This is a genomic window from Micromonospora qiuiae (assembly GCF_016863555.1).
Lineage (GTDB): Bacteria > Actinomycetota > Actinomycetes > Mycobacteriales > Micromonosporaceae > Micromonospora > Micromonospora qiuiae.
Genome location: NZ_BOPC01000061.1, coordinates 1 through 55,706, shown reverse-complemented (window position 1 = coordinate 55,706; position 55,706 = coordinate 1). Strand labels below are relative to the sequence as shown.

Annotated in this window: 41 protein-coding genes and 2 pseudogenes; 25 read left to right on the top strand and 18 right to left on the bottom strand. The window is 68.4% G+C overall.

The genetic code is table 11. From position 1 onward, the window contains the following. Positions 1–595 (bottom strand): IS110 family transposase (locus Vqi01_RS21270; RefSeq protein WP_204036583.1); only part of this gene is annotated, 595 nt, incomplete at its 3' end. Between the two features lie 486 nt (positions 596–1,081). After that, positions 1,082–1,774: an IS110 family RNA-guided transposase gene (locus Vqi01_RS21265; protein ID WP_204036582.1), complete on the bottom strand. Its 693-nt coding sequence runs from the start codon at positions 1,772–1,774 to the stop codon at positions 1,082–1,084. Between Vqi01_RS21265 and Vqi01_RS21260 the strand changes: the two genes are divergently transcribed. From Vqi01_RS21260 to Vqi01_RS21235, 6 genes are all read left to right on the top strand, one after another. After that, entirely contained in the window at positions 1,764–3,221 is a 1,458-nt protein-coding gene (locus Vqi01_RS21260; RefSeq protein WP_239098560.1) for a recombinase family protein, read from the top strand. The two genes, Vqi01_RS21265 and Vqi01_RS21260, sit on opposite strands and share 11 nt — an antisense overlap. A 228-nt stretch (positions 3,222–3,449) precedes the next feature. Next, positions 3,450–3,818: an AbrB/MazE/SpoVT family DNA-binding domain-containing protein gene (locus Vqi01_RS21255; protein WP_204036581.1), complete on the top strand. Its 369-nt coding sequence runs from the start codon at positions 3,450–3,452 to the stop codon at positions 3,816–3,818. After that, a complete protein-coding gene (locus Vqi01_RS21250; RefSeq protein ID WP_239098557.1) occupies positions 3,815–4,843 on the top strand; it encodes a site-specific integrase in 1,029 nt (342 codons plus the stop codon). The genes Vqi01_RS21255 and Vqi01_RS21250 overlap by 4 nt, the downstream gene beginning before the upstream one ends. A gap of 516 nt (positions 4,844–5,359) precedes the next feature. After that, complete coding sequence (locus Vqi01_RS21245) at positions 5,360–10,300, top strand: wHTH domain-containing protein (protein ID WP_204036580.1); 4,941 nt, start codon at positions 5,360–5,362, stop codon at positions 10,298–10,300. Beyond that, a complete protein-coding gene (locus Vqi01_RS21240) occupies positions 10,290–10,601 on the top strand; it encodes a hypothetical protein (RefSeq protein ID WP_204036579.1) in 312 nt (103 codons plus the stop codon). Before Vqi01_RS21245 ends, Vqi01_RS21240 begins: the two co-directional genes overlap by 11 nt. Beyond that, positions 10,598–11,194: a hypothetical protein gene (locus tag Vqi01_RS21235; protein ID WP_204036578.1), complete on the top strand. Its 597-nt coding sequence runs from the start codon at positions 10,598–10,600 to the stop codon at positions 11,192–11,194. The genes Vqi01_RS21240 and Vqi01_RS21235 overlap by 4 nt, the downstream gene beginning before the upstream one ends. Before the next feature lie 30 nt (positions 11,195–11,224). Here Vqi01_RS21235 and Vqi01_RS21230 read toward each other — a convergent pair whose 3' ends face one another. From Vqi01_RS21230 to eccCa, 3 genes are read right to left on the bottom strand one after another with little or no spacing between them, the layout of a single operon-like run. After that, the gene (locus tag Vqi01_RS21230; protein WP_204036577.1) at positions 11,225–11,500 is read right to left on the bottom strand and encodes a WXG100 family type VII secretion target; all 276 of its coding nucleotides are present in this window, start codon (positions 11,498–11,500) and stop codon (positions 11,225–11,227) included. Continuing rightward, positions 11,497–11,826, bottom strand: a complete 330-nt coding sequence (locus Vqi01_RS21225; RefSeq protein ID WP_204036576.1) for a WXG100 family type VII secretion target — start codon at positions 11,824–11,826, stop codon at positions 11,497–11,499. The genes Vqi01_RS21230 and Vqi01_RS21225 overlap by 4 nt, the downstream gene beginning before the upstream one ends. A gap of 58 nt (positions 11,827–11,884) precedes the next feature. Next, complete coding sequence (gene eccCa, locus Vqi01_RS21220) at positions 11,885–15,814, bottom strand: type VII secretion protein EccCa (protein ID WP_204036575.1); 3,930 nt, start codon at positions 15,812–15,814, stop codon at positions 11,885–11,887. A gap of 158 nt (positions 15,815–15,972) precedes the next feature. Between eccCa and eccD the strand changes: the two genes are divergently transcribed. The 6 genes from eccD (at position 15,973) to Vqi01_RS31470 (ending at position 25,376) form a co-directional block, all read left to right on the top strand. After that, positions 15,973–17,370, top strand: coding sequence for a type VII secretion integral membrane protein EccD (gene eccD / locus Vqi01_RS21215; protein WP_204036574.1), 1,398 nt, complete (start codon positions 15,973–15,975; stop codon positions 17,368–17,370). A gap of 10 nt (positions 17,371–17,380) precedes the next feature. After that, positions 17,381–18,766, top strand: coding sequence for a type VII secretion protein EccB (gene eccB, locus Vqi01_RS21210; RefSeq protein ID WP_204036573.1), 1,386 nt, complete (start codon positions 17,381–17,383; stop codon positions 18,764–18,766). Between the two features lie 143 nt (positions 18,767–18,909). Further along, on the top strand, positions 18,910–19,266 hold the full coding sequence (locus tag Vqi01_RS21205; RefSeq protein WP_204036572.1) for a hypothetical protein: 357 nt from the start codon (positions 18,910–18,912) through the stop codon (positions 19,264–19,266). A gap of 3 nt (positions 19,267–19,269) precedes the next feature. Further along, positions 19,270–19,968, top strand: coding sequence for a WXG100 family type VII secretion target (locus Vqi01_RS21200; protein ID WP_204036571.1), 699 nt, complete (start codon positions 19,270–19,272; stop codon positions 19,966–19,968). A 145-nt stretch (positions 19,969–20,113) separates the two neighbouring features. Further along, positions 20,114–22,465, top strand: a complete 2,352-nt coding sequence (locus tag Vqi01_RS30920; RefSeq protein WP_239098556.1) for an ATP-binding protein — start codon at positions 20,114–20,116, stop codon at positions 22,463–22,465. Continuing rightward, a complete protein-coding gene (locus Vqi01_RS31470; RefSeq protein ID WP_307825158.1) occupies positions 22,458–25,376 on the top strand; it encodes a protein NO VEIN domain-containing protein in 2,919 nt (972 codons plus the stop codon). The genes Vqi01_RS30920 and Vqi01_RS31470 overlap by 8 nt, the downstream gene beginning before the upstream one ends. Positions 25,377–25,597: 221 nt before the next feature. On the opposite strand, the gene Vqi01_RS21190 is transcribed toward Vqi01_RS31470, so the two are convergent. The 6 genes from Vqi01_RS21190 to Vqi01_RS21165 form a co-directional block, all read right to left on the bottom strand. Then, positions 25,598–26,677 (bottom strand): tyrosine-type recombinase/integrase, encoded by a 1,080-nt coding sequence (locus Vqi01_RS21190; protein ID WP_239098555.1) that lies wholly within the window; start codon positions 26,675–26,677, stop codon positions 25,598–25,600. Beyond that, positions 26,674–27,186 carry a hypothetical protein gene (locus Vqi01_RS21185; RefSeq protein WP_204036569.1) on the bottom strand — a complete coding sequence of 171 codons (513 nt, stop codon included), beginning with the start codon at positions 27,184–27,186 and terminating at the stop codon, positions 26,674–26,676. The genes Vqi01_RS21190 and Vqi01_RS21185 overlap by 4 nt, the downstream gene beginning before the upstream one ends. 95 nt (positions 27,187–27,281) lie before the next feature. Beyond that, complete coding sequence (locus Vqi01_RS21180; RefSeq protein WP_204036568.1) at positions 27,282–28,379, bottom strand: DNA-methyltransferase; 1,098 nt, start codon at positions 28,377–28,379, stop codon at positions 27,282–27,284. Then, on the bottom strand, positions 28,376–28,915 hold the full coding sequence (locus Vqi01_RS21175; protein WP_204036567.1) for an XF1762 family protein: 540 nt from the start codon (positions 28,913–28,915) through the stop codon (positions 28,376–28,378). The genes Vqi01_RS21180 and Vqi01_RS21175 overlap by 4 nt, the downstream gene beginning before the upstream one ends. Then, positions 28,912–29,751 carry a TRM11 family SAM-dependent methyltransferase gene (locus Vqi01_RS21170; protein WP_204036566.1) on the bottom strand — a complete coding sequence of 280 codons (840 nt, stop codon included), beginning with the start codon at positions 29,749–29,751 and terminating at the stop codon, positions 28,912–28,914. The genes Vqi01_RS21175 and Vqi01_RS21170 overlap by 4 nt, the downstream gene beginning before the upstream one ends. Beyond that, positions 29,744–30,340, bottom strand: a complete 597-nt coding sequence (locus Vqi01_RS21165; protein ID WP_204036565.1) for a hypothetical protein — start codon at positions 30,338–30,340, stop codon at positions 29,744–29,746. Before Vqi01_RS21165 ends, Vqi01_RS21170 begins: the two co-directional genes overlap by 8 nt. Before the next feature lie 796 nt (positions 30,341–31,136). Here Vqi01_RS21165 and Vqi01_RS21160 point away from each other — a divergent pair. Further along, complete coding sequence (locus Vqi01_RS21160; protein WP_204036564.1) at positions 31,137–31,931, top strand: hypothetical protein; 795 nt, start codon at positions 31,137–31,139, stop codon at positions 31,929–31,931. Positions 31,932–32,334: 403 nt separating this feature from the next. Here the strand turns inward: Vqi01_RS21160 and Vqi01_RS21155 are convergent, their stop codons facing one another. From Vqi01_RS21155 to Vqi01_RS21145, 3 genes are read right to left on the bottom strand one after another with little or no spacing between them, the layout of a single operon-like run. After that, complete coding sequence (locus Vqi01_RS21155; protein WP_204036563.1) at positions 32,335–33,786, bottom strand: hypothetical protein; 1,452 nt, start codon at positions 33,784–33,786, stop codon at positions 32,335–32,337. After that, entirely contained in the window at positions 33,783–34,544 is a 762-nt protein-coding gene (locus Vqi01_RS21150; protein ID WP_204036562.1) for a hypothetical protein, read from the bottom strand. Before Vqi01_RS21150 ends, Vqi01_RS21155 begins: the two co-directional genes overlap by 4 nt. Positions 34,545–34,596: 52 nt before the next feature. Further along, positions 34,597–35,001 (bottom strand): hypothetical protein, encoded by a 405-nt coding sequence (locus tag Vqi01_RS21145; RefSeq protein WP_204036561.1) that lies wholly within the window; start codon positions 34,999–35,001, stop codon positions 34,597–34,599. Positions 35,002–35,444: 443 nt separating this feature from the next. Here Vqi01_RS21145 and Vqi01_RS21140 point away from each other — a divergent pair, with 443 nt between their 5' ends. The 7 genes from Vqi01_RS21140 to Vqi01_RS21110 all read left to right on the top strand — a co-directional run bounded on the left by Vqi01_RS21140 (position 35,445) and on the right by Vqi01_RS21110 (position 44,881). Beyond that, a complete protein-coding gene (locus Vqi01_RS21140) occupies positions 35,445–35,723 on the top strand; it encodes a hypothetical protein (protein ID WP_204036560.1) in 279 nt (92 codons plus the stop codon). A gap of 824 nt (positions 35,724–36,547) precedes the next feature. Continuing rightward, entirely contained in the window at positions 36,548–36,889 is a 342-nt protein-coding gene (locus Vqi01_RS21135) for a pilin (protein ID WP_204036559.1), read from the top strand. Beyond that, positions 36,889–38,484 (top strand): hypothetical protein, encoded by a 1,596-nt coding sequence (locus Vqi01_RS21130; protein ID WP_204036558.1) that lies wholly within the window; start codon positions 36,889–36,891, stop codon positions 38,482–38,484. The genes Vqi01_RS21135 and Vqi01_RS21130 overlap by 1 nt, the downstream gene beginning before the upstream one ends. A gap of 30 nt (positions 38,485–38,514) precedes the next feature. After that, positions 38,515–39,435 (top strand): PrgI family protein, encoded by a 921-nt coding sequence (locus Vqi01_RS21125; protein ID WP_204036557.1) that lies wholly within the window; start codon positions 38,515–38,517, stop codon positions 39,433–39,435. Continuing rightward, entirely contained in the window at positions 39,435–41,264 is a 1,830-nt protein-coding gene (locus tag Vqi01_RS21120; RefSeq protein WP_239098554.1) for a VirB4 family type IV secretion system protein, read from the top strand. The genes Vqi01_RS21125 and Vqi01_RS21120 overlap by 1 nt, the downstream gene beginning before the upstream one ends. Continuing rightward, positions 41,261–43,750 (top strand): type IV secretory system conjugative DNA transfer family protein, encoded by a 2,490-nt coding sequence (locus Vqi01_RS21115; protein WP_239098553.1) that lies wholly within the window; start codon positions 41,261–41,263, stop codon positions 43,748–43,750. The genes Vqi01_RS21120 and Vqi01_RS21115 overlap by 4 nt, the downstream gene beginning before the upstream one ends. Before the next feature lie 132 nt (positions 43,751–43,882). Further along, positions 43,883–44,881 carry a replication-relaxation family protein gene (locus tag Vqi01_RS21110; protein ID WP_204036556.1) on the top strand — a complete coding sequence of 333 codons (999 nt, stop codon included), beginning with the start codon at positions 43,883–43,885 and terminating at the stop codon, positions 44,879–44,881. Between the two features lie 271 nt (positions 44,882–45,152). Here Vqi01_RS21110 and Vqi01_RS21105 read toward each other — a convergent pair whose 3' ends face one another. Then, positions 45,153–45,458: a hypothetical protein gene (locus tag Vqi01_RS21105; RefSeq protein WP_204036555.1), complete on the bottom strand. Its 306-nt coding sequence runs from the start codon at positions 45,456–45,458 to the stop codon at positions 45,153–45,155. A 310-nt stretch (positions 45,459–45,768) separates the two neighbouring features. Between Vqi01_RS21105 and Vqi01_RS21100 the strand changes: the two genes are divergently transcribed. From Vqi01_RS21100 to Vqi01_RS21090, 3 genes and pseudogenes are all read left to right on the top strand, one after another. After that, positions 45,769–46,212 carry a hypothetical protein gene (locus tag Vqi01_RS21100; protein WP_204036554.1) on the top strand — a complete coding sequence of 148 codons (444 nt, stop codon included), beginning with the start codon at positions 45,769–45,771 and terminating at the stop codon, positions 46,210–46,212. A gap of 128 nt (positions 46,213–46,340) precedes the next feature. Next, complete coding sequence (locus Vqi01_RS21095) at positions 46,341–48,647, top strand: tetratricopeptide repeat protein (RefSeq protein ID WP_204036553.1); 2,307 nt, start codon at positions 46,341–46,343, stop codon at positions 48,645–48,647. 192 nt (positions 48,648–48,839) lie between these two features. Beyond that, positions 48,840–49,476, top strand: a pseudogene (locus Vqi01_RS21090) (class I SAM-dependent DNA methyltransferase). A gap of 43 nt (positions 49,477–49,519) precedes the next feature. On the opposite strand, the pseudogene Vqi01_RS21085 reads toward Vqi01_RS21090, so the two are convergent. Both Vqi01_RS21085 and Vqi01_RS21080 read right to left on the bottom strand, forming a co-directional pair. Continuing rightward, positions 49,520–50,270: pseudogene (locus tag Vqi01_RS21085) on the bottom strand (transposase family protein). A gap of 69 nt (positions 50,271–50,339) precedes the next feature. Then, on the bottom strand, positions 50,340–51,335 hold the full coding sequence (locus tag Vqi01_RS21080; RefSeq protein ID WP_204036552.1) for a hypothetical protein: 996 nt from the start codon (positions 51,333–51,335) through the stop codon (positions 50,340–50,342). A gap of 206 nt (positions 51,336–51,541) precedes the next feature. On the opposite strand from Vqi01_RS21080, the gene Vqi01_RS21075 reads away from it, so the two are divergent. Both Vqi01_RS21075 and Vqi01_RS21070 read left to right on the top strand, forming a co-directional pair. Continuing rightward, entirely contained in the window at positions 51,542–52,072 is a 531-nt protein-coding gene (locus Vqi01_RS21075; protein ID WP_204036551.1) for a hypothetical protein, read from the top strand. 64 nt (positions 52,073–52,136) lie between these two features. Continuing rightward, positions 52,137–52,601, top strand: a complete 465-nt coding sequence (locus Vqi01_RS21070) for a hypothetical protein (protein ID WP_204036550.1) — start codon at positions 52,137–52,139, stop codon at positions 52,599–52,601. Positions 52,602–52,804: 203 nt separating this feature from the next. On the opposite strand, the gene Vqi01_RS21065 is transcribed toward Vqi01_RS21070, so the two are convergent. Continuing rightward, on the bottom strand, positions 52,805–55,396 hold the full coding sequence (locus Vqi01_RS21065; protein ID WP_204036549.1) for a P-loop NTPase family protein: 2,592 nt from the start codon (positions 55,394–55,396) through the stop codon (positions 52,805–52,807). Between the last annotated feature and the right edge of the window lie 310 nt (positions 55,397–55,706).

Sequence of the window (55,706 nt, the reverse complement as noted above, 5' to 3'; positions counted from 1 at the left end):
GGGCGGCGGCGGTGGCGTGTTCGGGGTCGTGCAGCATGGCCGGGTCGTAGGCGAGGGTGGTGCACCGTTTGATCAGCACGGCGGCGCTGAGCGTGGTCAGCTGGGCTCGCAGACGTTCGGGGGCGGCGGTGACCAGGCCGCGCATCTGGTTGATCGCGGCGGTGCGGGCCTTGACCGCACCCTGGCGGGCGACCCGTAGAGCGCGGATGGCTTCGACGGGTCCGTTGCGGGTCTTCGGGGTGCCCATGGCGGTGCCAGCGAAGGTGGCCCGAGCGGCAGCGATGGCGTCGATCGGGTCGGACTTGCCCTTGGTCCGGCGGGTCCGGCGGTCAGGCCGGTCCACCTCGACGAGGGTGATCTTCTCGGCGGCCAGGTGACGGGCCAGGCCAGCGCCGTAGCTGCCCGTGCCCTCGATGCCGACGGCGATGGGACGGCCGAAGGAGCGCATCCAGGCCAGCAGTTTCGCGTAGCCGTCGGTGGTCGCGGGGAACTCGGCGTCGGCCAACAGTCCGCCGGTGCTGTCGATGACGGCGGCGTGATGGGTGTCGCGGTGGGTGTCGACACCACCGATCACAGGTCGCTTCTTGGCTGCCATGCTGGTGAGGTCCGCCCTTCTCGTCTACGTCGAGATGTGTGGACACGTCACCGGTCAGGCAGAGGGACAACACAGTGGTGGGCGCCTCTCGCACAGGCTCCTATCAGGTCACGACGCCTGGCCGGTGACATGCGGCTCGTGAGGCCACCGGGCCGGCCGACGGATCGGGATGAGGACAGCAACCGTCGGTCTGCCGGTGAGTCAGACCGGCCCGGCGACCCACCCCACCATCCTCACTGTCTGCCGCCGACCCACACATCGTGGAGCGGGCCAGGGCCAGGGTGACAAGGTGGAGCGCCCTACCGGACGAGTCTCAATGGTTGTTGTCAAGGGTGGGGCTGTTGGCCTTGACCCGGCCGGGGTTCTCGGGCAGCCCTGTGGGTGCCCGGCCGAGGAGAGCCCGGCTGGTGGTCTCCGAGGGAGGGTCGGGGTGCGGGGCAGCGCCCCGCCGGCCAGGTCCGGCAGGTCGGACGCTTCATCGGTGAGTTAGACGGGCGCTGGTGGCGGTGGTTGGAGTTGGAAGCAGCGATTGTCGCGAAGCAGCGCCCACAGCACGTCGACGCGGCGACGGGCGAGGGCGATCAACGCCTGCTGGTGCTTGCGCCCCTCAGCGCGTTTGCGCTGGTAGTAGTCCCGGTTCGGGCCGTTCATCCGCAGCGTGCTCAGCGAGGACATGTAGAACACGTGGCGCAGCCGCCGGTTGTAACGCTGCGGCCGGCGTAGGTTGGCGACCCGCTTGCCAGAGTCACGGGCCACCGGCGCCAGGCCCGCGTAGGCGGCCAGATGATCAGGGCTGGCGAAGGTCGACAGGTCCCCGACCGCGACGATGAACTCCGCCGCCGCCAACGCCCCCATGCCGGGCAGGCTGCGAATGATGCCGGCCTGCGGGTGAGTGCCAAACGCCTGCTCAATGGCCTTGTCGGTGTTCTTCATGCGCTGATGCAGTCGCAGCAGATGACTGGCCAGCTCACCGGCGAGCGCAGCAGCGGTGTCCTGTCCCGGCAGGGTGAGATCCTGCTCAGCAGCGGCTGCCAACGCCTGATCGGCGACCCTGACGGCATTCACCGCCCGATGCCGGCGCAGATGCGCAACGAGCTGCTCGCGACCAGCGACGCGGATCTGCTCGGGCGTCTGATAGGCGCTGATCAGAATCAGCGTCGCGACGTTGGTGAAGGTCAACGCGCGTTCCAACACCGCCGGCGAACCACATCGAGCCTTCTACGGCAACCAATTTGGCCTCACCGTGCCGCTGTTCGCTCACTACGGAGTAGAACTGTGGGTGCCCGAAATCGGCGGCCCCATCGACCCTGACAATGAAGCCCACGAACTGGTCATGTCCGTCTTCGGCGGGATGAGCAAGGGCGAACGCAACCGGATCAAGCTGCGGGTTCGCACCGCGATGGCCGCTCAGACCCTTCTCGAAGGCCGCTACCTGGGCGGACGGCCACCCTACGGCTACACACTCCGCGATCTCGGCCCGCACCCCAACCCGGCCAAGGCAGCCGATGGTAAGCGGCTCCGCGGTCTTTTCCCTGACGCCGAGACCGCCCCAATCGTCCGGCGGATCTTCGAGGAGTTCCTCGCCGGCTATGGAATCTTCGCTATCGCCGAAGGACTTACCGGCAACCACGTTCCCTGTCCCTCGGCCCACGATCGCGCCCGCAACCCGCACCGCAGCGGCGTGGCCTGGTCCAAGAGCGCCGTCGGCGTCATCCTCACCAACCCCCGCTACACCGGCCGCCAGGTCTGGAACAAACAACGCACCGACGAGATCCTCCTGGACGTCAACGACGTGGCATTGGGACACACCGGTGTCATGCGGTGGAACCCACGGGACAAATGGGTGGTCTCCAAGGAGATCACCCACCCGCCACTCATCGACGACGCGATATTCGAGCAGGCCCAAGCTTTGCTCAGCCGACGCGGTCGAGGCTCCGGTGCCCAGCAGCGCCGTCGTCGTACTCGCAACCCGTACATCTTCCGCGGACTCATCTACTGCGCCGCGTGCCAACGCCGAATGCAGGGCCAGTACAACCACGGCGACGCCTACTACCGCTGCCGCTTTCCCCAGGAATACGCCCTCGCGAACAAGGTGGAACACCCCCGCAACGTCTACCTACGAGAGGACGCCCTCACCGACCCACTCGACGCCTGGCTCGCCACGGCATTCAGCCCCGAGCGCCTCCAACAAACAATCACCGCGATGACCGACGCCCAGCTGGCAGATCAACCCTCGCCGCTCGCAGCCGCAGCTCACGCCACCATCACCGCCTGCGACATGAAGCTCGGGCAATACCGGGCAGCCCTCGACGCCGGGGCGGACCCCACAGTAGTCGCCAGCTGGATAGCCCAAACGCAGGCCGAACGAGCACGGGCCGAAGCCGATCTTCAAACGACACAGCCACCAGAACGACGCCGGATGAGTCAAACCGAGATCGCGAATCTCGTGCAAGCACTCGGCGACATCATCACCGTGCTCCACGACGCCGACCCAGCCGACAAAGCCGAGGTCTACCGACGGCTCGGCTTGCGGCTGACCTACCACGCCGCAACGCAGACGGTGCACGCCGAAGCTGATCTCAGCGCGCACCGTGGGGTAGTGGTTCGTGTCCAAGGGGGGACTTGAACCCCCGCGGTCCGCACCGGTGCGCAACAACCCGTACCTGTGTTCAGACCACTATGAACACCCCATCTACCGACTGACGTCGCTGCGAGCGCCTGCCGAGCAGGGGCGGGGGTGGTGGCGATGAGCGCCTCGTCCGTGCCGCCCGTGGTTCCCAGGGTGATCCCCGGGAACGCCGGCACCGGCCCAGGGCCACTGGGTAGAGCCAGACGGCCGCTTCCCTTGCCGGCCTTGAGTTCCGAGTACGCCCGAACAGCGGACACCGCCTACGCGTTGAGCGCGGTGGACAAGAGCGGCCGGATCGCTGACCGCAGCATCGTCCGAGCGCTCGGTTGGGCACCGGAGACCCGCCTGGACATTCGCGAGCAGTCCGGAGTCATCCTGGCCTGCGCGACCGCCGATGGTGTCCACCGCATCGGCAACCGCGGCTACATGCTCCTGCCGTTGACGGTGCGACGCTGGTGCCGGCTCAAGGCCGGAGATCGCGTTCTGCTGGTCGCCCACCTTTCCGCAGATGTACTGGCGGCGCATCCCCTCACGGTGCTCGACCGGCTGCTGGCTGGCACGCACTCGGCTGTGAAGAGGGGTGAGACGGCGTGAGCCAGACCGCCGCTGGGCGGCCGGAGTTGGAGGCCGCCCGCTTGTTGCTGGAGCGAATGGGCATCTCCCCCGCCGATCTATTGGAGGTACAGCCGGCCCATCCATCGACTCCGACATTTGCCGAATACGTGCCGGTCGTCGCCGCAGCCGTGTCGCCCGGCACCCGCCGGGCATATGGCTCCTACTGGAAACGGGTGGTGCAAGCATGGGGTGATCGACGTATCGATGAGCCCCTTCCCTCCGAGATTGAGCAGTTGCGCGCCGAGGTGCAGACCAACGTGGTGGCGCGACGCAACAACCGGGGTGGACGATCCGCCGCAGAACATCTGGTGTCCGCGCTGCGCTGCCTGTACCGGCGGGCCGTAGCGGATGGGTACCTTGACGCGGCTGACAACCCGGCGTTGAAGGTGGACAAGCCGCGCAGGATGCCCAGCACGCGACGGGCGATCGGCGACGCCCGCTTGGCGGAGATCAACAAGGTGGCGGCCAGCACTGGCGACGATCCAGCTCTGGACAGCTTGCTGATCCGGTTGCACACCGAGACGGCCTGTCGTCGCGGCGGGGCACTGGCCCTGCGCCCACGGGATCTGGACTCCGACCAATGTCTGATCTTCCTGCGAGAGAAGGGCGGCACATCTCGCTGGCAGCCGATCTCCCCAACGCTGATGCGGCACCTGCTGGCGCATCACGCCGAGAGGGGTGATGGCGACCGGAACAGCAAGCTGCTGCGCTACCGCGACGGTAGGCCGCTGACCTATCGGCGCTACGACCACCTGTGGTCGCGGATCGGACAGCATCTGCGTTGGGTGCACACCCAGCAGATCAGCACCCATTGGCTACGGCACACGACCCTGACCTGGGTAGAACGGACCCATGGTCACGCCGTGGCCCGCGCTTACGCCGGACACACGGAAGGCGGCGGGAACGGCTCTACGGCCACATACGTACGGGCAACACTGCAGGAGGTCGCGATTGCCTTGGCCGGTCTGACTGGTGAGGAGCATCCGCTCGGCACGGAAGCCTAGAGAACAACGACCGGGTGGCCTCCCTCGACAGCGTCGAGGGAGGCCACCGTTCCTCGTTGAGGTGCCCGCACCGGTTATGGGTTACGAGCCCTCCGGTCGGTTACGTCGTTCTGGGTAGATTTGATTCTGGGATGATGCTCCTGCAGCTGACGTCGCGGGTGTGCTGGGTTTCTCGTTGTTTCTTGGTTCGGGGGCTGGTTCGGGTCTGGCCGTTGCGATGTCTGGGGCGGCGGTGATCGTGGCTTGCAAGTCGGCGGGGTCACCGTGGTGTTCGCCACGGCCTCCGCTTAGGACGCTGTCAGCGATGACGTAGGAGGGTCGTGGCAGACGATTGGCTGGGCCCGAGAACCATCTTGACGGGATGCGGCGCGGCGATCAGCCCTCGGGTTATCGCGGGTTCCCAGCGGTCCGCGAATCCTGCGGCCAAGATGCTGGACACCGACTGGTTCGGGTCGCCCAGGTGATGGGCATTGTGGCACTATTGGCTTCCCTCCGCCGCCGTACCCCAGGTGATTCGTGTCAGATCGGTTCGCGTTGCTGATCGGCGTACCTCGCTGCGACGACGCCGAGATGTTCAGCCCCATCCCCGAAGAGGTAGTAAGGGCCGACATCACCCGAATGCGCGACGCGCTGGCGGGGTCCGGCTACCAGATCACCGTGCTCGGCGTCGCGCCGGACGGCCCCGTAGTAGAGGGCGAGCAGCGGATTCCCGGTGAAGTGACGCGAACCCGTTGCCTCACAACCCTCGACAGGCTGTGTCGACAGGTCCCAGCCGAGGGAACCCTGCTGCTCTACTTCAGCGGACATGGCGTCCGCCTCGAAGGTCGCGACTACCTGGTGCCGGAGGACTTTCGCTCCACCGGCGACAGCAGAGCCGACGAGGAGGCGTTGGTCTCGCTCGATCTGTCCGCTCAGGTCGGCATCTGCCTGGCCGGCATCGGTGTTGCCTTCGTCGACGCCTGCCGCGACAACCCCGACCACTCCTTCGACATCTCCCAGATGCAGGGCCTCCCCCAGTTGCCCGACGGCGCCTTCGCGCTGGTCGCCGGCTGTGACCGGGGAGAGGTCTGCCGGTACGATGCTCGCGGCAGCCTGTTCACCCGGGCGTTGGCCGACGCACTGGGTATTCGTCACCCCGCCCGTACAGTGTCCGAGGTTGTCGCTGCGACCAGAACCGCCCTCAGCGGCAGTGAGCAGACGCCGACGGCCCGGGCCACCAGCGGATTGACCGATGCGCGGTTCAGCGAGCCGATCTGCGACGGGTTGCGAATCTTCGACGAATGGCGGGCTGGCGCAACGGAGACCGAATTGTGGCAGCTCGTGGAGAAGGCCGGCTCCACCAAACGCGAACCGATCAGCGCCGTCATCCGCGACCTCGTAGAGGGTTACGCGAGCACCGTCATAGGGGTGCCGGCACGACAGCGGCACACCGCCCGGCCGCAAGACCCTTGGATAGACGACGCCTATCCGCAACGGGTGTTGTCCGTCCTGCACTCATTGCTCCGGCCGGAGACCGGGGACACGCGCGACCTCCGGCCCGAGGACTGGGTCGCTCATGTCACGCTGCCCCCGGCCGAGGTGGCCGTCCTCGTCATCGCTCCCTACCTGCGGGAGGCCGTTCTCGCGCTCGGCATGTTCGACCTGCACCGGCTGAACCCGCGCAACGTCAGACCGACGTTCCGGGCCGGACTCCGCTTCGATCTCGAAGTCGTCTATGCCGCCTATGACCAGCTCTGCCGTCGGGTGATCCAGCTCGACGAGGCCAGCGCCGAGCAGGATGCCATCGTGACCTGGATGGCCTACCAATGGCTGCTTGGCCGGGAGGACTTGTGGTGCCACGACACCGTACGGGAGTGGGCCACGACCGCTGCGAGTAAGCTGCTCAGCGCCCTCGACGAGACGCCCAGCGCAGGCGCGGTCGCCGAGTACGCCGACCTCCTGCTCAGCGTCGCGCACGCGGTCGGTAGCGTCGAGTCCGTCGAACCGTTCGAGAATTCGCCGGACCACCGCAACTCCCGGGTGCTGGCCCGACTGTCCAGCCTCGCCGGTGTCCTGGCCGCCGACCCGCGACGACTGCCGCAGGTGGTGCCTGACCACATCGGGATCCGTGATCCGGTGACCCTGGCCGACCTGCGGGAGATTCTGGCCACCGCTCAGTGGCGTCGCACGCCGACCTCTATGGACCTAGAGGCGGTGTGCCAGCACCCGGCCATCCACGTCGCGCTGAATGATCTCGCCGCCCGGGCCGAAGAGATTCGGCGACTGATCGTCGGCACCGCCAACCGGTACGAACAGCCCTACCTGGCCCGGCTCCCCCCGGCGTTCACCGCGGACGCGGTGCGCGCACGCAGAATCGCCGGCCAGGGTGCCCTCTACCATCTCCCGCTGCTGCGCTTCAGTCTCGCCGCCGACAAGGTGCAGGGCATGCTGATGGGCTCCCAGCTCTACGGCGACCGCGCGGTGGCGATCCGGGAGCTGTACCAGAACGCGCTCGACGCCTGCCGGTACCGCGAGATGCGGCTCCGGGCCCACTACCACGACGCACAACAGGAAGTTGATGGTTGGACGCCCAGGATAATTTTCCGGCAAGGCGTCGAGCCCACCGGCCAGCCGTACCTCGAGTGCCAGGACAACGGCGTCGGCATGACCGAGTACGTCATCACCCGGGTGTTCGCCGAGGCCGGGACCCGCTTCGTGCAGACCGAACGGTTCCGGCGGGAGCAGGCCCGCTGGCAGCAGGTCGACGCGGCGCTGCGGTTGCACGCGAACAGCCAGTTCGGCATCGGTGTGTTCAGCTACTTCATGCTGGCCTCCGAAATCTCGATCACCACCGTCCCGACCTTGGAGACCGGATTCACCGGACCGGAGGCACTCCAGATCAGCATCGCCGGAAACGGCAACCTGTTCCGGGTTCGTCGGACACCCGACGTACCCGGTGGCATCCGCAACGGCGGCACGATCATCCGGCTTCACCTCTCCTTCGACGACGGCGTATCCTGCGCGCAGGCCCTGCGGGAGCATCTCCACCTGCCCGAATACCGGGTAGACGTCGAGGCGCATGGCGAGGTGGTCGACACCTGGCACCCTGGCGAGCTACGGATGAACGGGCCGATCGGCTCATACGTCCAGGCCAGCGCGCATGTCTGGTGGATAGCCGACGAGGGGCGTTACCTGACCGACGGCATCCAGGTGCTGCCCCCTCGGCCGCGATCGACACTGACGGGCCGGCCGACCACGGACAACCCGTTCGGCTTCGTACTGAACATGACCGGTCGGCACCGGCCCCGGATCAGCGTCGACCGGCGTGAAATCCTGGAGTGGGACGCCCGCTGGGTGTCCGCGCAGCTCCGCGCGGCGATACCTGCGCTGCGGGACTGGTCCGGGCTCAGCTTGCAGTGGTTGTGGCGGTTGGCAACGGCCGACCGGGAACTCGCCGGCTGGGTGTTCGACGAACTCGGCGACTTGGAGTTGCCGGTGCGGCCGGTACGGTCGAGTATCACGGTGAACCTCGGCCTCGTCGGTTGTCTGCCGGAGGACGCCCACCTCCAGCCGGATCGGGACCGGTGGCCACACCTGCCCGGCGCTGGCCTGCCCCGGTGGATCCACGCTTGGCGTACCAAGCTGTGGCGGGGCGTCGAAGGCACCAACGACGGCACCAGGGAGCCGACGTACCTGCCACCGGACCGGTTGGATGGCTACCCTGTGATCCACCCCAATCACCTGGATATCCTGCACCGGCCGGTGATGGACGCCTACACCTTCCGCCGCCGACGGGACACCCGCGGGCTATCCAATGAGGAGTTTATGCGGCTGCTGCGGCCGTACGTGATCGCTGGCCTCGACCTGCGGCCGCTGCGGGCCGCGCCGGAACACGCGGCGCTGATGGCGATGCTTCCACCGGAGCTGAAAACAGATGAGAACGTCCCGGTGCCACTCGGGCTGCGCCTCGTTGGCGCGGCCTGGCTCTCCGGTCGGTCCATCGGGGAAGCCTGGCGTGCGTTGACCAGTTCCGCCGGGACAGAGCTGGCGTCGTCCAGGCTGAGCGAGTCGGAGATCAAGCCCGTCGACGGATACGTCCCGGACAATATCGATCGGCGGCTGGTGCACCGGGACTTCCGCGACGAGTACTACGACACTCGGTGGCTGAGTGGGCTGTCCGTACGGCACCTACAGGCTGCTGGCGAGGTGCTCGGAATAGGTACCCCCGATCTCGTGGAACGGGTCGACCGGCTGCGGGCGCTCGGCATCTGGAGCCCGATCCGACCCGGATGGAACGGTACGGTGCGCCTGCAGGGGGACGACCCGGTACAGGCATGGCTACTCGCCTTGGAACGCCCGGTGAAGGCGATGGACCTGCTGATCCTGGCCATCCAGTCCGGCGAGTCGGTGCGCCGGGTGGCGGATCGGGTCAACGCCGCTTCGGCCGCCAGCGACCTGACTGTCACATTGCCCGAGCTGTCCGGAGTCGCAGACATCATCCCAGGCCCCGACGAGTGGGAGCTGCTGTCCGCCAGCGAGGTGTGGGACGCCGGCGCTCCCCTGGTGCACCGGCTCGGCCGGATCGTCAGCGCGGTCGCGGCCGTGGGGATGGCGCGCGGCACCGGGGAACGACTTGATGCCGCGCTGGCCAAGTTGGTGCCGTTCTGGGAGCTGCAGGGCGAGGTGACACCTCCCATGCTGGTGGCGATCGCCGGGGCCGCGCGGATCACCCTCGGCGAGATACGCGACCAACTGCTCAGGTACTTCGCGCCCCATCTCGACCTCAGCGCGATCGCGGCCGAACTCCCGGCCACTCTGCGACGCCGCAATGTGCGCTTCGAGCGAGTTTGGATGCTGTTGACGGAGACCGAAACTCGGCCCCGGTGGCAGTCACCGGCGCCGCTGCACTTAGTCTGGCACGCCCACGTCAGCGGGAAGTCCGTCGGCGAGGTGCTCTCCGAGATGAGTCCGTACCAGGAACTGGGTGCAATCCTGCCGGAGTGGGCGCCGGGCGACGACCGGACCGTGCCGGACGGGTACGACGTGCTCATGCTCACCGACGAACTGCCGCCCGACGAGGGCCGAGGCTTCTCCAGCCAGAAGCCGCCCCGCCGTCCGCTGGTCGACCACACGGTCACGCCCCTGCACCTGCTGCGACTGGCCGCCCGTTACGGCTGGGAGCCGGGCGTCGCGTACGACCGGCTGGCCCGGTTCCGCCCCCTCGGCCTACGTATCGACTTCGACCGCGACGACTGCCCGGACGGGATCGTGGCCTGGCAGGACCTGATAGTCCTCACCGAGGAACTGGACGGCTGGGCCCCGCCGCTGCACGGCGACGTCACCGCCGACCAGATAGCGCTGGCCGCGTCCGCCGTGGCAGAACCGGTGGCCGTCACCCACGCCCGCCTGCAGCGATATGCCACCCTTTTCGGACTACAGATCCCGGATCCGCCTGAGGAGTCGAACGATGGCAGGTGACCACAGGGCGGTCAGGTTCCGGGAACGGGAGTTCGAGTTCTCCGGCACTGCCCAGGTGAATTCCAGCGAGGCGGATGTGCTCGTCGTCACCCTCGTCTGCCCGGCCTGCAACGGTGAGACGACGAAAGAGATTTGGCACGGGCCGGTGTTCGGCGGCAAGGGCTGGCTCCCCCGACGGCCACCCACCCCGCCGGACGGACCGCAGGTTTTCATCTGTGCATGCGGCTACCCGCATGCCGGCCGTCCGCCGGAGTCACCGGAAACAGGCTGCGGCGCGTACTGGGCAGCGGCGCTCCGGTGAACATCGAGGACAAGCGCTGGGAGCAGCTGGCCGAACAGCAGAAGTTCGGCCAGCTCGACGGTGCCCGCCGGCAGGCGGAGGGCTGGCGTACCGGGCTGACCGGGCTGACCGCGCTGCTGGCGGTGGCCACCATCATCAAGGGGCCGGACAACGTCGCGGACCTCACCCCCGACACCCGACTCGTCGTCCTCGGCGCACTCGGCGTGGGCTTCGCCGCGCTGGTCGCCGGCTCGCTGATCGCCGTACGGGCGGCCAGCGGGACACCGGGCGAGGACACCTGGCTGACCGGGAAGGCGCTCCGGACCTGGACCCGCAACGAGGTCCGCGCCATCCGAAGGGCCATCCGGGTCGCCGCCACCCTGCTGGTGATCGGGCTCGCGGCGATCGCCTTCTCGATCGGCCTGACCTGGTTGGCCGGCCCGGCCGTCAACAAACCGGGGTTCAAGGTGGTCACCACGGACACCCAGGTCTGCGGCGAACTGCTGGCCCTGGACCGGACCTCGGTGACCCTCGACGTCGATCCGACAAGCCGGCAACAGCGTGTCGTCGTCCGCCTGGACGGCATACTCAGCATGACGCCGCAGCGCTGCTAGCCCAGTGCCGGTTCGGCGGACCCGGGCGGGTCAGGTCCACAGGCCACTGTTTTTCGCCTCCATGTCGGAGTACTTCTCGGCAGCGTCGCTGAGTACACCGGTCAGGTCCTGCAGCACCGTACGCAGGTTCTCCGCCGCGCGCTCCCAGCGGATTCGTTGCTCCTGGAATGCGATATGGTCCGGGCCCGACCAGTCGATCCGGTCCAGTTCCGTACGCAGGGCCTCCAGTTCGCCGTCGATTCGACCCGCGATGCCCTCCAACTGGGCGCGCACGTTCTCCATCGCGGGCAGGTCGTACTTCATCATCGCCCGGCCTCCGGCGGCGGATTCAACGTCTCCACGATGCGCCGCACGGCCGTCTCCGCGCTCTCGTCGCTGACCTGCTGCTCGGTCGCACTCCGGTCGAGCATCTCGGCCATCTCGTGAAGTTCCTCGAGCAGGTGCTCGACGTCGTCGCGCCAGCGCTGCACCAGCTCCTGATATCTGCTCGCACCCGCACCACTCCAGATTTCAGCGAGTTGGTCGACCGCGTCACTGACCCGCCTCAGCTCACCGCCGAGTTCGTCATGGGTGGCCCGGACCCGGACAGCGGCGAACCGCAGCGTCGCATAGTCAGCGTTATAAGTGGCCATCGCATTCCTCATCGGCTCGGATGGCCAAGGTTACCGGGGTCGGGCACAGCACCGACGGTCACGGCTCGTTCCACACCGTCTGGATCAGCTGTACGCCGGCGGCCCGAGTCACCAGCCGGCCCCGACCGGGCGGCTGTGGAGTTGGGCGTACGTTGCCCAGCAGCGCCCCTTCCTCCCGCTGCCCGGCCAGTAGCAGGCCCGGTGTGTCGAGTTCGCGCAGGCTCTGCAGGACCGGGTCGTAAAGCGCTCGCGCTGCGCCACCGGAGCGACGGGCCACGATCAGGTGCAAGCCGACATCCCTTGCCTGGGGCAGGAGGTCCCGCATCTCGACGACCGGATTGGACCCACCACCAGCGACCAAATCGTAGTCGTCGATCAGCAGGTACAGGTCCGGGCCGAGCCACCAACTACGGTTCCGTAGCTGCTCAGCGGTGACTTCCGGGGCGGGAATGCGGTGCACCATCGCCGACCGCAGGCTGCCGATCGACTCAGTCAGGCTCTTGACGTTGGTTGCGTACTCAAGGAGGTGCGGGCCCTCGACGGCACCGAGCAGGCCGCGCCGATAGTCCACGAGTACCAGGCGGGCCTGTTCCGGGCTGTACCGCTCCACGATGCTTCGTGCGATGTGCCGCAGCAGGTTGGTCTTGCCAGACTGGGCGTCGCCGAACACCATGAAGTGCGGGTGGCCTACCAGGTCGAGGTAGACCGGCGCCAGGCGGTCACCTTCGATGCCGATGGCCAGCCCGCGGGCCGGATCGGCCATTGCTGCCAACGTGTCGACCGGCAGCCGGTGCGGCAGCAGTCGTACCGGAGGAGCCGGCGGCCCGGGCCATGCCGCAGCGACCCGCTGCACCAGCTCGACACTCGCCTGGTCCGAGTCCTCGAAGCGATCCGTATCCAGATGTGGCACAGCAGCCAGGAAGTGCAACTTCTCCGGGGTCAGGCCACGGCCGGGGGTCCGCTCCGGCACCGACACCGCGGCCTTGCGATCAAGCTGCGAATCGGTTGGATCCCCCAGCCGTAGTTCCAGTCTGGTGCCGAGCAGGTCGCGTAGGGCGGGCCGGATGTCAGACCACCGGCCAGCGGTAAGGACCAGGTGGATGCCGTAGCTGAGCCCTCGGTCGGCCAGCTGGGTGATCTCGTCCTCCAGCTCCTCGAACTCCGCTCGCAGTGTGCGCCAGTCGTCGACGACGAGGAACACGTCGCCGAACGGATCGTCGGCGAACTCCCCGCGCGCGCGGCGGCGCCGGTAGTCGGCCATGTTCTGGATGCCCAGGGCGGCGAACCGCGCCTCGCGCTCCTCAAACAGGGTGCCCACCTCGGCGGCGACGCGCTGCACCTTGTCCACGTCCCGGCGGCTCGCGACCCCGGACACATGGGGTAGACCCTCGAGGGAACCGAGCCCACCCCCGCCGAAGTTCAGGCAGAAGAACTGCGCCTCGGCCGGGGTGTGGGTGAGAGCGAGTGCGCAGATCAGCGAGCGGGTCAGGGTACTCTTGCCGGACTGCGGACCACCGACGATCGCGAGGTGGCCGCTCGCACCGGCGAGATCGACGAGCAGCACGTCACGACGCTGATCGAAGGGCCGGTCCACGACGCCGACCGGCGCGACGAGGCTACCCCGCTGGGGCCAGCCGATCGGGTGCAGGCCGAATGTGGCGTTGACCGCCAACGGCGGCAGCAAGTCGGCCAGCGTGGGCGGTACAGCCAGCGGCGGCAGCCACACCTGGTGGGCCGGCACACCTCGGTCGTACAACCGGTCGATGAGGAGGTCGAGCACCGAGGTTAGTTGCTCCTCGACGTCGTCCGGCGGATCCTCGACCAGCGGAGTTCCCGGTACGGGCACCCGTCCGGCGGAGAACGGTACGACCAGTGACTCGGCCGGCCGAACGCCGGTCACCCGCCGGGTCGGGCGGTATACCCCCGAGACGTACGCGGCCTGGAACCGGATCATGGTCGAGGTGTCCACCCGCAGGTAGCCGTGGCCGGGGGTACGGGGCAGCTCGTAAGCGTCCGGGACACCGAGCACGATCCGGCTCTCCACTGCGGAGAAGGTGCGCAGCCCGATCCGGTACGACAGGTGCGTGTCCAGGCCTCGCAGCCGGCCCTCCTCCAGTCGCTGCGAGGCGAGTAGCAGGTGCACGCCGAGGGACCGGCCCACCCGGCCGATCTGGACGAACAGGTCGATGAAGTCCGGCTTGGCGGTGAGCAGCTCGGAGAACTCGTCGCAGACGATCAGCAGGCTGGGCAGCGGGGGAACCGGCGCCCCGGACCGCCGGGCCCGCTCGTACTCGTGCCGGGAGGCGTAGTTGCCTGCGGAGCGGAGCAGTTCCTGCCGGCGCACCAGCTCGCCCGCGAGCGCATCGTGGGTCCGATCCACCAGCGGCAGCTCGTCGGCGAGGTTGGTAATTACCGCGCTGGTGTGAGGCAGACGGTCAAACGAGTCGAAGGTCGCGCCGCCTTTGAAGTCGATGAGTGCGAAGTTGAGCTCCTCGGACGAATGCGTCGCGGCCAGCGCTATCACCAGAGTGCGCAGCAGTTCGCTCTTGCCGGAGCCGGTGGCACCGATCACCAGTCCGTGCGGTCCCATCCCCTCCAGCGCCGCCTCCTTGAGGTCCAGCTCGACCGGCTGGCCGTCGCGGCCCACCCCGATTGGCACCCGCAACCGCTGCCGGGCGGGGCGGTCGGCCCAGCTCCGCGCCGGGTCGAGTGCGCCTGGTCCATCAAGTCCGAGCAGTTCGAGCAGGCTCGTGTCGCCGGTCAACGGGTCGGAGCCGCCGGGCCGGAGCAGGCGGTAACGTGACAACTGGCGGGCCACTGCTGCCGCTTGCGGCACGCTCAGCCGATCGGGTCGCCCCAGCAGGGTGGTGCTCTTGCCCTGGTCGAGCCGGATCTCCTCGCCCGCCACGCGCAGGCACAGCAGCCACCGCCCCGCATCTCGCGGAACGGCACCGGAGAGGTCGAGCACCGTGGTGCCGAGCAGACCTGCTTTGGTCAGCGACTCGGCGCGGTCGGTTTCGCCTCCATCATGGATGACGAGCAGGTGCGGCTCGGTGACCAGGGGTACGGCATCGACGCTGAACCCGGGTCGGATTTGCAGCTCGTCGGCGAGTGCCGATTCCAGCTCGGCCAGACCGGGGAAGACCAGGCTGGCCACGCCGGCACCGTCACGCCGCCTGTCGTCGTGCGTGTGCGGCAGCCACTTGACCCAGTCCCAGTCCGCCAGGCGATCCGGCGCGGTCACCACCGCCACCCGGAGGTCGTCCGGGGCGTGCAGGACTGCCGCAGAGCAGAGCAGGCTGCGGGCCAGTGCCAGGGTGTCGGGCCTCTCGCCTCGGAGTACCACGCGTCCGAACGCGCGCAGCGACAGCGCTATCGGCAGGTCCGGCACGGTGCTGTAGGTCCGTACGAACCGCCGGAGCGCAATCGCGCACAACGGATCGAGGTCCTCGACCGGCTTGGTTTCGGGTGGCACCAGGGTGACCGCGAGCGGCTGCGGCCCGACGGCCAGCCGGATTTCGCCGAAGTCCTCGTCGGCGGCCCGCCGTTCCCACATTCGGCGGCTGCCGACAAAGGACCAGAGCACTTCGGGGTCCGGGTGCCGCCGACGCATCGCTACCCGCTGCTGCTCCACCGCCCGACGCGCCTGCCTCCGCACCTGGTCCAGGTAGCGCAGGTAGTCCTGTCGCTCGGCCGCCAACACAGCCTCAGGGTCGCGGTCCTGTGGGGTCATCTGCATGAAGAGCTGGCCGAGGAGGGCGAGGCCCAGTACCCCACCAGCAAGGTACGTGAGGGTCCCGCCTGCTCGACTGGCGAAAACCAGAGCCATCGCCATCATGCCGGCCAGAGTGGGAAGGAGCAGAACGAGCTGGCTGCGGCGGGCAGCCAGCTCGCCTGGCAGTTCCGGCGGGGGTTCGAGAATGATCTCGCCTCTGGGCAGCGCGGGCGCCGCTGAGCGGGGCGGGCGGACGACGACCTCCGTACTCACCCTGGGCTCCTCCCGAACGCCGCCGTTCGCCTGCCACGCGCTGCCGCTCTTGTCGGCCGGCCACGCCACGGCGCTCCGGCGCTAGATTAGCGTTGCCGTGGTATTCGCAATCATAGGTACCGGGACGCGCGGCCCGGTGACGGCGCGGACGGAGGGCCATGATGGTGGCAGAGAGTTCGGTGGACGGGCTGTGCCGACTGACCCTTGTCGCGCCGCTGCGCCGAGTCGACGTCGCGGTGCCGGCCAACCTACCCGTCGCCGAGATCGCACCGGTGCTGTTGCGCCTCGCCGGTGAGGACGACGGTGCGCCCGACCACGGTGGATGGGTGCTCTCCCATCTGGGCGGTGGCCTGTTGGACACCAGCGCCACCCCGCAGGCCCTCGGACTCCAAAACGGCGACCACGTCGTCCTCACACGTGCCTCGGACGCGGCGCCCGAGCCGGTGTTCGACGACCTCACCGACGCCGTCGCCGCCGCCGCCCAGGCAGTACCACAGTGGCAATCGGCGACCACCCGGTGGTTCGCGCTCACGACGGCGGCGCTGGCCGCACTCGCCGGCGCCGCCCTGCTGTTTATCGTCGAACCACGCACCATCGGGTACGCCACCGCCGCACTGATCGCCGTCCTGCTCTCCTCGGCCGGCACCGTGGCGGCGAGAGCCTTCGGCGACGGTACGACCGGTGCGACCCTTGCCGCCACCGCACTCCCGTACGCCTTCACCTGCGGTCTTCTGGTCACGGCCGAGCCGAGCGGGCCAGGTCCGGGTGCCTTCGGCGCTCCACAACTACTCACCGGCGCGACGGTGCTGCTGGTCATCGCCGTTGTCGGGCTGGTAGGCACGACGGCTTGGCGTCCGCTGTTCCTCGGCGCGATCGGCGCAGCGCTCGCTCTGGCCGCCGGCGCGCTGTTGGTGCTGGGGGGACTCGCCCCGCCGCAGGCAGCCGCCATCATGGTCACCCTCAGCTCGATCGCCACCCTGGTCCTTCCGTTCGTCGCGCTGCGGCTGGGCCGGCTACCCGTACCGGATCTCCCGAACCAACCAGAAGACATCCGGGCCGACCCGCCGGCGGTGAACTTCGGTGCGGTCACGGACCGGGTCGCCGCCTCGGCCGGCATCCTCGCCGGGATGCTGGGCGGCACGGCTGCGATTGTTACCGTCGGCGCGATGGTCCTCGCCTGGGACGGTTCGGCCACGGCCCTCGCGCTGGCCGGCTGCGCCGGGCTGAGCCTGCTGCTGCGGGGGCGCACCTTCGACCGGCTGATCCAACGCCTGGTGCTGCTGGTCGGCGGGGCAGTCACGCTTGTCGGCACCGGCGCGGCGGCCGCTCTGGTCGGCGTTCCAGGCAGCCGGGCGGCGCTGCTGGCGGCAATGCTGGCCGTGGTCGCAGGCGGCGCGATCCAGGCGGGCATGGCCGGCGTCGGTCGACGGTTCGGTACACCGTACTCGGGCCGCCTGCTGGACCTGCTCGACTCCCTCCTGCTGGTCGCGCTGGTGCCGCTGGCCGCCGGGGTCTGCGGCCTGTTCGGGTCCGTCGTCGACCCCGTCCTGGGTTAGGCGGTCACCGGTGCAGACCCGCGGCGCACAGTTGCGCGCTTACCAGTTCATGGTCCGGCGATTGACCAGCGCACTGCTCTACGGTCGACCAAACGCCGACAATTCGCTGCGCCGCGGGGTGGGGGCGGTCTTCGCGGGCGTGATGGTCTGCGCGCTGATGTTGGCCGGCTGGGCGACAATCGGTCTGATCGGCCTCACCGGACCGGACTGGCGCGACCCGAACGCGTTGATCGTCGACCGGGACACCGGCAGTCGTTACGTCTACCGCGAAGGGCTGCTGCATCCGGTGCTCAACTACGCCTCGGCGCGGCTGCTGTTGGGCGCGGCCAGCGAGGACGTCCGCTGGGTACGGCACAGCTCGCTGGCCAACGAGCGCTACGGCCCGCCGCTCGGCATCAGGGACGCGCCGGACGACGTACCGAGACCGGCGGCGTTGATCCGGCTCCCGTGGATGATCTGTCGAGCCAGTGATCCCGCTGGCGCGGTGGTGAGCTGGGCGGTTCTTGGTGAGGAGCCGTCCTGGGTCAACGAGCCGCTGGCCGACGGGGTCCTGGTCGTCGCCGAAGAGCAGCTTTATCTGATCTGGCAGGGGAACCGGTTGAAGGTGGTGGGCGAAAGTGGTGCTATCCGCGCCACGCTCGGCTGGGCCTCGGTGACCGCGCTGCCCCTACCCGAGGTGTTCGTCAACGCCCTGCCGGAGGGACCTGACCTGGTCGCACCGGCGATCCCCGGAATCGGTGAAAACGGAATTCCCGTCGCCGGTCAAGAAACACGGGTGGGCCAGCTCTTCGAAGTCCAGGGCATACGGGGCGAAAGGCAGTACTACGTGTTGCTCCGGGATGGTTTGGCAGCCATCGGAGGCACGGTGCTGGGTCTCCTGGAGGCGACCGGTCTGCCGGGCGCGTACGAGCCCAACGTCCGCATCGAGCCGACCGAGGTGGCCGCCGCCGAGTTGAGCCAGGTGCCGACCTCCACCGTCAACCTGCAGCCGCCCGGCATGCCCGACCAGCCACCCACCTTGGCCAGGCCCGATCCGCGCAATACGGTCCTCTGCGCCCGGTACGCCGAAGGATCAGGCGGGCAGCCGATGTGGACCACGCACCTGTCGGACGCCACTCCCGTCGGGCCGGAGTTGCGTGACAGCCGAGCTCCCGAGGGCGTAGCCACGGTTGACTGGGTGCAGATGTCTGGCGGGACGGGGGCACTCCTGCGTACGGCCGATGGCGGTGTCCTTCTGGTGAACACGCAGGGACAGCGGTTCCCGGTCGCCGATCGCGCGGCGCAGGTCGCACTCGGCCTGGGGGACGTCACGCCGCAGCTCATACCGGCAGGGCTGGCCGACGCACTGCCCCTCGGACCGACATTGAGCGTGCTCGACGCCGATCCACCCGCCTAATTAGGAACGACGAACGCGGGCGCCAGTGTCCTGGTCGGACCGACCGGACTCGACCGCTGATCCGGTATCCTGACGGCTACCCTCCGCGCGACTCGCACGCGCGCTCGGTGGCGGTACGGCAGGGAGCGAAGGGAGTCCGCCGGATGACTGATCGCCCCGGAAGCGCTCGCGTCGATCTTGCCGCCCTGCGGCGCTTCGTGGAGCGAATGGGCCGTCACCTGACGGATCTCAGCGGCCAGTTGAGCGCTCTGAACGCGCTGCAGCACCGCCAGCTTCCGTTGGGCGAAACTGCGATCGCCAAAGAACAGGCCTTGAGGCACCAGAGGGTGTGCGAGGCGTATCAGCAGGAGCTGGCGCAGCTCATGGAGGCCTATGAGAACGCCATCGAGTTGACCGAGGTACTGCTGCGCCGCTATGGCGACACCGACCAGGCCACCCGCGAGGTGATCGAATCGTCGTACGGCCGGTTGGAAGCCGCCACTCGAATGCTCGGAGACTGACCGTTGACCGATCACCCTGAAAATCGCTCGGAGCGACTTCGCGCGGCGGTCGCCAGCGGAGACCCACTCGAGGTCGAGGCGGTAGCGGCCGTCTGGTCGACGCTGACCGAGGTCACCGCGCAGCTCGCTCTGGATCTGGGTCAGGAGATGGAGGACCTTGCGGTCGATTGGACGGGCTCGGACAGCGAACGCTACCGGGCAAGCATCTTCAAGATCGAGAAGTCCTGCCGGGCCATCTCGGAGGGCGCTCACTCCGCCCGCGAGGCGCTGGATATGATGGCAAAGCGCCTTCGCGAGGTTAAGGAGGCGATCGAGCAGAACCACCACGAACCGGATTTCAGATCGCTCGCAACGGAGCTCCGGCCCGCATCAGTGCTCGGCAGGCAGCACAGCTACGTGCCCGATGACGCCACTCTGCAGGCGGCCCGGCTCAAAGCCACGCGCCTGCTGGCGGAACTGGACGATTGGCTGCAGGTGCGGGGGGCAAGCATCCAGATGCCCCGCGGATACCGCGACACGTCCGACCCTCTCTGGTACACCGACGGCGCGACCAGCGGCCGGGTGCCCCGCCAGGGCGCTGGCGCTTGGCCAGCCCAGCCCAAGCGCCAGTTGGACGCCTGGCGCGGCGACCGGCCGGCACGGCGTTACCCCGGGTTGATCAACAACGACGGTCCCGACGACGAACCATCGGACGTCTACTAATGAGAGGGGACGGGCGGAGCACCCCGCAGCCATCTGGGTGCGTACCGGCGCATCGTAAACGGGGTTCGGCGGCCGGGCTTCGATCATCAGGTGTCTGTAGTGGCGCACTGCCGCCTGTGTCGTACCTGGGTGGCATGCTCAAGGCGTGACTCAGGTCCAGCCCACCTCGACTAGATCACGCCAGCGCCGAATCGAGGACACAACCCGTGGCCGCATCCGGTCGTACCTGCGCTCGAAGGACGATTGGAACCCGGCCCGCGGCCTGAAGAACCTGACCGAGCAGGCGGTCCGCGACTACGAGCACCGGGCCGTGGTCGAGCTGGTGCAGAACGCACACGATGCGCACGATGGCGGGGAGCGGACCGGACGGATCCTGGTCCGGCTCGATCCCGATGAGGGCGAGCACGGCGTGCTGTACGTGGCAAATACGGGCAACGGCTTCGACGACAGCAACTTCGACGCGATCAGCGACGTTGCCCGGTCGGACAAGCGGCCCGACGAGGGCATCGGCAACAAGGGCATCGGCTTCAAATCGGTCCTGCAGCTGTCTCGGTCACCCGAGGTCTATTCGACGGCGGCGGACCTCGACGACGCCTACTCTTTCCGCTTCGCCACAGGCCCGGAGCTGCGCGATCAGCTGATCGGCATCGTCGGCCCCGACATTGCCGCCGACGTCGCCGACATCGAGCGCGATGTCTTCCACCTGTGTCTGCCACTCCCCCAGCCGCACCGGCCGACGGCGGTGATCGAGTTGCTTGCCGAGGGGTACGCCACAGTAGGGCGACTGCCACTCAAGAGCGACGACGCCCGCACGGACGCGATGGCGCAGTTACGCCTGCTTGGCGGGACACCGCCGACGCTGCTGTTCTTGCGTCGGATCTCCGAGCTGACCGTCGAGATCGGCGGACGGCAGCCGATCCGCGAGACTCTGCGCCGGCGCGAGACGCCACTGGCCGGCTTCGACAGCGGGGTCTCGGCATCGATCGTGGATCTGAGCCCGGCAGGTCGGTATTTCGTGGCCGACAAGCTGGTCCCCGAGGCGACGCTGACCGAGACGATCCGGCGGAGCATCGAGGGCGACCACATTAGCGAGGGCTGGCGGGACTGGCGCGGCGACGCCCACGTGTCGATCGCCGCGACCCTCGGCGACGAGTCCGGCAATCACCGCCTCTACACCCACCTGCCGATGGGGCGGGACGCCCGGGCACCGCTGGCCGCGCACGTCAACGCGCCGTTCTTCGCCAAGCTTGCCCGGGTCGGTCTCGAGCAGTCCGTGCCACTGAACGACACCTTGCTCGACGAGGTCGCGATGTTGTGCGCACGGCTGCTGCTCGCGGCGCGCAGCGGCGACGTGCCGATCGATGTGGACACCCTCGCCGACCTGCTCTCCTGGACGGCCGAGGACGCCGGGCGACTGCGGGACGCGTTCCGTGCCCTCGGCCACGACGCCGCTACCGTACATGTGGTGCCCATCGAGGGTGACTCGGGCGTGCGATCCTCGCTCTCGCAGGTTTTCGCCTGGGATGACGGCGGGAGCAGAGTGCTGACAACCGAGCGGCTGGCCCGGCGCGCGGACGTGCCGTTGCTCCCGGCCGCACTGTCGAAGAGACGCCGGGCCAGCATCGGCGTGACCGCCCGGACGCTTGCCGGTCGGACTCTGACCGCGCCGCATGAGGAGATCGCCGGCTGGGCGGAGCGCATTGCCCAGGACCTGGTGGCGGCGCCGTTCGACCCAAACGCCTGGATGGCCTTCTACGACGACCTGGCCGGCGCGGTGCGGCAGCGCACGGTCCTGCGCGGCCGCACTATCCTGATCGATGACGATGGCCGGCTGCGCGCCTGCAACAGCGACCGCGGCGGCCCAACTGCATTCTTCTCCCCGCGCTCGGACGCCGACGCGCCGGATACCGCCGGCGACGACCTCAAACCGCCGGAATCGCTGCGCCACCGGCTGTTCTACGTCTCGTCGGCACTGCCCTGGAACACCCGCACCGGAAGCATCGTCACCAAGCGGCCCGGCCGCACGCTGCTGGAAGTCGGTCTGGTCCGGGAGTACCGGGCCGCCGCGCTGCTCCGGACCATCGGGGAAGAGCTGAGGCGCAGGCCGGAGCTGGCCGCCGATGTGTTGCTGTGGACGTACCATTTCGCGACTGGCCTCGCCGATCCACCCTGGCGCGAAATCCGCGAAATGGGTCTTCACGTGCCGTGCCGCAACGGCGATTGGCTCCCCGCAACCGAGGCCCACCTGTCCAAGGACTGGGGCGGCCCCCGAGCCCGCGCTGCTCGACGACCTGCTGCGCCTCACCGCCGACGAGTTCCCCGAGATGGCCGCCCTGCGACGCCGGATCCTCGCCGGGCCGGGCGCTCCGCCGTTCTCCGGCCACCAACGCGAGCGGTGGCGGGAGTTCCTCGGGCACATCGGCGTGCGGGCCGGCCTGGTCCCAGATCCGGTGCCGGATTCGCTGCTGAACGGGCGCGGCGACGCCTTCATGGGTAATTACTTCACCCTCCCGCGCGCCTTGACCGCCGGGGCCGGGAACCTTTGGCGCCGGGCGACCGGCCGCGCTCGGCCGGAGGGACGCCGGCCGCAGACCACATACCTCAGCCGAAGCCCGCTCTATCGCCTGGCCGGCCAGGACGACCACGCGCGCTTTCCCGGTCCGGCCCGGATGGCGTACGCGCGGCTGATCGCCCACGGCCTCGCTACCTGGCCTCACGAGACGCTCACGGTGACCGTGCGGCGGTACAACGACGGCACGGACGCCTTCGATCTGCCGACGCCGGCCGCGGCCTTCCTGAGTGAGGCGGAGTGGCTGCCGGTCACCGCCCCGCGCGACCGCAGCAACGTCACCTATCGCAAGGCACGCGAGGCCTGGTCAGATCGGGGGGACGCGCTGCCGTTCGCAGCCGTCATCGCGTCCAGGGTCCGCAGCCTGATCCACGCCCGCCCGGCCGCTGAGGCACGGGCTGCCCGCCTCGGCATCCGCACCTGGGACGACCCGGCCACAGCGGCCGACCGGGTCCTGCTGCTGGCCCAACTGCTCGAGACCGGGCAGGTGCCGGATACGGTGGTGCCCCCGTTCCGCAACGCGTACGAGGACGCTTGGACAGATTTCGTCCGCCACCGCTCCGCCGGGACGCCGCTCGACCGTCAGGGCCGGGCACCGCTGGTGGTCACCCGCGGCACCACCATCGAGGTGATCGATCTCGCTGTCGCGGCGACCGATCCTGTGTTCGTGCAGGACACGGACGAGCGGCAACGACTCCGGATGCTCGAGCAGTGCGAACTCCCAGTGCTCCGCCTGCGCCGCCCGGAGGCGTCCGCCGTCGCCGACCGGCTGGTCGCGGCGTTCGGCGCTCGGGTGCACCGGATCTCCGGCGTGCACCCGGCGGTGACCGTCGACGGCATCCCGTTCACCTCGTCGGACGCGCCGCCGCTGCTCGTGCAGCCGGACCAGGACTGGTTCGCTGACCTGGTTGCCGCTGTGATCGACCTGCGAGGGCGCAGCGTCCGGGCCAGTCGGACGGACGTGCTGCGCCGGGCGAATACCATGCTCCGCCGGATCCGCGTCGTGGAGGCCGACCGGATCGAGGCGGGCTTCGGCGGGGCTACGATCGAGGCGCGGCACTTGGCCGTGCCAGACGACGCCCATCCAACTGTCCTGCTGCTGCGCTCGCCCGACCGCCAGCGGCTACTGGAACGCGCCACCGCGGCCGTCGGCGAACTGCTCGGTCATCCGTCGCTGGACGAGTCCCTCCGGCTCGCCCTGATCGAGCTGGCCCGGAACGGCTACGGCCCCGACCAGTCTCCGTCGCCGGCCGCGATCGCCGAGGTCCTCGGCGAACCGGTCGCCAGGGTGGAAGAGGTGCGCGCCGCGATCCGCCGGCCCGACGAGGTCACCCTCGAGGTTCTCGTCCCGCTGATCGCCACCCTCGACCCGGCCCGCGCGCACGATCTGGACGGCGACGACACGACGGTCACCCCCGGCGAGATCGCGGCATGGCTGTGCGACCGCAGCGACGCCACGGCCACACCGGACGCGCTGCTCCAGGCCGCCACCGAGGGCCTGGACGCGGCTCGGCGGTTGCTGGGTATCGAACTGCGCCCGTTGAACGCTGCGATTCGGGCGCTCGGAGCGCCGTACCATCCTCTGACCGACCCGGAGGGGATCGCCCAGCAGTTCCGGGCCTTCGTCGCCGAGCGCACCGGGCCGATCCTCGATGCCCTGCGGGCGGCTTTCCTCGCCGACTTTCGGGCCGGCCGCCCGCTGGACCGGTACGTCGCGCAGCGGACGCTGGCGACCCTCGGCCCCGATCCGGAATGGGCGCTGGACTACTTTCCCACCGTCCCCGCTGCCCGGATGATCGAGCGAGTCAACGCCTGGCTGGCCGCGTCCGGCGCCGGTGATCTCGGCGTTGATGCCGGGCTCGAGCCGCTCGACCGGCTGCGGATCGGCAACCGCACTGCGGCACTGAGCTGGGCCGCCGAGGCCGCCCGGGTCGTCCGGGCGTACGAAACCCAGCGCGGCCTTACCCCGTCCGGCCTGCCGGGTGAGCCAACCGCGGTCGCCGACGCGGCTAATGGCGCCGGGATCCTGGACTTCGAGCCAGTCGACGCGGACCGCTTGCTGGCCTGGGCCGCGGACACCAAGCTCTGGCCCGCCGGCATGCCGCACTCGACCGACCTGGGCACGCTCGGCCTGCCCGCCGACGCCCTCGACCTGGCCCGAAAGCAACAGCGGGAAATCCGCGACCGCCGCGAGCTGGAGCGCCGGACCGTCCAGATCGACGGGGTTCGGCTGGTAGCCGACGAGACGAACTACGCAGGGATCGCCGCGGCCGTTCGGGCGAGCATCACGCCCGAGTTCCGCGCCGCCAATGGTCGCACCTCACTGGAGGCCGCCGCACGCCCGTCGCGCCGTGCCCCCGGTTGGGGCGGCCCTGGGACGACCGCCGCCCGGCAGAGCCGGCCGCCGGAGGCCAAATTGGCTGCAATCGGTCTGGCCGGCGAGATCGCGGCGCTGGAGTGGCTCAAGGAGCGCTACCCGGGCCTGAACGAGCTGCAGTGCTGGCATTCCGGCTATCGCAACCAACTGCTCGGCGACGACGGCGGGGACGACACCCTCGGGTACGACATCCTGGTCGAGCAGGGCCGCCGGCGTCTGATGTTCGAGGTCAAGGCATCCGACAGCGACGCGTCCGAGTTCCTGCTCACCCCCGCGGAGATCACCCGAGCACGGGGCCTAAAAAGGAACGAGCGCTACACGATCCTCTTCATCACGAACGTTCTTCAGGGAGCCGAGCGGCGGATCCATCTTCTGCCCAACCCGTTCGACCCGGCTCACAGCGGCGTCTACCGGCCGATTGGCGACGGCGTCCGTTATCGGTTCACCATCGCCTCACCGTGAACTTGCCGGACAGCCCTTCGCGGTCGACGACCTCGGCCAGTGCCCTGGCAGGCAGTTGTCTCGACGGCCCTGCCCGTGCAGGTCGTCGGTGAGGGCGAGACGAGCTGCCAGACGCGCCGTCAGCCCCGGGGATTCCGTAAGCGACGACATCTCGATCGACCTGCGAGAGCAGGAAAGGCTGGCAGAGAGGGCGCGAAAGCTGGCCACAATTGCGTCGGTCCTCATGAACGTATCCAGTCTGCCCTTGGCGGATGATCGTGCGTGCTGGCGTCGGGGCCAGCGAGGGGGTGCCACTCACCAGTGAGCCCGGCCAGGGCAGCGGCCACTTCTTGAACTTCGGCGCGTACGTAAGTCATGGTGGTCCCAATGTCGTTCGTGCCGCTATGTCCGGCATAGGCGCGGGCTACCGCGTAGCTGAAGGCGCGTTCTACCCAGGTCAGGGTGGTGTGGCGCAGCCAGTGGGTGCTGACCTGCTGCGCCGCAACCCAGGGCAGGTGGGTGCCGATGCGGTGCCATAGGTGGTCGTAACGGCGGTAGGTCAACGGTCGGCCGTTTCGGTAGCGCAGCAGACTTCCGTTGCGGTCGTCATCGCCACGTTGGGCGTGGTGTGCCAGCAGGTGCTGCGTCAGGGTCGGTGAGATCGGTTGCCAGCGGGAGGTGCCGCCCTTCTCTCGTAGGTAGATCAGGCACTGGTCTGGATCCAGGTCTCGCGGGCGCAGTGCCAGCGCCCCGCCGCGGCGGCAGGCGGTTTCCAGATGCAGTCGGATCAGCAGGCCATCCAGGTGTGGGTCGTTGCCGGTGGTGGTGGCGATGTGGATGATCTCAGCCAGTTGCGCCTCCGGGACAGCGCGGCGGATGCTTGCCAGCCGGCGGGGCTTGGCGACCTTGGCTGCGGGGTTGTCGGCCTCGCGGATCAGTCCATCCATGACCGCATGCCGGTAGATGCAGCGCATGGCGGCGATCAGGTGTTCGGCTGCGGTACGGCCACCGCGCGTGTTGCGGCGCACGACCACATCGCTGCGGATGCCCTCAGCTAGCCGTTTGATCTCCAAGGGCGTCGGCTCGGTGATCCGCCGTTTGCCCCAGTGGTGGCAGATGCGTCGCCAGTACGAGCCGTAGACCCGGCGGGTACCGGGTGAGACCGCCTCGGCAACCTGGCCGACGTACTCCTCGAACGTCGGCACCGCCACCGACGCTGCCGTCGTCTCGGTGAGCAGTTGCTCAGGGGTGATACCCAGTTGCTTGAGCAGACTCCGCAGTGTCTCAAGCTGCGCGTTACGGTGATCCATCGGCGCGGTCATCGTCGCGTCTGGCTGTCGTCTGGCTGGCGGTAGCGGACAACCATGGCGTCCACTGCGGCCATCGGAATCACCAGCAGTTCGTTGCGCTGCCGGTTCGCGGCGACCAGCACCCGATCTCCGGTGACGATCCCACATCTGCGGCGCGCGGAGAGCGGAAGCCGCAGATGACCACGCCGGTCGACTCGGCCACTGCCGCCGGTATGGACGACGACAATCGGGCCAGGTTCATTCACGAACGTCACCGCCTGCCCTGCGGGCCAACCCATGAACGCAAGTACGGACCGATCGGCAAGCCGTCCATCGCGGTCGACTGGCGTGACTACGCAGCGGACGTCAGATCCGCGCGCAGTGCCCACGAGCGTTGGAATCGGCAACGCCGGTGACGGTTGTAGGTATTCGCCGATGGATGCCTGCGCGAGCCGACCTACACCAACAGCGTTCCGCGCAGGCGGCAGTGGTTCGTGCAGAAGGAAGCCTCTGTCCAGCGGCGCGCCGTCCGGTCCAGTCACGGCCTCCCCCTTCAACGACCCTCGGGTCGGAAGGGTTCTCGTGTCTGTGATGCCATCGGGCCGTGTGCCGTTGTGTGTGGACTGTGTGCGGCCGGTCATGGATGCCTGCCGTGCTGTCGCGGTGTATCGATTCGGTCGAGGGCTATGTCGTGGTAGTCGGCGTTGATGTCGATGCCGATGTATGTGCGGCCGAGCTGCAGTGCGGCGAGGCCGGTGGTGCCGGCGCCGCTGAACGGGTCGAGGGTGACGCCGCCGGGCGGAGAGCCGGCGATGATGGCGCGTAGGGGTATGTCGATCGGGTAGACGGCGAAGTGCGCTTCCCGGAAGGGGCGGGTGGGGATCGACCATACCGATCCTGGGTTCTTGCCTCGGGGGTGGTGGCTGCGGTGGGCGCGGCCGTTGGCGAGGAGGTTGTTGCGGGCCGTGTTGCTGTGGTGGGCGGCGGGGTCGGTGACGTACTTGGGCTGGTTCGCGCCGTAGGGCGTGACGCCTCGGCGGCGGGCGGTGGCCCCGATGCCGCCCTGGGTTCCTTTGCGGCGGCCACCGATGATCCTGGTTCCGTCCAGCGCCTCGGGCCGCAATAGAGGGACGCGGATGGCGTCGAGGTCGAAGTAGTAGAAGCGCGATCGGGCCAGGATGAAGATGTATTCGTGAGAGCAGGATGGCCGGTCTCGTACGCTTTCCGGGATCGCGTTGGGTTTGTGCCAGACGACGGCTTGGCGAAGGATCCACTGCCGGGTGTCTTGCAGCGCGAGAGCGACCCGCCACGGGATGCCGATCAAATTTTTGGCGGGGAGGATGTCCTGGGTGCGGGGGCGGACGAGTCCGGGTTGGGTGGTGTCGGGGCTGCGGTAGCCGGAGTAGGTGCCGCTCTGGGGTGCGCCGCCTGAGTTGAGGCTGTACGAGTCGCCGAGGACCAGCCAGAGCGTGCCGGTGGGTTTGAGGACGCGGTGGACGTGTCCGAAGACGTTGACCATCGTGTTGACGTAGTCCTGGGGCGTGGGTTCGAGTCCGTACTGGCCGGGCTGGCGGTAGTCCCGCAGCCCGTAGTAGGGCGGGCTGGTGACCACGATGTCGACGCTTGCCGCGGGCAGGGTCGCGAGGACCTGCTGGGCGTCGCCGGTGTAGAGGGTGATCTTCTCGTCCTGGTGGTACAGGAACCGGTCGGACGGATCGGAGTGGTGGCTGCTCATCCGGCCTCCCCCCGCCGTCGTGGCCGGCGCGGTCTTCGGGGTTCGCGGGTCCAGTCGGGGGTGGTGACCTGCCAGCGGGTGCGGGCGATGCGGTCGGCGCCGTGCGGCGTTCGGGGTCGGCTTGGCCGGCCCCGGCCGGGGGTGGCGGGCAGGTCGGCTGTGGTGGTCCAGCCGGCGGCGCGGAGGCTGTTGCCGGGCTCGTCGGCGCGGGTGTAGGTGATCATCCGCTGGTAGCCCATGTGTCGGGCGACGCGCCAGGCGGCGGCCAGCAGGACGGAGCAGGCGTTGCGGGATCCGTCGGTGGCCAGGCGGGTGATCTCGGCGGTCAGCCCGTCGTCGAGGTGACGGGCGAGCGGTCGCCCGACCACCGCGACCCCGAGGAGCATGCCGGCGGGGTTGCTCAGCCCGAGGGAGAACGTGTGGCCTTGGGGTGGGGTGAGGTGTTGGTGGTGGGTGGTGATGAAGTCTCTGGCCTGCCGGTAGCTGATCGGGCGCACGCGGGGGCGGGCCGGACGGCGGTGCGGGCTGGCAATCATGGGCGCACTCCGTGCTGGTCGGGTGCCACCAGGTCTGGGGTCGGCTGGTGCCGGAAGACGTAGATGTCCTCGTAGGCGCTCGGGTGTAGGGGGAAGCCGTCCCACCGCGGGGTGGTCGTTGCGGGCGGGCGGACTGGCGAGGTGGGGACGAGTCGGCCGTCGTGGGCGTCGGCGAGCACGCCGATGTTGTGCTCGATGAGCGTCAGACCAGCTCCGGCGCCGGCGGCGGGGATCGCGTCCGGCGGCTCGACCGGCGGGTGGTTGGGGTGGCGGCGGAGGGTAACCACGACGGTGGCGTCCGGTCGCAGAAGCGGCAGACAACCGGCGAGTACGGCGTTCATGCCGGCGGCGAGGTCGACACGGCGGGCGTGGTTCGCGACACGGCCCTGGAGGGGGCGTCCGTGCGGCGGTGAGGTCACCACCAGCGCGACACGTCCCCGCAGCGCCGACGGCAGCACGTCCGACAAGGCGGTCGCGTCGCCGGCCAGGACCATGCCCTGACCGGTGCCGCCGGGCCGGTTCGCGCGGTGCAGGTTCGCGTGGGCCAGCCGCACCCAGTCCGGCTCGTACTCGACCCCGATCGTGTCGCGACCCGCCGCCACCGCTTCGATCAGCGTGGTACCGACACCGGCCAGGGGGTCGAGGACCAGGTCTCCAGGCCGGCTGTACCGGATGATCGCGGCGGCGGCCAGGTCCGGCCACATCCGTTGTGGATGCGCGGCCGAGCCGGGGACGTACTTCCCGTGCCGTTGGGCGGCGACCGGGCGTTGGCCGACCAGCCACACCGACCGCTGCGGTACCGACATCCACGCCGCGCTGAGCTGCCTGTCAGCCACGGCGGCCACCCGCCACCACGAACACGAGGACATCGACGCGCACAGGGCGTCCGGTCGCCGTATCCCCGGAGGTGGTGTCGTCCTCCGACGCAGTGTTGCCGCCGGTAATAGCGATGGGGACGGTAATCACGATGATGCGTTGCAGGTAGCGCATGCCGCCCGAGCGGGCTTCAGGGATCAACCGGCGGCTCTGTTCGGGGTAGCTGCCGCCGTCCTGGGTCGGGTCGACGACGAGCACGGCGAAGCCGTCCGGGGTGACCACCAGCCGGAAAGCGCGGAACAGATCCGCCACAGCCTCGGCCGCCGGGTGCGGTCGAGGCCACCGCAGCACGACCAGGTCCACCTGGACGGCGTCGATGTCGGCGAGGTCGGCGGGCTGGGTCACAGGCAGGTACAGGCGGCCGGTCGCCGCAGCGGCTTCCCGCACGCGGGGGTCGCCGTCGAAGTCGACCACGGCCGCGTCGCGGCGGCTGTAGGTCACGACGACCCGCCGCACCAGCCGCTGGTGAATCGTCTCCGCGTTGTCGCCGTCCGCGCCGACGGCACGCCAGATCGAGATCGGCACTGGCGGACCGTCGGCGAGGTCCACCCGGAGGAAGTCGCGGTACGCGACCCCATCGGGCGGGGGCGTGTCGCGACTCGCTTGTTCGCCGCGTCGCGGCTGAGGCGACTCGCCGGGGTGTGCGGGTGTTGCGAAGGGTTCGGTCATCGGCGGGTGGCTTCCACCGGCTGGCCCGTGCTCACGACTCCCAATAGGGCGACCGGGCCCGGATTCGCGGGGGCCGCCCGGCTTACCCGACCAACAGCACCCAACAGCGACATCGGGCCGGCAGGACCCGTTGGCCAACAGGCCGCCCGTTGGGTCAAGACCGCTCAACCCGACATCTTGCCCAGAGTCCGGGCTGGTTCAGCCCAACAGCGGCCTGGCGCCACCCAACGACGTGAGATAGGCCGCCCAACAGGCGAAGCCCCGCCCCGCATTAGGCATTCAGCCGATGGGCAGGATGGACTCTGCCGGCGACACCGCCCGGTGGCAGGCCCGAGCGCCGGGCGCTGCGCTCTGCTGGGTCGGTCATCTGCACCCGGCGAGACAACAAGAAACCCGGCTGCTGCCGTTGTTGGCCAAAAACTTGGCCAACAGCAGCCAACAGGGCCTTGAGCTGTACCAACAGCCGGCGCTGTCCAACGCGCTTGAACTCCGGCCGTTCGTGGCCTGCGCCGGACCGTCGAGCGGTCAAGGCCCCGACCTGCACCCAACACGCCCGTACCCGACCACCCACCACTCACTATCCATCGGCGCACTCCGATTGTTGTTGGGTGGGTGTGAGTGGATGAGCCTGGCCGTGCCAGTCGGTACGGCGCTCCGGAGCCCCCGGGAGAGGTTCATGCCTTCCACCTCCATCCGTGTGTCGCCGCTCGACGCCCACCAACGCGCCTTCGATCTCCTCGTCCGCCGGCCCGTACCGATCGCCTTCGACGGCCGCGGCATCCCCGGCTGCCCACAGCGGCTCATGGCCCTCGACGAGCTGAAGGCCTTCCTGCTGGACCGCGACACCGCACCGCAGGTCCGCGACATGGTGTGGCGGGAGTTGGTTGTACGGGCCCGCCGTGACGGCGCCGGCTGGGGCATCGGCGCGATCGGCATCGCCATACCTGGCTTACGCAAGCGGGCCGGTGACATCGCCCGCGGCTTCCTCGGCGACGCCGAGGACATCGACGCGGAGATCCTCAAGACCTTCTGGGAACAACTACTGGAGCGCGTCGACGCCAACCAGCGCCGCGTTCTCGGGCGCATGCTCGATGCCGCCGAACGCGCCGGACTCAAGATTCGCTACGCCGACGTCACCACCGACCCGCTCGACAGCGAACCCGCCGGTCCGCGCACACCGCTACAGCCGTGGGACCACCCCGACTTCGTCCTCGCACGGGCCGTTGCCATCGGAGTGATCGACGCCGACGACGCGAACATCATCGCCGAGACCCGACTCGAAGGCGTCACCGTCCAGGTTGCCGCCGCCCGCCGCGGCATCCAAGGCCAACTCGCCTCACACTGGCGCGACCAGGCCGAAAAACGCCTGATCCACGCCATCCACAAGGGTGAACTCGCATACGTGCGTCTGCGTCCGCGCTTCGCCAGACCGGTCCGGCGAACCGCGCTGATGACCTGGCCCGGCGAATAGTCGCCCAGCAAGCCTGCCCCGAGGCCCATGGAGCAACCCGCAGCGCCCCGCCCTGGCCGTGTCCGAGGTAGACCCCGATCGCCAGCGCCATCGGAAGGGGTCCCGGGTTGGCTGAATGAGGCATACAGTCTTCCAGCGGGTGGATTGTGCGAGCGGGAGGGCGTTCGCGGGCCTTTGTCCGTTGCGGGTCAAAGTGTGGATTAGAGGTGCTGGGCGCCGGGCTACGCAGGCGGCGTGGACGGGGTGAGGGCGAACGGGCCCGGTTCGGGTTCGGTCAGGATCTGGCGGCGTCCGTGAGCTGGTCCGCCCGCGAGGGAGGGCGGCTCAGGCCACAGTCCTCGACGACCCAGCGGCCGTCAAGCCACGGCATATTGTCAAGGCCAACGCACTACGTAAGTCGTCCTCAACCTCGCCGGAACCAACGACGCTTGCCAGTTTTCGGAGCGTCCTGCCCCGCAGCGGGCAGCGGCTGCGCGTCATCGGTCAGAGGCTGAGCTACCTCCTCCGTCACCGGGCCGAACAGCATTCGACGAATCTCCTTGGCATCCTCTTCACGCCAGGCATCGAAGAGATCTAGCGTCGTAATCACCGGTTCGGTCTGAGCGGCCAGGAACTCCGGGCGACCGTATGGCTGCCGACTCCGTTCCTGTGGGGCGACCCGGAGCTGGTAGCTCAGGATCAGCGCGCCGCCCACCACCGGAGTGACACCTGGTAGCTTCTCCCACTCCCGAAGGTGACGAACAAGATCTTGGTAGGCGCGCTCCGGAGCGCTGCCACTGACACCCTTCACCTCGACCAGCCTCGCGCAACCGGCGTAGGTGCAAAGAAGATCAGCGTTTTTGGTGCCGCCGAGCTCTTCGTCGAGGTCGACGACATCGACTCCGGCCGACTCCAGTACCGCGCGGACGGCATCGACGAGTTGCTTGCCGGTGCCGTAAAGCAGACCCTCGCGGACCGGCGATGCCTCAGCTTGGGCTTCCTCGAGATCGCGCTCCAGCAGGCGTCGGCGAGTGACGTAGTCCGCCTCAAGTTCGGCCAGCGCCGCTCGCGCAACACGTTCACGACGGATCATGAGGGTTTGGTCGGTCGCGAGCTGACGCCTCGCCCGGCGCATTGCGCCTGGGACGAACTCTGGCAGCGCCTGCTCGTGCAACCACTGCAGAAGAAGTGGCCACGGCGTCTCAACGGGCACGACGTAACGCCGTTCGACACCATCCGGCGAGATCCATGCCGCCACGACCGGCTCACCGAGTTCAGTCTCCAAGATCGGCACCAGAGTGCCCTCGGCGGGATGCTGGACTCGCCCGTTGTACGGCTCAAGCGTCGCTACGCTGAGCGACAGACTGCGCCACAGCGGTACCGGGTTGCAGCTCAGCATCCGTAGTGCGAGCTGGCCGTCGGCGTCACCAAGATCCTCGGCAGCCCGCACCCGCGCCCCCTTACCGATCGGTCGACTGCTGACGCTCGTGTAGCTCTGGCCGATAGAGACGGAGTCATCGTGTTGGAAAAGGACACCACGTGGCTTCTCTTCGGGGTCGCCAATCAGGCTGATCACCAGGGCGATCTCGCCCCGGCTCTCGGCCCCCTGCCGGAAGCGGTTGAGCTCGTCGGCGCCCTGCCCAGAGTAGATGCTCGGCTGCAGTGCCACTGCACAGTCGGCGGTGTCGAATCCCACCCATCGAGGTTCAAAGCCAAGCGCAGCCCAATCGAGGGTCGCACTGGCGATCGCTGGGCGACGCTGCTTCTGCAGCCACGGTGCCGCTTCCTCACCGAGCTGGTGCTGCCTGGCCTCGATGTCGTCCCAGTAGTCGAGCGGCTCAGACCCGACATGGACCGGGATCGGAAGCTGTGTCATGCCTCAGCTCCGGCAGACCGACCAGCGAAGTGAACGGCGAGCTGCTGCATCTTGCGCAGGTACATCGGGGCGATCGTCAGGTGGACACGCGCCGTGTCCTCGTCGATTTGCCGCCCGGTCGGATGACCCACCTCGTTGCGGGTCAAGCGGATCAGGTCAGCGATGGCGTCGAGTGTGAGAGCGTCAGCGAGCCCGTCCGGCAGATCCTGTCGAACCGGCTCGATGCGCTTTCGGAACTCCGTCCACAGCGCGAAGTAGTTGCTGCGTGGTTTGGCGAGCTCCTTGGCCATGGCCGGTGCGCCAGCCATTGATGAGGCGGCGTAGGACTGGGCCATGACCAGGAAGGCGCGCTCGGCGGCGACGCCGAGCATGACGGAAGTGGCGAGGTAGCACTGCCCGTTGAAGGACCGCAGTGCCTCAGTGAGGTACAGCTCGATGAGGGCGTCGAGGCCCGGGACCTCGCAGCGGATCCGATCCAGGTAGCCGTCCGGATCACGAGGCTCCCAGCTTCCGCCCTTGGCGACTCGCTGTCCATCAGCCGAGAGGCGCCACTGCCAGTTGTCAGTGCCTGAGCCCTGGCCTGCGGTGTCTAGGTAGACCAGGCCGTCGCCGACGAGACCCCACAGCGCTTCCCAGACGTCCGCCTCGGAGCTGCCGGTCTCCTGGTGGATGATGCCCACGAGGTACGGGCGACCGAATCGCGAGTCACCTCCGCTGCCGAGGCGCCGGAGAACAGCACGCCGAACATCCGCAGTCATGAAGCCATTCCATCACCAAGGACTGACGGATTCGGGCGTGCCGACCTGACGGTCACTTCTCTAAGCGTCGGAGGAAGTCCGTGGCCAGCTCCCGCCAGCCTTTGGCCGGGACGCCACCATCGATCCACTCCGCCGCTTGGTCGACGTCGACCTTCCCGTCCGACCAGACGTTCCGCGGGTAGATGGCAATCTCGCGTCCGCTGGTGTCCCAGTAGAAGTTGAAGGTGTGCTTGCCCTCGTCGGCACGAGTCATCACCCGGACGCCGTCGCTGCCATGGCGGATGTCGGTGTCGACCTGGGAGAAGCGGTGCCGGTACTCCCACGACCGCCAGGCGCCCTCGAAGGAAAGGTCGATAGCGACCTTGTCCCACGACAGCGTGAAGCGGTCGCACATGATCAGGCCGAGGGCCATACCCTCGGAGACGGCGTTGCGCTGACGCGAAGGAGTGATCGCCATAGCCGGAAACTACAGGGTTGATCGGTGTGGCGTGGTGGACGTGGTCTGCTTGATCGGCTATGTCGGTAGGGGCGAGGTGTTCTGATGGTGGACGGTTGACCGCGGCCGTCCGAATCCGGAGGGAGGCGGTACGCCGACAGGCTGGAAGTAATGAGCTGGTAATGAAGCCGGCGCAGGTGGGCGGCGGCGAACTGCTGTGTACTGATCGAGCGTTGACTGGCACGGTTTCCGCGTTCCTCTTGGTGAGCAATGCCGTGACCACACCAATCAGGGCCAGAAGTCCACCGACGACGGCGGCACGCGGGTTTCTGGTCAGCCACCGGAAGGCGGGGACAAGTTCGCCCAACGCCAGGAGAGGAACGCCGTCACCAGGCCTGCCGCCGCCAGTACGCTGGGCAGCGCCCCGGGCGGCCTGCGAGGCCTCCCGGCTGACCGCCGAAGACGTGCATCATCGCAACGACACCGTGCAGCTCGCCCTCGGCGCCGCACCGCTGGTGCTGCCTGAACCAGTGGACCACCTGCTGGCACAGCTCGCCGAGCAGCGCAGCGACGAGCCATCCGTCGGCGGTAGCTGGATGTTCCCCGGCGCGGTCACCGTCCGGCCCTGCAACGTCGAGCAACTCACCCGCCGGCTCAACCGGCTGGGCATCCGGGTCCGCCCCGCCCGCAGCGCCGCTTTGAGGGACCTCGTCTGCGACGTGCCCGCCGTCGTCCGGCCGTGACCAGGCCATCGCTGCTGGACCTGATCGCCGAGCGGGAAGCCGCCACGGGCTTCACCGTTGGCCGGCGTTCGCGAGCAGAGCGCCGCTCTCACCGAGCAGCTCACCGCAGCCGAGACCGAGCTGGCCGAATTCGCCACCCACCCGCAAGTCCTTGCTGAGTCTGATCAGCAAACCGATGTGGTGGCACCCGCTGCGCGACAATTGACAGTCCGGCCTACCAGCAGGTCCTCGCCATGTTCCATGCCGCCACCAGCGCCCCATGCGGGCGAAGGACATCTGCCGTGCCCTGACACCGGTACTTCCGTCAAGGACACCAAGGTCTGCGCGCCAAGCTCAGCGCCCGGTCGCTCGTCAGATTCTGACCGACCCCGGTTCATCACCCTCGTCCAGTCAGTCCATCAAGCATGACTCAAACTTCTGGCCGAACACTCGGTGGACATAATTCCTCGAATCGCCCTCTCAAGCAGCGAGCACGCGTCGACCGGGCTCAGGCAGTCGCGGCCGGTAGCGCAGGCGGTGGTTCTCGGTCTGTTGGGTGGCTGTTGGCCGCTGTTGGGTTCCAGACCCCCGCAGATCTCGGCCAACAGCGGCCTTTTGCGGTCACAAGACCGATCCACCCCGACACGCCAGCCGGGTTTACGAGCGGTCTTGGGCGCCGCCCGGTGTGGGTGGTGACTCGGCCCGGCTACCGGCCCGTGCTCACCACGATTCCGAAACCTGGTGTGGAAGGAGAGTGCTTCCACGGTCTCCGCCCGTACGGGCGGCGCCTCCCATCCGCTGTCGCGCATGCCCCGCCGCCCGGCGGGGTGGGAGGTGAAGACCAGATGCGCCGTGTCCTGTCCCGTCTGTTCCTGTCCATCATGATCGTCGCCGCCGTCGTCGCCGGCACGGCCGGTGCGGCTCAAGCTGGGCCGCCGTCGCTGCTGGCGGTCAACAGCCTGGACACCGTCATCAACAACCTCATCGCCTGGATCGTCGGCATCCTCGTCGGCGTCGCCACATTGTTCCTCACCTACGGGGGTGCCCTGTACCTGATGGCCGGCGGCGACCCCGGTCAGGTGGAGAAGGCCAAGGGTGCGCTGAAGGGCGCCGCGACCGGCTACGGCTTGGCGGTGCTCGCGCCGGTGCTGATGAGCATCCTGCGCGGCATCCTCGGGACGAACTGATGTCCTGGAACCCCTTCACCATCGCGGGCGTGCTGGACGAGATCCTGGAATGGATCGCGGCACGCGTCGCGGACGTCATCGACGCCCTGTGGAGGTTGCTGTCCTGGGCGTTCCTCGTCGTGCCGGACGTGACCGCTCTGCCGCAGGTCGAGGCCATCGGCACCCGCGCGCTGTTCATCGCCAACACCTGTTACGTGGTGGCGATCGTTGCCTGCGGTGTGGTGGTCATGGGCCGCGACAGCGTCCAGGCCCGCTATGGCGTCGCGGAACTCGCGCCGCGCCTGCTCATCGGCATCATCGGCGCGAACTTCGCCATGCCGATGTGCCGGGAGCTCATCGCCTTGGGCAACGCGCTGATCCAGGCGCTCATCGGTGAGCCGGTCACCACCGACGGCTCACTGGACCAGTTGCGTCGCACGATCGTCGACGCGCTGACCAACCCGGCCAACGCCCTGCTCACGCTCGTCATCGGCGTGGTCATCGCCGTACTCGCCGCCATGATCATGGTCGGTTGGGTGCTGCGGCTGGGCCTGCTGGTGATCCTCATTGGTCTCGCACCAGCGGCGCTGGCCTGCCATGGCACGCCGTGGACCGAGCCGGCGGCGAAGTTGTGGTGGCGGGCTTTCCTCGGCGTGTTCGCCACGGTCGGCGGCCAGGGCCTCGCGCTGCACACCGGGCTGACGGTGTTCGTCAGCCCCACGGCGAACCTGCCCGCACTGGGTCTGCCCAACGATCCAACGGGCACCCTCAACCTGTTCATCGTCTGCTGCCTGCTCCTCGCGGTGACGCGAATCCCGGCGCTGGTGCGCCGGTACGTCACGGGCGGGCAGTCCCGCAACGTGGTCGGCGCGTTCGTCCGGGTCGCCATTGTCCAGCAACTCGGACGCGCGCTCACTGGAGGTCTGTGGGGTGGCGCGGGTCGTGCCGCGGCGGGAGCCGCCGCAGGCCGAACGCGCCGTGCCGGGAACCTGGTCGCCCGTGCCGGCGGGGTGCCGCTGCCGCAGCCGGCGGCGGTTCGCGGTGGTGCGATGCCCGGCCCGGTGGCGCGTCGTCCGCCGCGAACTGCTGCGGCGTCGACATCTGCTCGGCCGTCCGAGGCCCAGCCCGGCCTCGACGGGATACGACTGGACCAGCCAGCCGCCGTATCTCGGGCAGGGCCCGGGGCCGGGGCGCGAAGGGTGCCGGCGGGGCGGACTCCGGCGACGGCAATGCCGCAGCGGATGCCACGCTGGCGTCGCTGGTGGGCCTACACCGAATCCGGTACCGGCTGGCCGAGCGGCGCGTCTCGACGAGCATCTGGGACTGGCTGGCCAGCCGAGTCGGTATCAGGACCTCGCGTGCCGCCGGTGCTCCATGCTCTCCCTGAGTCCGCGCGGACACCTGCCGGCACGGGGTGGCCGGTAGACCGCCCGGCGGCGCCTGGTCCGGCAGCCGCGCGAACGGCCAGCGGCACCGGGTGGCCGTCGGTGCCCACCTACGGACCCCGGACCACCCGCACCTCAGCGGCAGCACGTGCCGCAGCCACCCCACGACCACGACCTGCGCCCCGGCCGGCTGCCGGCCATGGCAGCAGCGGCACCGGCTGGCCAGGCTGACCCCTTCGATGCCAAGGATTGATGTTTCCCATGTCTGATGTTGATCTTCGTGCTCGTATTCCCGCGGACATCGAAGCCCCGGATCGTCTGCTGTACCAGCTGAGCCCGCGGCAGGTGGCCATTCTGTCGGCGGCTGCCGCGGTGGCGTACCTGCTGTGGCGGGCCCTGCTGGGCCATGTGCCGATGCCGATCCTCCTTGCCGCCTTGATCCCGCTACTCGGCGCCGCCACGGTCCTGGCGTTGGGTCGTCGTGACGGCCTGAGCCTGGACGCGTGGCTCCTCGCGGCGGTCCGGGCAGTCCGCACCCCGCGCCGGCAGGTCCCCAACCCGGGTACGAAGGCGCCGCGGTGGGCGCCGAGCGCGATCGGGGCCGAGGCAGACCTGGCGCCGCCGGCATTGCTGCGGCTGCCCGCGCGGGCGATCGCCGCCAACGGGGTGGTGGACCTGGGCGGGACCAGCGCCGCCCTGGTCGCGGTGACCACCGTGAACCTGGGTTTGCGTACGCCGGCGGAGCAGGCGGCGCTGGTCGGCGCCTACGCCCGCTGGTTGAACAGCCTCACCGCGCCGGTGCAGATCGTGGTGTCCACCCAGCCGGTGGACCTGGCCGGGCATGCGCAGCGCATCGCCGACGCCGCCGATCTGCTGCCCCATCCGGCGTTGGCGGACGCCGCCGCCGACTACGCCGAGTTTCTCCTCGACGTGGAGGAGGAGCGGCAGCCGCTGTGGCGAACGGTGACCATCGTGCACACCGCCACCGGCGCCCGCCGCGACACCGACGTGCTGCGGGCCGCCGAGCACGCCGCCGCCGCGTTGCAGGGCGTCGGTGCCACCACCCGGGTCCTGGACGGGCCGGCGGTCGCCGCCGTGCTCGCCGCCGCGGTCGACCCCTACACCCTTCCGCTGTCCGGCGAGCGGGCGTTGCCGGACGAGCCGGTCACCGGAGGGCAATGATGCAGCTTCGCAACGTGCTGCGCGCTCTGCTTCCCACCCGTACGCCGCAGCCGGCCGCGCCGTCGGCAGGGTCGCAGGACGACGCGCTGGCCGCGTTGATCGGCCCGGCCAGCGTCGAGGTGACTCCGCGCTACTTGAAGGTTGGTGACGGCTACACCTCGACGCTGCTGGTCAACGGCTATCCGGCGGAGGTGGGTGCGGGCTGGCTGTCGGCGTTGACTGGCTGGCCCGGCCGGGCCGACGTCGTCATCCACATCGAACCGCTCGATCCGCAGGTGGCCGCGTCCCGGCTGCGCCGCCAGCGTGCCCGCCTGGAATCGTCCAGGCGCTCGGATGCCGAGCACGGCCGTCTTGACGACCCGAACACCGAGGCCGCCGCTGCGGATGCCGCGGATCTGGCCGATCGGGTGGCCCGAGGCGCGAGTCGGCTGTTCCGGGTCGCGCACTACGTCGCCGTACACGCGACGAGCTTGGAGGAGTTGACCGAGTCGGTGGCGCATGTGCGGGCCACCGCCGCGTCGGTCATGCTCGACACTGCCCCGGCGACCTGGCGGCAGATGCCGGCGTGGACATCCACCCTGCCGCTCGGGGTCGACAGCATCGGGATGCGGCGGGTGTTCGACAGCGACAGCCTCGCCGCCGGCATGCCCCTCGCCTCCGCCGACCTCCCCGCACCGCTGCCCGGCGATCCCCCCACCGCCTCCGGCGTCCTGTACGGGCTGAACCCAGCGACCAACGGGATCGTGTGGCACGACCGGTGGGCCGCCGACAACCACAACAGTGTGGTGCTTGCCCGCTCCGGAGCGGGCAAAAGCTACATGATCAAACTGGAGACGCTGCGGAGCCTGTATGACGGGGTGCAGGTCCACGTCATCGACCCGGAGGACGAATACCGGCGGCTCGCCGAGGCAGTCGGCGGCACCGTGATCAACCTCGGCGCTCCGGACGTGCGGCTCAACCCATTCGACATCGCCGCCAACGACCGGCGCCCCGACGCCCGTACCCGGCGGGCCCTGTTCGCCCACACCCTGGTCAACGTGCTGCTCGGCGCCGGGCAGGACGGTGGAATGCATCCGGCCGAACGCGCCGCCTTCGACCAGGCCGTCAACACCGCCTACCTCGGGTCGGGTGTCACCAACGACCCGGGCACCTGGGGGCGGCCAGCTCCGCTGCTGCGTGACGTGGCCGCCGCGCTGGACGCCGACGGTTCCCCGCCGGCGGCCACTCTCGCTGCCCGCCTGTCGCCATGGACGACCGGCAGTTTCAGTCACCTGTTCGCCGGACCCACCACCACCCACCCTGCTGGGCATCTGGTGGTGTGGTCGACCCGCCACCTCGCCGACGAGCTGCGCCCCGCCGGGATGCTCCTGGCGTTGGACGCGATCTGGCGCATCGTGGACGCCCCACCCGCCGCCGGTCCGACCGGGGACCCGCGTCGGCTGGTCATCGTCGACGAAGCCTGGACCCTGCTCCGGGACGGTGAGGGTGTGCGGTTTCTGAACCGGCTGGCGAAAGCGGCCCGCAAGCGCCGCGCCGGCCTGTCGGTGATCACGCAGGACGCCGCCGACCTGCTGGGCTCCGACCTCGGCCAGGCCGTGATCGCCAACAGCGCCACCCAGGTGCTGATGCGCCAAGCCCCACAGGCCATCGCCGCCGTCGCCGACAGCTTCCACCTCACCGGCGGAGAAGCGCGAATGCTGCTGTCCGCCCAACGCGGCGAAGGACTTCTCCTCGCGGGGGCCAACCGGGTGGCCAGCCACGCCGTGTCCTCCTACCGAGAACATGAGCTGTGCGTCACGGGCACCGCCGACCCGCAGGACGAGTCGTGACCTGGCTCGCCCCACCAGCCCCGGCACCCACCCCGCCGCTGCCGTCGTCTGTCACGCCAACCAACCCGGCCGCCGAGACAATCGGCACCGCGGCCGGGTGGGTGGCGGCCCGACCGTGGCTCGCCGCCATCGCCGCCGCGACAGCTGTGGTCGCGGTCGTCGCCCACGGCCAGGTGCAGATCTGGCGGCAGCGACGCTGGCAGCGGCACGCCCAGCAGGTCACCATCACCCCTCCGCCGGAGGTGGAGCCGGACAGCGCCGCGAGGTGGTGGGCGACCTGCGCGGAGATCCTGCGGCCGGTCGGATGGCGGCGGCTGCTCTACGGCACCCCGCACGTCGGCTACGAGTACCGGTGGGCGGGCCGGCAGCTGACCATCACCATCTGGCTGCCCGGCACCGTCGCGACCGGCCCGGTCCTCGCCGCGATCGCCGGCGCCTGGCCCGGCGCCGCCACCACGACCGCCGACGCCACAGACCCGATCCCTAACGGAGTCCTCGCCGAGGGCGGTGCCCTGACACCCACCCTGCCGGCGTGGTATCCGATTGTCACCGACCACGACACCGACCCGCTGCGGCCCTTGATTTCTGCCTTGTCCGGGCTGCGCGACCACGAGTACGCCTGCGTGCAGATCCTCGCCCGCCCCGCCACACCCCGGCAGATCCGCCGGCTGCGCGCCGGCACGGCAGCACTGCGCACCGGCCAGCGCACCCCCGGTGCTCTCGACCCTGCGGCCTGGCTGGAGGGACTGTTTGGTCTCCTCACGCCCGGCCCGACCCGCGCCACGGCGGGCAGCCGCGCCACCGCCTACCGGCCGCCGGTCGGTGACCCGGAACGAGACCGCGACGCCCGCGCCGCGGTGGACAAGCTGGCCTCGGGCCAGCTGTGGGAAACCTCCATCCGCTACGGGATCGCCCACACCAACCGCCGCCAGATACCGCAGGAGAACCTGCGGGCCCGGTTGAAGACCCTCGCCCACGGCGTCGCCTCGGCCTACGGCCTCTACACCGCCCGGCAGCGGCTGCGCCGCGTCCGCCTCACCCGCTCCACCACGGTGCTGGCGAACCGGCCACTACGCACCGGCTACCTGCTCGGCGCCGCCGAACTCGCCGCCGTCGCCGCCCTGCCGTCCGACGTGGCAGTGCCCGGTCTGCTGCGGGCCCGCGCCAAGCCGATGCCGATGCCGGTCGACATTCCCACCACCGGCGGCCGAGGCGTCAAGCAGCTCGGCCACGCGCAAATCGGCGGACACGCCGTCGGGCTGCCTGTCGTCGACGCCCGCCAACACTTGCACGTCCTCGGCTCCACCGGTGTCGGGAAGAGCACTCTGCTGGTCAACATGATCCTCGACGACGTGGCCGCCCGCCGCGGCGTCGTCGTCATCGACCCCAAAGGCGACCTGGTCACCGACGTCCTCGACCGACTCGACCCGAACGTCGCCGACCGAGTCGTGCTCATCGACCCCGACCAGGCCCAGGGCGGCTACTTCAACCCCCTCTCCGGCACCGACCACGACCTCGCCGTGGACAACGTCGTCTCGATCTTCTCCAAGATCTTCCAACGGCACTGGGGGCCCCGCATCGACGACACCCTGCGCGTCGCCTGCCTGACCCTGATGCGCAAGGCCAACGCCACCCTCGCCCTGGTCCCCCCGCTGCTCAACGACAAACAGTTCCGCCTCGCCTTCACCGAAGACCTCGACGACCCGGAAGGGCTCCTCGGCTACTGGACCTGGTACGAATCCATGCCCCCACCCATCCGCGCTCAGGTCATCGGCCCCGTCATGGCCCGCCTACGCGCGTTCCTGCTACGGGACTTCCCCCGCCGCACCCTCGGCACGCCGCGCTCATCGTTCGACATGGGGCGGCTACTCAACAGCGGCGGAATCCTGCTCGCCCGGCTACCCAAGGGGCAACTCGGGGAGGACACCTCCCGGCTGATGGGCTCGTTCGTCCTCGCCCGCGCCTGGCAGGCCGCCACCGCCCGCGCGAAACTCCCCGAAGACAAACGACGCGACTGCACCGTCGTGATCGACGAATGCCACAACTTCCTGAACCTGCCCGGATCGGTAGACGACATGCTCGCCGAAGCCCGCGGCTACCGGATGAGCCTCGTCCTGGCCCACCAGGACCTCGCCCAACTCCCCCGCCCCACCCAACTGGCCCTGTCCGCGAACGCCCGCAACAAGATCACATTCAACGTGGCGCCCGAGGACGCCCACCAGATGGCCCGGCACATGTTCCCCGAACTGTCCGAACACGACCTCAGCCACCTCGACGCCTACCAAGCCGCCGCCCGCCTCGTGGTCAACAACCGGGAAACCGCCGCGTTCACCCTGCGCACCCGACCACCCCGCCCCGTCGTCGGCGCCGCCGACCAAATCCGCGCCGCCTGCGCCGCGGCCAGCGGCGGCGCAGGCGATCGCACCGCGATCGAGCAACTCGCCAGGCGGCTGGCCACCCAAGCCGACACCCAACGCCGCCGATGAATCCCATCCGCTGCCGCCAGGTCGGAATGCCGCCCGGCCTGGCGACGGGCGGGCTCTGGTCCACGCCTCGGTCCAGACCCGGCCGGCCCCCACTCACCCTCGAACACCCAACAGTGCAAGTAGGTGCCACGAATGCCCGATGATCAACCATCCCGACAGTCCCCCCGGGGGGACACTCTCCGACCGGGGGACCGCCCATCGCCCCCTCACCCCCGCACACCGGCCCGGCGTACGACAACGACCCTCGCCGACATCTCCGCCCGGCTGCAGCCACGCGACCGGGTCATCGCCTTCCTCCTGTCCGACCACACCGCACTCACCACCGACCAGATCGCCGCAGTGCTTTTCGACTCACCGATCACCTGCGGCCACCGCCTCTACACGCTGCGCCGCATGGACTTCATCAACCGCGTGCTGCGCGCCCACCCCAACCAACCCACCCAGGTCTACTGGGTACCCGGTCGACTGTCGGCCCGCCTGGTCGCCCTCGCCCGCGGTGAGACCCCACCCACCCCGAAAGCGGTCGCCCTCGCCGCCGACCGCGTCCTGTCCGACCGCACCCGCCGCCACACCATCGAAACCAACCAGTTCTTCATCGACCTACTCGTCCACAGCCGATCACATCCGCAGTCCCGGCTGACCCGCTGGTGGTCCGAGCAGCAGACCACCGCCACGTTCGGCCGCCGTATACGGCCCGACGGCCACGGCGTCTGGACCACCGGCCACCACCACGTCGGCTTCTGGCTCGAACACGACCGCGGCACCGAACACCACCCACGGCTACGCGACAAGCTCGAGCCCTACCGCCGACTCCGCATCGACGGCGGCCCCGACTACACCCTGCTGTTCTCCCTGCCCACCCGAGAACGGGAACGCCACTTCCACCACAGGCTGATCGACACCGCCGGCCGCGACCACCGCATCGCCGCCGCCCTGGCCACCCTCACCATCGCCACCTGCGCCCGCGACCGCGTCAACGGCCACGGCCCCGCCGGCCCCATCTGGCGACTCGTCGGCAACGGCGGACACCGCCTGCGCCTGGCCGACCTCCCCACCACCGACGAGGAACCCGGCCCACTCAACCCCGGAATACCCACACCCGAACACGACCCCCTACACGAACTCACCTGACTACCACCACACGCGAAGACCACACAGATGCCCGCCAATCACCCAGGTAGGCAAATCTGCTCCAGCAGGCCCCGCCGCCCGAACACCGCCCACGGCAGCAAGGGGCTCCTGCTATGACGGACGAGATGGGTTCACCGGGCCCGCACCCACCCCGGCCTACTCGACACCCTCAAAGCCGTCCGTGGCGACCTACGCCCCCTGGCCGACCTCGGCTAACAAGGCAAAGCCGACACCGTCGTCGTCGCGTTCAAACGACCCCCCAACAGCGAACTCACCCCAGACCAAACAGCAGTTCAACCAGGCCCACAACCGGCTCCGCGCCGCCGAGCGCTGCGGCGACCCGTCGTTCTGCAGGCGCCATGCGTCGGCGCCGCATGTCCTCGACATAGCGCTCACAGCTGGGGAGTCGGGTAGCCGCCGGGTACCCCATGCCGGTCGTGTTCCTGATCAAGCCCTCTTCCGCAAGGTTGTCGAGGATCAATCGCCAGTGCATCTGCTGCTGGGCGTCCAGCTCGATCCCGAACAACTCGCCGACGTCGGGAACGGCGCCGATTCCTGTTCGCCGATGGTCGTGCATCGCTTCGAGGAAGTTGATCGGCCAAGGTCCCTATCCATGCGGCCTCCCGAGGGCGGTGTCGGCTCCCCACAAGATTTGACCACAGGGAGCGGCGATCGACTGGACATGGACGCTGGCTCACGTTGAGGCACGCGTGGCTTCACGGATGAGAGTTGGCCCCATGTCTCCCAGCCGAAGCCAAATTCACCTCGCAGAGCCACACGCGAGGTTGCCCGGATCGGTGTAGCCCATTACGGCCGCATGCGCGCGGGGGGTCCTGAAGCTCAATGCCACAATCGGGTATGACTACGTCGGCGAAGCGAGGACGGTTATGACCGGTATTGAGTTGATTGTGGCGGCGCTGGCCGGCGGGGCTGCGGCAGGACTCACCGGGGCCGCCGATACCGCGGTTCAGGATGCGTACGCTGCGTTGCGCGACTTGCTGCGGCGGAAGCTCTCCTCGCGCCGCGATGCCGAGCAGGTCCTCGACGCCCAGGTACTTGAGCCGAGTGAGTTGCTGTCACGTCTCGGGGGCGACCTCGATGCGGTCGGCGCTGGCAACGACAGCGAGGTTCTCGTTGCTGCTCAGCGGCTCATATGCCTGGTAGACCCGAGCGGCGCCGCGTCCGGAAGGTACTCCTTAACTGCTCATGAAAAAACCGGCGACCTGCACATCACCGCCAACTACGGCACGGCTGCGAGCACCATCACTGGCCCCGTCACGATCAGTTACGGTCAGCTTCCCGTCCCCCCAGCCCAGCCGGGGCCGGCTTAGGATCATCCATCCCCGGCAGCACCGTCGATCCTCGGAACTATGGCGTTTCGGCCAACACCATAGAGTCGCTTACCGTTCACGCTCCTCCCGCCGTCTCCTGGCCGCTGCGTGTCGGCATGGTGCCCCGTTTGGCCGATTGCTTTCAACCTCGTGCCGCCTATTCGTTCGACCAAGGCGGCGGCAATGCGTCAGGCACGCGGTTGCTGTCGGGCTTGGGCGGTGTCGGTAAGACGCAGATGGCCATCGGCTTCGCCGAACAGCTCATGACCGGAAACCAACTCGACCTACTGGTGTGGATATCCGCAGCATCGAGGCAATCAATCTTGGCAGGTTATGGCCACGCTGCGGTCGACCTGCTACTTCCTGGCGCCGACGGTAGCAACACCGGACAGGACGCGGCGCGTTTTCACGCCTGGCTGGCGACTACTGATCGCCGATGGCTCGTCGTGCTCGATGACTTGTGCAATGCGGCAGATCTGAAGGGGCTCTGGCCGCCGAACTGCCCCACAGGCCGGGCTGTGGTAACCACCCGACTCCGCGGATCGTCGGTCGGCGCCGTCGACCGTCGTCTGATACAGGTAGGCGTCTTCGCAGCCGATGAAGCGGCCGCCTACCTCACTGCCCGGCTGGCCGAGCAGCCCGATCTCGCCGACGACCTCGACGGTGTCGTCGCCGACCTCGGTAATCATCCACTCGCGCTGGCCCAGGCTTCGGCTTTCATGATCGACGAAGGGCTTACCTGCTCGGCATACCGGCAGTTGTTCGCCGACAAGCGCCGACGTCTCGACGACCTAGTGCCGGAAGAGCACGACCTCCCGGACGACTACCACCGCACGATCGCGGCAACCCTTGCTCTGTCCATAGATGCCGCCGACCGCTCCCGGCCGCTGGGCATGGCGAATCCGCTGCTGGAGTTCGCGAGCGTTCTGGACTCGGCGGGCATCCCCAACTCGCTGTTCACCAGCCCGGCGGCACTCAACTGGTTGACATTCAGTCGCAATGTCAGCGAACGTGTCGATCCCGACCGAGTGCGTTCGGGGCTTAGAACCCTACACCGGCTCAGCGTCGTCACCGCCGGCACTGACAGCGTCATGGTTCATGCGCTGGTGCAGCGGGTGATTCGAGACGGGCTGACAGACGAGCACATCGAGGATCTTTCCTGGGCCGTTGCCGATGCGCTTGTCGAAGCGTGGCCGCCGTTCGAACATGCCGAGCGCGACAACGCACTGGTAGGTATGCTCCGCGCAGGCGCGGCCGCGGTCCGCCGGCACGGCAGCGACGCCCTACTCAAACCGGAGTCGCACCCGCTGATCTTCGTTTCCATCACCAGCATCGGTTCCGCCGGGAATGCGGCCGGCGCAGCCGAGGCGTTCGCCCAGGTGCTGACCGAGCAGGAACGGATCCTCGGAGCCGAACACCCCGCGACGCTCGCGACTCGCAGCAACCTTACACATTGGCAAGGCGAAACCGGTGACGTCTTCGGAGCCATCACGGCCTACGAAGGGCTGCTCGCCGACCAGATGCGGATTCTCGGCCCTGCAGACAAGCAAACACTTTCGACTCGCAGCAATCTCGCCTACCTGCAGGGCATCGCCGGTGACCCGGCCGGTGCGGTTGACGCTCTCGAACGAATATGGGCGGACCATGTGCGGCTGTTTGGCGCGGACGCCCCCGAGACGTTGACCGCGCGCAGCAATATCCAACGATTTCGCGGTGAGGCCGGTGACCCCGCCGGGGCAGCGGATGCCTTCGCAAGGCTTTACGCCGACCGCGTGCGTGTCCTCGGCCGAGACCACCCGCACACGCTGGTCGCGCGTCAGAGCCTCGCCAACTGGCGTGGACATGCAGGGGACGCGGCTGGCGCGGTGACAGCGCTGGAACAGGTACTCGACGACTTCCGCAGGGTGGTCGGCACCGGCCATCCCGACACCCTAGCCACCCGCGAGAGCCTCGCATACTGGCGTGACAAGGCTGGCGATCGTGCAGGCGCCACCGAAGCTTTTGAGCAGGTGCTCGAGGATCAATTGCGCGTACTCGGCCCGCGTCATCCCATTACCCTCGCCACCCGCGGGAGGCTCGCGGGTGGGCGATTTTCCGTCGGCGACTTCGCCGGGGCTGCCCAAGCGTACGAAAATCTCATCGCCGACCAGGTGCGCGCGCTGGGCGCAGACCACCCGGAAACGCTGACGAACAAAGCAAACCTAGCGCTGATTCTGGCAATAGTCAGCGACGATCCCGTCGAGGCCTTGCAACGGCTGCTAGCCGAGCGGATCCGTGTCGGAGGGCCTGACGATCCACGCACTGCCCGCGTGCGCGGAATTCTGTCCGCCGCTCGCCGTATCGCCCGTGAAGCTGCGAAAGGTGGCGCGCCCTTCAAGGACCACCTTGCTAACGCCCTGCGTTCTGCTCACGAGGCTCCCGGGGAGCAAGTGTGATTATTGGTGTGCCATCTGGTTTCATAGAGCTTCTTCCCCGACGAGGTTGACTTCCTCCTCTAGCCGTGATCGGGTCGTTACGCAATGCAACTTCGCTGTGGGTGGAGTCGAACGTTCCCTTCTGTGTTCAGCTCGGCGTCCTGAGGTAGATTCGCCGCCGCAACGGCCGACGACGGGGAGGGCCAGCGGGGGATAAACGCCAGTACCGAGGAACTGCGGGACGCGCACAACGTGCTGTCGGAGTGGTATGCGGAGAACCTGGTCGGGGCGCTGGAGAGCATGCCGGTCGAGCGCGCGATGCTCGACCTGTTCGCCGAGCTGGCCTTGGCCGTGGGTGCGGAGATCGCGGACGTGGGCTGCGGCACCGGGCGACTTCTTCCGTACCTCTCGGCCCGGGGCCTGTCGCCAGGGATGGTGGAGGTAACGCGTCGGGAGCATCCGGGTTTCGGGTACGAGGTCGCCGATCTGCGGGAGCTGCCGTTCGGGGACGCGTCGCTGGCTGGGGTGGTGTGCTGGTCTTCGTTGATCTTCCTGACAGCGGACGCTCGGGTAGGGCGTTCGCCGAGCTGGCCCGGGTCGTGCGGCCGGGCGGCTACCTGATGGCGGCGTTCAAGCACGGCGACGGGACAGGGCATCGTAACGACCCCGGTAGCCGCGTCGGCAGTCTTGGCATCGACTTCGATCGGTATTGGCTCTCGGCCCGGGAGATGGAGGACTGCTTCACCGCCGCCGGTTTCGCCCTGGTTTTCCAGGGCAGCACCCATCCGAAGAGGCAGAGCCTCCGAACGGGTACATGCTGGTCCGCAAGACCGGCTCCGCGAACGCGTAGTGCGCGGATTTGCCGCGTCGAGCGCGTGGGCAGCTGGTGACATTCATCGTGGGTTCCGGCCGGTCTGGACGTGATGTAGAGCGAGGTTGGCCTGGACGATCGCGGTGGCGCGCGTCGGAAGCAGCAGCGGAGCTTGGCCAGGATCGTCCAGCCTTTGAAGGTGGCCACGGCGCGTTCGCTGACTGCCCGGATCTTGGCGTGGTGGCGGTTGACGGTTTTCTGCCGGCGGGACAGTCAGTGTCGGCGGCGGTTGAAGGTGTGCGGATGCTGCCGCCGGCTCCTTGGTATGCCTTGTTGGCGAAGAGCATCACGTTGGCGAAGAGCATCACGTTGGCGCTGGGCACTAACGTCGATCGGGTGATGGGTGCGGGCGGCTGTCAGGTCGTGCACCGCACCGGGCAGGGCCAGGAGAGGCCCAGATGAGGCGTCCGGTGCGGTCGGCGCAGACCTGCACGTTGACGCCGTGGCGCTTGTGTTGTCCGACGGCCTCTGGTCGGCGACTCGGCCGATCGGGATCAGGGTGCCTGCCAGGATTGCGTACGTGAGCTGACCGATGCGCGCGATGGCGGCGTTGAGGTCCTCGGCGTGGGCGGCGAGTAGGTCGATGGCTTCCCGGATGTGGCGCCAGGCAGTGGTGACGCTGACCACGAAGCCGCAGGCGATGCGGGCGATGCGGTCGCCGTTGCGGAGATGGGCTAGGGCGAGCAGGGCTTGCCGGCCGGCGCGTCGAGTGGCCGCCACCATTTTCGGCGGCGGGTGCGTTCGGCGCGGATGAGGTCGGCCAGGTGGTTCATTCGGGGTGCGGCTGGACAGCGCGACCGCGGACGGGGTGAGACAGCACAGCGCGGCTCCCGGTTGGGGTATCAGATCTTGGTCGACTGCTGTCCTACTGCCATCAACGTCCCGGCCGTTTCCTCGCGAGACCCGCCCGCCGGCCAGCGCCAGCAGATGCCGTACGCACATCCTGGATCCGGGCGACTCTTGAGCAGTTCGTAGATCACCGAACCAGTGTTTGGATCGTTGATGGGCCGGCATTCGACGCGAGCGACCTCTTGGCGGGTTGTGCCGGCCCTGGATCGTTTCCAGACGACCTGCCATGCCTCGACAGGTGCGTTGTCAAGGTCGAACCGGACCCGCACCGAAAGCCGTCGGACCGGGCGTTCCTCGCCGCTTTCGCGGTAGTACGGCTTCATCGGCGCGTAGACGTCCTCGAAGACGTGGATGATGCCGACGTCGAGCTGCCGGCCACGGGCAATTGGCCCATGAAGGTATAGCCAGCGGTGGACCCGCCCGTCCTCCTCGGGGAGGGCAGGGTCGAGCAACCGGTGCTCCGGAAACAACGACGTCACCTGCTTCACCGTGCGGCTCTGCCCGCTCCAGTGTGATCGGATTCCGATCAGTCTGAGGTTGTGTCGGGCAGCCCGGACACGTTGTCGACGGCTGTATGTGTACCGGTGGTAGTCGCGGCCGCTCTCGCCCTTGACCCGGGTGACGATGAGGAGGCCGTTGAGTTCCTCAATGACGAAGTCTGCAGGCATGTGGACGTACCTGATATAGCAGGCGACCGTCACCGCGACGACGGCCGCTGGGACGGCCACAAGTGCCGTTGCCGCGACGTGGTTCGAGATCAGCCATGTGGCCGCGACGCCATGCAGGGCGACGAGGGCGGTGACGCTGAGCACGGCGAGTTGCAGCAGGTCGGATCCGCGTCCTGCGAGACGGGCTGGTGCGCTGTCTAGCAGGCTCCATAGTCCCATGATCCCTCCATGTGCGGCGGCATCCGCCGGTGACGATCCGTCACCTTGAGAATCGTTGCCAAACAGCGATGGAGGCCAGAATGACGAATAGTCATTCAGCACTCACTCAGCCTCGATCCAACGGCGCGGCTCGTCGCGCCCGAGGATTCAGTGACGTTGGAGTACTAAGCCGTTCACCCGGTGCCATGGACGTGTCCTGTAGGGCATTCTGTGTCACATGCTCCTGGTTCTGGCCCTACCGGCCGTTTCCTCGGATCGCGGCTGGACAACGTGGGTACCCGTGGCGTCGGCGGCCATGGCACTACGCGTTGCTGGTCGCACTGTCCAACCGCAACATCTCGCGGCGCGCCCTGGCGTTATCAATGCAGCAAGAGGAGCGCCGGGCAGCGCGACTGGATGTCAGTCTTGCTGATTCGGCGTCGTGGCGCCGTTCGGGCGCCTCACGCTGGGTTGGTATCAAGGTCCTCGCAGTCAACCCCACCGACCGCGATGCGGCTATCGTCGACGCTGAGCTGCACATCGCCTACACCTTGCCGACCGGGCACGCGATGACGGTCAAGGTCGGTCACCGGACCACCGGAGATGGACTTCCGGCCGACGTGGCGGCGCTGGACCTACCCGTACGACTGGATTCCAACGGTGCGGTCGCCGGATGGCTGATGTTCGAGTTACCCACCGACCTGTTCCCACAGGGTGCCGGTATCCAGCGCTACGACGCAGTCCTGCAGGACAGCCGGGGTATCGCCGTCACAGTCAGCGCATCCATCCTGCGGGAGGTGAGTCATGATCAAACGTCGCACGGCCAAGCGGCTGACGAAACGAGCGCTAGATCCCGCTGACATCGTGCCCGTCATTGCGGACGGATCGATTACGGGTCCCGCCGCTGACGGCCGAATGGTCCCGTTGGTCATCATCGACACCACCATCCGGCCCGAACTCGACGAACTAGTCCGCCTGCACAGACACCTACCACCCGGCGACGTCACCTACCGCTGGGGGCAGGCCGAGCGGGATGAGGACCTGATCTCTTTGTCGCTGTCCTTCGTGCGCCCGATCGCAGTCCGCGCGGCCCTGATGTTCAGCATCGAGCAGGAGGGCATCATCGTCGACAACGCCCTCAATAGCCGAGCCATCTACCTCCAGCCTGGCCGGCCCGGTGACCGCCTCAAGCACGACCCACACCGACCGAAGATCCTCATCGAAGTTGCCGACGACGACTTCCGGGAACGGTGGGAGGACATCGTGGTACGGCGCCTGGCCAAGGTGATTCGCCGCCGTTCACGGATACCCCGAGAAGGGGCGCGCTGGCTGGCCGGACAGTGGCTTGCCCGGTCACGTGAAATCACAGGCTTCCGGCTGCCAACGTGAGTCCCCTAGCGGGCTGGTCTGACTGCCCCAGCGACTTACATCGCGTGGCGGATGTTGCGGAGCCCAGCCGCGGCCTCGGCGTCCGCTAATGCCGAGATCAGTGCATCCGATCAACCCCAGGAGCGTGCGTAGACAGACGAGGTCTGAAGGCGTCGCACTCTCAGTGGATCTTGAACAAACGGCGTTCGTAGAGTCAGGTGGCCTTACCTATCGGTCAACGGGTCCCCTGTTTGCAGGTGGGTGACGAGTTGTCGGCTCCGGGCCTCGACCCCGTCGAAGTTCCGCCTGGATGCAATTATTATCTTGAGGTCAATTATGGCATCAGAGTCTGCGCCAGCTTCGGCCAACCATTCGGCGCGCTGGAGCCGTGCTGCCATCTTCTGCTCGGTCGCGATGTCGTCCATGGCCAGGATAGAGATGATGTCCTCATAGGCACGCCCTTGGTTTCCTTGTTTCCACCATGCCCGAGCTCGCCGAACGAGTGCGATGAACCGTCGGTTGTACGTTGTCTCCGCCAAATCAAGTACGGCCGTGCGGTCTGCGATAGCGGAATCGATATCGCCTTCGGCGTCGAAGACGTCGGCTCGGTTGTTAAGCGCGCACGCGCGAACTTCGGCCGTCGCGGACGCTGTCTCGATGACCGCGGCAAAGTCTGCCATAGCGCTACGGCGGTCGTCGAGCTTCAGCCAGGTTATGCCGCGATTGTTCAATATGTTGAAGCGGACCTCCCAGCCAGGCTTGCAGGCCGCTAGCGCGTCCGTGTAGAGCATGTTGGCGCGGTCGGTGCTGCCCTCGTTGAGGACGAGGTTGGCAAGCCGGAAACGTGCGGTCGCTGAAATTTCCTCGAGCGCCTGCACAGGGTTCGATTGGCGCGCGGAATCGAGGCGGGAGAAGATCCAATCGAGGGTGGGGTGCTCGCTACGCTGGAGGAGTGGAATAATATTTACCGCCATCCTTGCGCAGGACACTGGCGAGGCAGTCCAGTCGCCTGCGTCCAGCAAATCTATCAGTTGGGGGTGGTCCTTGTGGTCACCAGCAGCGCGTTCGACGAAGGCACGATACGCCTCTTCGTCTGCTCGCCACGCCAAGCGCAGCAGTGCCCCTGATGCGAATTGTTCAACGCCTGTAGTGGCAAGCCGGTCGAGTACATATAGCTCGCCCAGAATATCGGGCCGGAGTCCGTTCAAGAGATCGTCAAGCGATACCGGATGGAAGTTGCTGTAGACTTCCGGCAGTAGTCCCACTGGCGGGTGGAGGGTATGCATGAGTTGGGCGTAGGCGTTGGCCGTAATACCGCCTAGTGCCGTAGCGAGAGTGCGTACGTTGCGCACGTGTAGAGCGTTCACTGAGTTGGCGGCGGTTTGAGCCGTCTGGCCCTCTGCACGTGCGATCAGGCGTCGCAGCGCCGCGTCTCGGTCGGTACTGACGTCCTTTTCGTCCAACCAGTCCATCGTGGCAACCAGCACGAATAGAGGACGGCGCGCAGGATCAATTTTCTCCAAATGGTCGGCGATATCTTCGACGTTCGTCGACGAAAGCGTAGCCCCGGCTCGCTCCGCGACGACCTTGACTAGGTTTCGGATCTCTGGGCGGGACAAGCCGCCGAGCTCCCGCTGCAGGGCGTAGTTGCAGGACTGGATCTGGAAGGACTCCTCCATGCGGTGGGTACGCTGCACCCTACTCCACCAGGGGCCGTCGGCACGGCGTTCCAGGATGAGCACACGTACGGGTGCGCTCAGGGCGCGCCTGCTGAGGCGAAAGAGCGCGTCGGAGAGCCATTCGCTCCTTTCCGCTGCGTAGTCGACCACGACAAGGGTGGGACGAGTTGGCCGGATATTTTCGAGGGCGCTCTCTTGGTCCTCGCGCAGGAATCCCGCGTGCCAGTTTGCGGACACCGCGCGGCAGAGCTCGAGGGCCAGGCGGCTCTTGCCCGCGCCAGCGGGGCCAGTCCACAACCACCACGAGAAGGCTGATTCCGACTCCAGGAAGGATCGCAATTCCAGAAGCTCGCGGTCGCGACCAACACGCGTGATGGCTGTATTGGCGAAGGCGAGCAGAGAATCGACAGAATCAAGTTCTGGCAGGTCAAGCCGAAGGGGCGAGCGGGAGGCCCGACCATCGTTTCGAAGCGTCAGGCGGCTTTGGGGCCACAGATCGGCGACAGCCTGATCTATAGCGGTCAGATCCAGCTCGGTGTAACCGGCCTGGACCTGGCAGGCGATCCAGTTCGCCCCGGCTTCAATGTCCTTGTCCTCTGCAGGTAGTCCGATGGCGCGCATCTGTGCTGCAAGCGCGGCGTGCAGTCGAGGAACCGGGTAACCAGCATCGAACCGGAGGACCTTGAGTAACTCCAGCAACTCGGCTTCGGCCAGGCCGGTGGCCTCCGCCCACCGGCGACGGGCCATCCCTTGCGCCGATTTTGGCCCTCCCTCACTGGCTCCGGGCATCAGCAGCATGGTCCGAGCGTCGCATCGAGATACCAACGGATCACTCGAATCCAGACTGCGGTTAGTGATCAGTGCCAGTTCGACAGGAGCGCCATCCGCGGTCAACCGCCGCCACGCCTCAGCAATCTTTCCCAGAACAGACGGGCCACCGGAGCTGCTCGGTTCGAGCAGGTAGTCGGTACCGACGGAGGTTCTCGCATCGACCGCGTATTTGATCTGGCTGTACGAGTGGGGCGGTTCCCGCCGGCGCCGCACAACATCGTCCAGATTGCCGGCTCCGGCGACCTCCACTCCGACCGCGGTAACGGGGTTTTCCGAGCCGTCCGCGCGATCGGTGAGCGCAGCCACGCAGGCCTCCCAGGCGTGCAGCCACTGATACTTGTCACCCGCGATCCGCACACCGGTCCTAGTAGGTGGCCGCAACAAACCCATGGACGTATTATTCCGCAACACGAGGCCACCAGACGCAGTCTGTGCAAGCCAAAGGCTGCCTCGCAGTCGTGACCTCCAGCGAATGTGCTCTCATGCCGCCGGCAACGCACGGGTCGGTGACCAATCGCCGCTCAATGAGCGCCGACGCCGACTACGTTCAGTAACCGGGAGCAGCGACAGTCAGCCCATGGTGGGGCCAGTTATGGCCGTCCCGGCGGAGCCCATC

Coding starts and splice junctions, on each gene's coding strand:
- Vqi01_RS21240 (WP_204036579.1), top strand. CDS start 10,290: ATGGCAGGTGACCACAGGGCGGTCAGGTTCCGGGAACGGGAGTTCGAG.
- Vqi01_RS21230 (WP_204036577.1), bottom strand. CDS start 11,500: ATGATGAAGTACGACCTGCCCGCGATGGAGAACGTGCGCGCCCAGTTG.
- Vqi01_RS21225 (WP_204036576.1), bottom strand. CDS start 11,826: ATGGCCACTTATAACGCTGACTATGCGACGCTGCGGTTCGCCGCTGTC.
- eccD (WP_204036574.1), top strand. CDS start 15,973: ATGATGGTGGCAGAGAGTTCGGTGGACGGGCTGTGCCGACTGACCCTT.
- Vqi01_RS21205 (WP_204036572.1), top strand. CDS start 18,910: ATGACTGATCGCCCCGGAAGCGCTCGCGTCGATCTTGCCGCCCTGCGG.
- Vqi01_RS31470 (WP_307825158.1), top strand. CDS start 22,458: ATGGGTAATTACTTCACCCTCCCGCGCGCCTTGACCGCCGGGGCCGGG.
- Vqi01_RS21190 (WP_239098555.1), bottom strand. CDS start 26,677: ATGACCGCGCCGATGGATCACCGTAACGCGCAGCTTGAGACACTGCGG.
- Vqi01_RS21180 (WP_204036568.1), bottom strand. CDS start 28,379: ATGAGCAGCCACCACTCCGATCCGTCCGACCGGTTCCTGTACCACCAG.
- Vqi01_RS21175 (WP_204036567.1), bottom strand. CDS start 28,915: ATGATTGCCAGCCCGCACCGCCGTCCGGCCCGCCCCCGCGTGCGCCCG.
- Vqi01_RS21160 (WP_204036564.1), top strand. CDS start 31,137: ATGCCTTCCACCTCCATCCGTGTGTCGCCGCTCGACGCCCACCAACGC.
- Vqi01_RS21155 (WP_204036563.1), bottom strand. CDS start 33,786: ATGACACAGCTTCCGATCCCGGTCCATGTCGGGTCTGAGCCGCTCGAC.
- Vqi01_RS21150 (WP_204036562.1), bottom strand. CDS start 34,544: ATGACTGCGGATGTTCGGCGTGCTGTTCTCCGGCGCCTCGGCAGCGGA.
- Vqi01_RS21145 (WP_204036561.1), bottom strand. CDS start 35,001: ATGGCGATCACTCCTTCGCGTCAGCGCAACGCCGTCTCCGAGGGTATG.
- Vqi01_RS21135 (WP_204036559.1), top strand. CDS start 36,548: ATGCGCCGTGTCCTGTCCCGTCTGTTCCTGTCCATCATGATCGTCGCC.
- Vqi01_RS21130 (WP_204036558.1), top strand. CDS start 36,889: ATGTCCTGGAACCCCTTCACCATCGCGGGCGTGCTGGACGAGATCCTG.
- Vqi01_RS21125 (WP_204036557.1), top strand. CDS start 38,515: ATGTCTGATGTTGATCTTCGTGCTCGTATTCCCGCGGACATCGAAGCC.
- Vqi01_RS21120 (WP_239098554.1), top strand. CDS start 39,435: ATGCAGCTTCGCAACGTGCTGCGCGCTCTGCTTCCCACCCGTACGCCG.
- Vqi01_RS21110 (WP_204036556.1), top strand. CDS start 43,883: ATGCCCGATGATCAACCATCCCGACAGTCCCCCCGGGGGGACACTCTC.
- Vqi01_RS21105 (WP_204036555.1), bottom strand. CDS start 45,458: ATGCACGACCATCGGCGAACAGGAATCGGCGCCGTTCCCGACGTCGGC.
- Vqi01_RS21100 (WP_204036554.1), top strand. CDS start 45,769: ATGACCGGTATTGAGTTGATTGTGGCGGCGCTGGCCGGCGGGGCTGCG.